Here is a 57,671-nt window from a genome sequence, read left to right as displayed (position 1 = left end):
CCCATTTTGATTTCAGCATCCTCGACCAGGTAGTAGAGAATGCAGTGAATATGGATATTCGCGATATCGCCACGCAAACCGATGAAGTAGTGGTTGAAGTCGAGACCGTAAATGGTTTCGGGCCAAACGATGTATTACTGGATATCCGTTCGGTTGATGAGCAGGAAGACAAACCTTTCGCGGTTGATGGGGTTGAGGTAGCGTCACTGCCATTTTACAAACTGAGCACCAAATTTGGTGACCTGGACCAGAGCAAAAACTATTTGTTGTGGTGCGAGCGCGGTGTAATGAGCCGTTTACAAGCCCTTTATCTGCGTGAGCAAGGGTTTGCGAACGTAAAAGTATACCGCCCGTAATCCCCTAATGTGTCCCCCTGAAGCTTGCTCCAGGGGGATTGTTTTACTTATAGTTTGGTACGTCATTCAGCAGCATGGCAATACGCTTGCCCCCTTCAGACTGTTCCAGCGCAATCTTCACCACAATAGTCAGAGGCACGGAGAGCAGCATCCCTACAGCTCCCAACAACCATCCCCAAAAGATCAATGACAGAAATACCACCAGAGTGGATAAACCTAACCCGCGTCCCATCATGCGCGGCTCAAGAATATTGCCAATAACCAGGTTAATCACCATATAGCCCGCCATTATTGTTAGCGCATCGTACACACCCCGGAAGACCAGCACCTGCAAAATCGGCGGAATGGCTGCCAGCACCGAGCCGATATTGGGAATGAAATTCAGTGCTACCGCCAGCAGGCCCCAAATAAAGGAGAACTGTACGCCAAGCACCAGTAGCATTATCCAGACGATTAATCCGGTCAGCAGGCTGATGGCAGTTTTCAACACCAGGTAACGGGACACACTGTCGATAGCCCGTTGCATAGCTGCCATACCGGCATTGGGACGCGACAAAGTGTATTGCAATTTTGTTGGTAACTGAGGTGCTTCAAGCAGCATAAACACCACGGTCAGTAGCAGTAGAAATATGCTGGTCATGGCACTGGATAACTTAGTCAGCAGCGTCGAGATCAAAGTCATAGCGGAATTGGGGTCAATATATTTGATCAATTCATCAACAGAGACTTTTATCCCGGCCCGCTGTAACCAGGGCTCAATAGTTTGTAGTGGGATAACTAATGAAGTGCGGTACTTAGGCAGGGTACTCGCTAAATCATTCAGTGTGGTGCCCAAATAAGCCAATAGCACGACAACCAAAAAAATGAGCAGTGAAATCAATGTTAAAATAGCCAGTGCACGAGGAACCCGCAAGCGCACCATATACTGGATAACGGGGTTAAGGATGACGGAGATAAATATTGCCAGAATGAAAGGGACTATTATTTCTGCTGCTATTCTCACTCCGGCGAGGATGATAACCATCATTCCCAGCATGATGACAATTTTTAGCCCGTTAAGTGTGATGATGGGTTTACTCATGGTTTTTCCTGACTGATTGAATCCTTTTTATTGATGATAATACGGATTATGCAGACTGGATGATATGGGATGAGTCCGGTGAGTATGATGGTTATACAAGCTGATAGGGCAGGTTCTCATTCTGCACTTTTTGCGCATAGCAAAAAGGCGCCCTCAGGTCCCCTTTCTGCATTTCTGGTGGGTCGTGCAGGATAATTCGGCCGTTGGCCTCACCCTGCGGGCCGTTGCCGTTGGCAACGTTGTCTCGCTTCGCTCGGCTCGAACCTGCTGCAGGTTCTCATTCTGCACTTTTTGCACATAGCAAAAAGGCGCCTTTAGGGCGCCTTTCTACACTGGTGGGTCGTGCAGGATTCGAACCTGCGACCAATTGATTAAAAGTCAACTGCTCTACCAACTGAGCTAACGACCCGAAGTGGTGGGTGATGACGGGATCGAACCGCCGACCCCCTCCTTGTAAGGGAGGTGCTCTCCCAGCTGAGCTAATCACCCACTTCGGTACTGCATTTACTTCATTGCAAGAAATCCAGCTGGTGAGATTGGTGGGTGATGACGGGATCGAACCGCCGACCCCCTCCTTGTAAGGGAGGTGCTCTCCCAGCTGAGCTAATCACCCAATCTCAATTTCTTGCTTCACACTGCGGGAACCACATTAAAGTGGTGGGTGATGACGGGATCGAACCGCCGACCCCCTCCTTGTAAGGGAGGTGCTCTCCCAGCTGAGCTAATCACCCCCGCTGTGTGGAGTCGCATTATAGGGAGAGAACGAAATGAGTCAACGCCTTTTCTAAAGTTTTTATTTGTTCGTCGTAAATTTAGCCATCATGGTGACGAAATGCCCGTTTTTATTAGATTAACCAGCAAAAAAACACCTTTCTGTTCACACAGACAGACTCAAGATTGAGGAATCAGCATACAGTGGTAGAATATTGCCCACTTTGTTTTCCCGGCATTTGCCGTGTTCCGGCATATCTACGTATTAAGGCCACTTAATGAAAATCAAAACCCGCTTTGCGCCAAGCCCAACTGGTTACCTGCATGTTGGTGGTGCCCGTACTGCCTTATATTCCTGGCTCTATGCCCGTAATCTGGGGGGCGAGTTCGTCCTGCGCATTGAAGATACCGACCTTGAACGCTCCACTCAGCCTGCTATCGATGCCATTATGGATGCAATGAACTGGCTGAGCCTGGATTGGGATGAAGGCCCGTACTACCAGACCAAACGTTTTGACCGTTATAACAAGGTCATTGATGAAATGCTGGAAGAGGGGACGGCATATAAATGCTACTGCTCTAAAGAACGTCTGGAAAAACTGCGCGAAGATCAGATGGCAAATGGTGATAAACCGCGTTATGACGGGCGTTGCCGCCATGACCACAGCCACCATGACGAAAATGAACCTTATGTTGTGCGTTTTGCCAACCCGCAGGAAGGTTCCGTTATCTTTAATGATAAAATTCGTGGCCCTATCGAGTTCAGTAACCAGGAACTTGATGATCTGATTATCCGCCGTACCGATGGTTCACCGACCTATAACTTCTGTGTAGTGGTGGATGACTGGGATATGGGTATTACGCACGTTATTCGTGGTGAAGATCATATCAACAATACTCCACGTCAGATAAACATCCTGAAAGCGTTGAAAGCACCAGTACCCGAATATGCCCACGTTTCGATGATTCTGGGTGATGACGGCAAAAAATTATCTAAACGCCACGGTGCAGTAAGCGTTATGCAGTACCGCGATGAAGGCTATTTGCCAGAAGCGTTGCTGAATTACTTGGTTCGTCTGGGCTGGGCGCACGGTGATCAGGAAATTTTCACCATTGATGAAATGAAACAACTGTTTACGTTGGAAGCGGTGAGTAAATCCGCCAGTGCTTTCAACACCGACAAATTGTTGTGGCTGAACCACCACTATATTAATACGTTGCCAGCTGAATATGTTGCTACTCATTTGCAGTGGCATATCGAACAGCAAAATATTAATACTCAAACAGGCCCACAACTGGCTGACCTGGTGAAACTGCTGGGTGAGCGCTGCAAGACTCTGAAAGAAATTGCGGAAAGCTGCCGTTACTTCTATGAAGACTTCAGCGAATTTGATGCTGATGCTGCGAAGAAACATTTGCGCCCTGTTGCTCGCCAGCCGCTGGAAGTCGTCAGCGATAAGCTGTCCGCTATTACAGAGTGGACACCAGAAAACATTCACCATGCTATTCAGTCAACAGCAGATGAACTGGAAGTGGGTATGGGGAAAGTAGGGATGCCTTTGCGTGTGGCAGTCACTGGTGCAGGGCAATCCCCAGCGCTGGATGTTACTGTTCATGCTATTGGTAAAACCCGCAGTCTCGCACGTATTCAGCAGGCCCTGGGTTTTATTGCACAGCGTGAAGCACAGCAATAAGCGTTTTTATCCAGTACTAACTGAAAGCCAGCTCTATGAGCTGGCTTGAGTCTGATGGCAAACCTCATGTCCGCACAGAACGAGAGGATGTCACCCAATAAAAAAACCGGAAAATCAATTCATTGATTTTCGGCTACTAACTAAAAAGAAGGAAAAACCACGCTTTTTCCTTCTTTTTCATCAATCCGAAGCCAGCTCTATGAGCTGGCTTTTTCTTTATAACCTTCAATTCCTTGGTGGAATGGTAAATATCATAGCAAGAGTAGCGTCAACGAAAAGCAACCTCTCCATCGCTGCGGGAGCATCACTTACCTGCTATTGGTGATTAGCTGATTGCCAGGCGTGATAACAAGCCCGAAATCCCTTCACGTGCCAATAATGCCAACAGGCCCCGCCTCTCTTCTTCACGCATTTGAAACAAAACAGACATCAACTGTGAACTGAAAAAATCATCATCCATCAGTGGTGATTCAACGCTAACCAGCGATAAAGGAATTGCCTTTGAGGAATCCGCTGCCTGGCGCAAATTACGGGTACTCAGCATAAAGTGGCGTACATCCGGAGTCATATGAATTACATGGGCTTTCCCGCCTTTTACTCCTTTAACTTGTGATGTCTGCCAGCCATGTTTTTTAATCCATTTATTAATGGTCTGTGGTTGGTAACCTACTATTTGTGCTAACTCTGCTGGTGTCATTTTGCTTTTGAATATATTCATGATCATTTCACCTGCATACCAGTTTCTGAGGGAACACTGCGCAATAAAAGGGTTCCCGAAGCAGAAATGCGCAAAAAAGACCCACTGAATGTTGGTTCATGTGAGGTTGTAATTTGCGGACAGGAATTTCCCTGCGCGAAGTGGTCTGTCTGGTAGAGGAACTACTCGTTTTATTGTTTATTTCAGGGCCAGAACTGGTCACCACAGCCAGCCTTTTGTAAGCCATCTGTTCCTTGAGCATCTCAATGTCCTTGTTTTTTCTATTAACTCGGTGCTGTGTGGAGATTTTATAGCATCCTTTAACGTGTTTTTGTGACTGGAACGCCTGGAACTGGGGCTACATCGAAAAAAATGGCTGATTTGCTGGCTTTTTCAGCGTTTGATTCAGGATGCCCCTTTTCACCGTTGACACCAGGCAAGGGGTTGCATATCATGCCGCCCGTCAACACGGAAACGTGTTCAGGATTGGGGCTATAGCTCAGCTGGGAGAGCGCTTGCATGGCATGCAAGAGGTCAGCGGTTCGATCCCGCTTAGCTCCACCAACATATGTTGGTATTTTGCTTAATTTGGCATAAATAACACAATCGTTGTTTCCTGAAATCGTGGGGCTATAGCTCAGCTGGGAGAGCGCTTGCATGGCATGCAAGAGGTCAGCGGTTCGATCCCGCTTAGCTCCACCAAAATTTGTCGGCTTCGTATCACGAAGCAAAAAAAGCACCTGGTCTCATAGAGATACAGGTGTTTTTTTATCTGCTAAATCGGGGCAATGTATTGCTGCCTGTCAATTTTCCTCATCCGGTTAATACGTTGTACTTCGTACCAGAGTCTCCTTGAGACTACCTTGTGCTGACAGATGAACAGGTTCCCGCCTTGTAACCAGAATGGCCAGACAATGCGCCAGAGCTTCATTTTTTCTTTTCAGGTTTGAGTTGCCTGTTAACAGGCAGTAAGAGTACACCTGAAAAATTTCTCCTATAAGGCGTAAATATTAATCATTTTCATTGGCAATCTTTTTATTTGTATTTTTGTGTCTTCTTTTCTCTTTTTTTATATTTTATTTATTGGTATCAGGGTAATTATGTATTATCACGAATGATTTATTGATCAAAACTATAATTAAAAATAATATGTCACTGTCGTCAGCAGCTAAAGGAAGTGCTAACTCCAGTTTAAAGCAGGCAGGCGAATCACAAGGATTGTAATGAGATATCTATTTGGCGGTATGCCGGTATGGGTAACTATACGGTAAAGGGACTTGTTAATGAATATGGAAGATTTATTTAAGAAAATACGGTGGCAATTGTTTATTTTTATAATAAGCACTGCCCTTATTGCAGTATCCCGCCATTTATCTCCTTCAACCTGGATTGATGGTGAGCCTAACTACCTAAGTTGGTTGCCATTAAGTATTATTATCTCTGTTTTATTACTCTGTGGGCGTGTTGCCGTTATTCCTCTTGCTGTAGCTACAGTTACAGTCTATCTCTGGGTTTTTTCAGCAGAATCACCCTGGCTGGTTTTGTTGTTTATTGGCTGCATATTGATTCCTGTTATCGTTGTCTGTGGCGTGTTGAGAAAGGTGGTAGGGCGGCGCTGGCGGCATGATATTATGGGGCGTAATGGGGCTGTACTGATTTGTGCTTTGGGTTTTGCTACCCCATGTTTAATAAAAGCACTGATGTATTTTTTAGGCATGTTTGTGTCTTTTCCTGACAACCTTTCACCTTATTTTGGCATGACATCATACTTGTTTAATGTCATTGATGTACAAAGCCTTATTATCTCTGCATTAGTATTTTCACCTCTGGCTTATTACTCATTGAGAATACTGTTAAGCCCGTCTTTTCGCCGGGCTGTGTGGTTAGTGCAGATTAAACCTTATTTCTCGCCTGCAGGCAGGGCTAAAACAGTTAGCTGGTTTGTAGCCCTTTGCTTATTGATGTGGGTGTTTTGTTCCCCCATAACCAGCGAGTTGTTCTCGGCTTATATGCTGCCGTTGCTGTTTTTCATCTTTACTGTGGGGGTACGTAGCCCTGGCGCTAATCTTATTGCCATTCTCTGGGCGTTTTCGGCATTTATTCTGCTTCAGTGCAACCGTAACTTTGTTCACAGTATCAATTATGGGCCAGTTCTGGCATTTACATTGTCAATCTTTATCGCATTTACTGTCTGTTTGTACTACATAATTCGCTCCTATAACCGTGGAGCACGTTTACAACGAGTGTGGCAAAGCCACGCACTGACAGACCCTATGACCTGGTTGCCTAATTTGAGGGCTCTGGATGTCCACATGAAATCACACCCTGGTGGAATACTTTGCTGTATACGGCTTAATAATCTGGAATTTCTGGGCCGCCATTATGGTTTTTTAATGCGGGCACACTGTAAGTCTCTATTAGGCCAAACACTATCCGTTCACCTGCGCCCAGATGAGCGAGTATTCCAGTTTATTGGCTGTGAAGTGCTGCTGTATTTACGGGAGGGAAACCATGAGAAACGCTTACATCAGATGGTAAGCAGCCTGAATGACCGGCGTGTTCCCTGGAAGGAACAGCAACTCACTATTGAGTATATGGCCTCCTGGGGCAAGATAATGCCAGTAGCTGGTGAGTTGAATCGGCTATTGGGGCAACTCAGTTATCTGGCAGAGCAGGCTAACGCACTGGAACCTGTTATTGGGCTGGATACGCAACCTGAAAGCGTGATGTCTGTGACGTCCGGGCAGGTTGAGTTATTTCAGAAAATAAAGCAGGCACTGGATAGCGGGCAACTTCTGCTAGTGGCGCAGCCTATTGTAGGGCGTTCCGGTGAACGGTATGACGAAATTCTCAGCCGTTTGATGGTGGATGGGCAAATTATGATGCCAGATACCTTTTTGCCCATTATTACTCAATGCGATTTAAGTGTGTATTTTGATATGCAGGTCATGGTGAAGTTACTGAACTACCTGTCTTCACCGGCGGCTGGTGGGGATAAACGTCGTTTCTCTGTCAACCTGATGCCGGTTACCTTGATGCAAAATGGTGTAGCCCAGCGCATTATTCGCCTGTTTGCCGACAGCCAGGTTGATGCCTGCCGTATTGTGATTGAGGTAACCGAAGAGCAGGCTTTTTCTACTGCAGAACATACAGCACGTAATATTCAGTTATTACGTCAGGCCGGTTTTATGATTGCGATTGATGACTTTGGTACCGGTTATTCCAATTATGAACGCCTTAAGCGTCTGGATGCGGATATCATTAAGATTGATGGCTGTTTTATCCGCAACATCACCAACAGTACTGAAGATGTGATAATTGTTCAGTCTATCTGCGCACTGGCAAAGTATCGCGGGCTGGATGTTGTGGCCGAATTTGTTGAAACAGCGGAACAACGTGAATTGCTGTTTAACCTGGGGGTTGATTACCTGCAGGGGTTCCTGGTGGGTAAGCCAGAGCTTTTGGCATGATGGGTTACATGTCGCGACGGGCGTCTAATTGTTGCAATAAAAAAAGGAAAAGCAGTGCTTTTCCTTTTTAGCCAGTTGGGATGGTAGTTCGTTTGCTACACCCAGGTTAATTTACAATACCAGCGCGGCGATAGAAGCAGATAAAACACTTACCAGCGTTGAGCCGTACACCAGCTTTAACCCAAAGCGTGAAACAACGTTTCCTTGCTCTTCATTCAGGCCTTTAATCGCCCCTGCAATAATCCCAATGGAGGAGAAGTTAGCAAAAGACACCAAAAATACAGACAGAATGCCTTCTGCGCGTGGTGTCAGCGAACCCGCCAGTTTTTGTAGATCCATCATGGCAACAAATTCGTTTGATACTAGTTTGGTCGCCATAATACTGCCTACCTGGAGAGCTTCGTTAGCCGGTACACCCATTACCCATGCGACAGGGTAGAAAATATAACCTAAAATCCCCTGGAACGAGATACCCAGAACCGTCGCAAATAATGCATTCAGTGCGGAAATCAGTGCAATAAAGCCAATCAGCATCGCCGCAACAATAATGGCCACTTTAAAACCCGCCAAAATGTATTCACCTAACATCTCGAAGAAACTTTGCCCTTCGTGCAAATTAGACATTTGCAGGTTTTCATCGTTTTTATCAACGCGATAAGGGTTTATCAGCGAAAGCACGATAAAGGTGCTGAACATGTTGAGCACCAGTGCGGCAACAACATATTTGGGCTGGAGCATCGTCATATAGGCGCCAACAATCGACATTGACACGGTGGACATCGCAGTTGCGGCCATGGTGTACATGCGATTACGTGACATTTTGCCGAGGATATCCTTATAAGCGATAAAGTTTTCTGATTGTCCCAGTATCAGTGAGCTTACAGCGTTAAAAGATTCCAGTTTCCCCATACCGTTAACTTTGGACAACAAAGTCCCCACCAGGCGAATAACAATAGGCAGTAAACGGATATGCTGCAAAATCCCGATCAGTGCAGAGATGAAGACGATTGGGCACAGAACTTTCAGGAAGAAGAAGGCCAGTCCCTGATCATTCATCTTCCCGAAGACAAAATCAGTACCCTGGTTGGCAAAACTGAGCAACTTTTCGAACAGTTCAGAAAAGCCTTTAACAAAACCCAGGCCTGCTTCTGAATGCAGGAAAAACCAGGCCAGTAAAACTTCGATAACCAGTAACTGAATAATGTACCGAAGCCGAATACTTTTACGGTCATGACTGACTAACAAAGCCAGTAGCGCGACAATCGCAAGCGCTAAAATAAAGTGCAGAACACGGGACATGGTTGCTCCAAATTTGAGGCAGGTTAAATTTCCGTGCACATTCTATGCAACGCAAAAGAATAAAACGAGACATAGAGCACATTATTAGGCGCTTGTTTGGTGGTAAGGCGAAATCGTGAGCTGTGATACCGAAATGTTATGTTAGGTAAAGAAGGTAAAAGTTGCGTATAGCAAGCAAAAAATTTACATTGTGTTAACCTGCTCTCACAGTGCTATTGGGTAATAGTGCTCGTGTTATCTTCTTTTTTCTATTGTTCCTGACTATCACAACAATCGCGATTATCTCTCTAAATGAACTTGATAATCATTATCGTTTTGCTAGCATGAAACATAGCAAAGGCTATATTTAGAGGCGTGATATGACCAACAGCAGTGTGCAAACAAAAGGACGGAGTGTGAGAAAGCTCAAGCTCGCCTTGCTGGGGCCTGCCTTCATAGCCGCGATTGGCTATATCGACCCGGGTAACTTTGCCACCAATATTCAGGCTGGAGCCAGTTTTGGTTACCAGTTACTGTGGGTTGTAGTCTGGGCCAACCTGATGGCGATGCTGATTCAGATTCTTTCTGCCAAATTGGGCATCGCAACCGGTAAAAACCTGGCGGAGCATATTCGAGACCACTACCCACGCCCGTTAGTTTGGTTTTGGTGGGTGCAGGCGGAAATCATCGCCATGGCAACGGACCTTGCGGAATTCATTGGTGCGGCAATCGGCTTTAAATTGATCTTTGGCGTGTCATTACTGCAAGGGGCCGTGCTGACAGGGATTGCAACCTGGCTTATTTTGATGTTGCAGCGGCGTGGGCAAAAGCCGCTTGAACGTGTTATTGGCGGGTTACTGTTATTCGTTGCTGCTGCGTATATTGTGGAACTTATCTTTTCCCAGCCAAAGGTAGCAGACCTGGCAAAAGGCATGATTATTCCTGCCCTGCCAACAGGGGAAGCTGTATTCCTTGCTGCCGGGGTGTTAGGTGCGACAATTATGCCCCATGTTATCTACCTGCATTCTTCACTGACCCAGTATCTGCATGATGGCAGCAAGCAAGAGCGCTACCGGGCTACCAAGTGGGATGTTGGTATCGCTATGGCGATAGCAGGGTTTGTTAACCTGGCTATGATGGCAACGGCGGCAGCGGCTTTCCATTTCAATGGGCATGCAGGGGTAGCAGACCTGGAACAGGCATACCTGACACTGCAACCGTTACTCAGCCATGGTGCTGCGACGGTCTTTGGATTGAGCCTGATTGCTGCCGGGTTATCTTCTACTGTGGTGGGTACCCTGGCCGGTCAGGTGGTTATGCAGGGTTTTATCCGATTCAGTATTCCATTGTGGGTCCGGCGTGCAGTTACCATGATCCCATCATTTGTTGTCATCTTGCTGGGTCTGGAACCCACCCGAATTTTGGTGATGAGCCAGGTACTTCTCAGTTTTGGTATCGCACTGGCCCTGATTCCGTTATTGGTGTTCACCAGCGACTCACGGTTAATGGGCGAACTGGTGAATAGCCGTAATACCAAACTATTGGGCTGGGGGATTGTGCTGGTGGTGGTGACATTAAATATCTGGTTGCTGCTGGGTGCTTTCCCTGGGATGTAAATCGATTAAATAAAAAAGCACCCGCCAAGGTTTTGCCGGGTGCTTTTCATATTGGTTGAGCGAAGATTAGTGGTGATGGCGTGGCGGTCCGCGCCGGTCATCGCCGTCATGCCAGCCATCCCGGTAGCCTTCTTTATAAGCCCTGCCTTTATCCCAACCACGATGGCGCCCATTGTCATGGTGACGCCAGCGGCCATCATGCCATTCATAATGACGGCGCCAGTAATCGCGGTCTCGCCAGTGGCCGCCATCCCAATAGTTGCCATAGTTATCGCGGTCGCCAATTTGCAATTTAATCGCTGGCAGAAGCGTAATCTCGGCGGCGCTTGCTGCCAGTGGCACTGCTGTCATAATTGCGGCAGCCAATATCAGTGACCTTAACATGGTTTACTCCTTCACTATCGTGACCTTCCGGTCTGATGGCTGCATCATGACTGAGATTTCATCACGAAGGGATCAGAGAAAACCTAATTTTTTGGTTGTTTCAGACCATTTCCACCAAGAATCGTCTCAATTTCAGTCTTTTCCTCCACAGAAAAAGTCAGGTTATTGACGATACCCGCCGCATCATCAAGCTGACTGGTCTTACTGGCACCAATCAGCACTGAGGTGACATTTTCATTTCTGAGCACCCATGCCAGTGCCATCTGCGCCAGTTTTTGTCCCCGACGTAGGGCTAAATCATTTAATTGACCAATAATGGCGAGTTTTTCAGGGGTAAGGTTGTCCTGAGTCAGGAAACGACTGGTACTGGCAACGCGTGAATCTGCAGGAATGCCATTCAAATAGCGGTCTGTCAGCAACCCTCCAGCCAAAGGCGAAAACGCAATACACCCGATCCCTTCTTCCCCCAGAACATCCAATAGCCCTTGTTCTGGTGAACGCTCAAACATGGAATAACGCGGTTGATGGATAAGGCAGGGTGTTCCCATTTCCCGCAACAGTTGGCTGGCTTTACGTGCCAATTCTGCCGGGTAATTGGAAATACCCACATACAGCGCTTTTCCCTGACGGACAATACTGTCCAGTGCGCCCATTGTTTCTTCCAGAGGAGTATTAGGGTCTGGGCGGTGGTGGTAAAAAATATCCACATAATCCAACCCCATGCGTTTCAGGCTCTGATTCAGGCTGGAGATAAGATACTTGCGTGAACCCCAGTCGCCATATGGGCCTGGCCACATGGTATAACCGGCTTTGGTCGAGATAACTAATTCGTCACGTAATGCCTTAAAATCACTGTGTAAAATGGTGCCAAATTGGGCTTCTGCTGAACCTGGAGGCGGGCCATAATTATTTGCCAAATCAAAGTGTGTAATACCCAGATTGAAGGCATGGCGCAGTAATCGGCGGCAATTTTCTGGCTGGCTGTTTTCACCAAAGTTGTGCCATAACCCCAGTGAAACCAGCGGTAATTGCAAACCACTTCGGCCACAGCGGCGCCAGAGCATCGCTTCGTAGCGGCCAGGATTCGGTTGGTAAACCATATTTTCCCATCCTTTGTGTATACGTTTACATTTGGTAACCAGCATAACTGAAGTCATTGTAAAGCGCGCGTTCCATGACTTTTTCCGGTTTTATCCTGGACATCGATCACACATCCACAATACTTACTAAAGGTAAATGTTATAAGGATCATTACTATGCAAGGCTCTTACACTGTGGCGGATTACCTTGTTGACAGGCTCAGCGAGTGTGGTATCGCCCATATTTTTGGGGTGCCGGGCGATTATAATTTGCAGTTACTTGACCATATTGTGGAGCACCCTCATTTAAGTTGGGTGGGGTGTGCAAATGAATTAAATGCGGCCTATGCCGCAGATGGTTATGCCCGTGCGCGTGGGGCTGCCGCACTGGTCACAACCTTTGGTGTTGGTGAATTAAGCGCGCTGAATGGTGTGGCCGGAAGCTGTGCTGAATACCTGCCAGTAATACATATTGTAGGGGCGCCTTGCCTGAAAACTCAACGAGCGGGTGATCTGGTACACCACACACTCGGAGACGGTGAATTTCAGCGCTTTCAACGTATGTCTGCGGAAATTACCTGTAGCCAGGCGTTGCTTACACCCGAAAATGCGTGCCGGGAAATTGACCGGGTATTGCATGATATGCTTGCGCAACGTAAACCTGGTTACCTGCAATTACCTGGCGATGTTGCAAAAATTTCTGTACAACCACCTGTAAACGTTATCACACCAACTCTCCCTCCTGTCCATCCTGACCAGCTTGATGCACTGCGTAATGCATTACGCGATAAAATCCGGGGCAGCCACAGGGTTGCGTTGCTGGCCGACTTTTTGGCCCAGCGCTTCGGCGCGCAACCTGTTTTGCAGGCCTGGATGGATGAAAACCCGCTTCCTCATGCCTGTCTGATGATGGGCAAAGGCCTGTTTGACGAAACCAACCCAGGCTTCGTTGGGCTGTATTGCGGTAAATCCAGTTCTTTACGTGTATTACACGGTATCGAAGAGGCCGACCTGGTGTTCTGTGTGGGGGTGAAGTTTATTGACACTATTACCTGTGGTTTCAGCCAGAATCTGTCGCAGGAACAGACCGTTGATATTCAACCCGATGCCGTACGTATTGACGACCAATGGTTCCACGGTATTCCCATGAGCACCACATTGACAATACTGCAACAACTTTGCCGAACTGACCTGCCAAGGCAACCTGTTATTCCCGCACCGGAACCACGAGTGCCACGGCAACTGGGGCTGCTTGACCAGGACGCATTATGGCGGGTGGTCCAGGATGCATTGAAACCCGGAGATATTATTGTCGCAGACCAGGGCACAGCCTCATTTGGGGCTGCTTCTTTAGTGCTGCCTCATGGCGCAAAAATGGTGGTGCAGCCATTATGGGGGTCCATTGGTTTTGCCTTGCCAGCGGCATATGGTGTACAGACAGCTTTGCCTGGACGCCGAGTAATAGTCATTATTGGCGATGGCGCTGCGCAACTTACGATTCAGGAATTAGGGTCTATGCTGCGCGATGGCCTGAAACCTATTATTTTATTGCTCAATAACCGTGGTTATACGGTTGAGCGAGCCATACACGGCGCTGAGCAGCCTTATAATGATATAGCTCAGTGGGACTGGACTCATCTGGCTCAGGCGATGAGTGAATCGTGCCAGGCGCAGAGTTGGCGAGTTAGCGAAGCCGTACAATTACAGAGCGTGCTGGAAACGGCATCTTGTGCGAGCCGGTTATCCTTTATTGAAGTGATGTTGCCGCAAAACGATATCCCCGCGCTGTTAAGCGCCGTCACCACTTCTCTTGAAGAACGCAATAACCAGCCTTAATCACTTATTCGCGTTTACGGCGGTCAGCCGTCATTAACGGCCTCCCGGCCAGCATCAGCCAGGCCGGGAGTGTTACTACACACAGAAGTGGTAACAAACGTAAATCAGGCACGACTGCGGCAGCAATAAATAAACTAAGCCAACCATCCCGGGTAACAACCAACATAATTCCCAGCACTGAGCAAGACAACGTCACTGCCAGGGGAACGGCGGCAACATGTTGGTGGAGCATTAACCCTAACGCAATACCAACAAAGATAGCCGGGAAAATGCGCCCGCCACGAAAGCCACAAGCGGCAGCAACAACCAGCGCCAGAAGCTTCACAATAACAAACAGCAAGTAGTCAGAAACAGTATAATGACCAGCAAAAAGGGTCGTAACCTCACGCAGCCCACTGAATAACGTAATGTCGCCACCAATCACACCTAACAAACCTAATACGAACCCTCCTGCTGTCAGCATTAAGATTGGGTTGTTTGCCTGGCGCATCAAATAGTGCAGTTTAGGAAACCCCCAAACGGCCATCATGCCTAAAGCAATCGCAATTATTGCCACCACACTGCCGCTTATCAGGTCGATAAAATGCAACCCAGGGTAAGGAGCCAGCGGAATGATAAACAGCGGGCCAGACATTAATTGTGTGCATACAGCCCCTGTAGCCGCGGCTAACAACGGGGCAAACAACCTGTCCCAAAGCGGTGCATCATTCCCGGCATTGAGTGTCTGGGCAAAAATCAGTGCTGCAGCAACAGGCGTACCAAACAGAGCGCCAACTGTGCCGGCTGCGGCCAGAATGGTCCAGTCGAAGGCACTGACTTTCGGCAACACGCGTGCGCCAAGTGCAACGGTAAGCGCAATATTGACAGACATAATAGGGTGTTCAGGCCCAAGGCTCACCCCACCGGCAAGCCCCAATAACATCGCCAGCAGTAACCCAGGCAAGGCTGCCAGAGTAATCGGAGGGCTTATTAAAGGCTCCAGCGCAGGGTCAGGACCACCTTCCCCAGGCATATAACGAATAATCAGGCCAACGGCAAAACCAGTAAGTGTCAAGATACTCAGCATCCAGAACGGTGCATCACCGGATGTACCAAAACTTTGCGGTAGCACAATCCACAGGAATTTTTCCAGCATCCAGGAGACATTCAAAACCAGATGCAGCACCAGACTGGTGGCAATACCAATCAGTATGGCGGGGCAGGAAAGAACCAGGAGCGTACGAGCACGCGGATGCAGCATAAGTAAAATCCTTACATGAAAAGTCTGGCAGACTGCCCCAGGCACACTGAGTCACTAAACTGGAACGGTAAACTGATTCTGAGACCCTGAAAAGGAAAATTCTTAAATTTTAATTAAATCAACCTGCTGAATGACGAAACCGGAGGTGGTGGATCACCGCTGGCTGGCAAAAACTATAAAGTAGTTAACTTTAGCATTAAGTGGGAATTCGCGGGGGCAGGGAGGTCAAAAAATACAATGCTTATCCTTACTTCCTGTTGGCACTCACCTGGACAAAAAATTCCCCCAAAAATCGGGGGATAAAATTACTCATTTCCAGGCAGTGAAAATCGTGGATTGACCATGTAAAAAAACAATAAAATTGTACTCATTTGCCTCGCTAAAAAGATACAAAAAAGAAAACCAATCCAGCAAGGGATGATTATTAATAACTGAATGTATTAAATGTAATTCAGCTATTCTTATTTGAATTTTAAGATTTTTATTTGTTCTTATTATTTGTGCTATTTGGCTGAATAAAATTTACCGGAAAAATTGTAGCCAACAGACTGATGCACTAATACAAAAGAGTGACCAGTAAATAAAGTAGGCTTTATCTTTTGGGGATAATTAATTTAGGCGGGCCCGTCAATGCCAGTATTGAAACAACACGCATTGATGCATTACTTGAAACAGAAGATAACCTGGTCAGGGTGTGCTTTGCGTTGGGGGAAGAAGTATGGCTTGCCGGTTTATTGTAGAAGCCCGAGAAAGCGGCGATGAGAACGGCGGTTGCCAGCAAAACATCAAACATGGCTGGCCTTGCTCTGGGTGTCTGCCAGGGCGGGCTGAAGAAGAATTCTCACGTTGCGAATCCAATGGGTGCGGCTGGTAAGTCGTGTAGCCGCGTGAATTGGAGCAGAGAGCAAATGAGATTATGTGATATGGCTCAATAATCGTGCCCTGGGTATGCTATGTTGTTTGTTGATATGACTTACTTGATTTTACTCTGTTATCAGGAAATTTTCTGACTTAAGTGGAGCGGACGGCAAATGACAAAATATGCTTTGGTGGGAGATGTTGGGGGCACCAATGCGCGGTTAGCCTTGTGTGATGTTGCTACAGGCGAGATCTCACAGGCGAAAACCTATTCGGGGCTGGATTACCCCGGTATTGAATCGGTCATTAAGGTGTACCTGAAAGAGCATAATGCCAGTGTCACGGATGGCTGTATCGCTATTGCCTGCCCGATTAATGGTGACTGGGTGGCAATGACCAACCATTCATGGGCCTTTTCTATTGAAGAAGTCAAAACCAATCTTGGTTTTGAACACCTTGAAATTATTAATGATTTCACCGCTGTTTCTATGGCTATTCCGGTGCTCAATCCTGAGCATCTGATCCAGTTTGGTGGTGACAGGCCAGTAGATAATAAACCCATTGCTGTTTACGGGGCGGGTACCGGTTTAGGGGTGGCGCACCTGGTTCATGTGGATAAGCGCTGGGTGAGTTTGCCTGGCGAAGGTGGGCATGTCGATTTTGCCCCCAACAGTGAAGAAGAAGGCATTATTCTTGAACACCTGCGTGAAGAGTTAGGCCATGTTTCTGCCGAACGTGTTTTGTCCGGCCCCGGTTTAGTTAACCTTTATCGGGCAATTGTGAAAGCGGATGGCCGCCTGCCGGAAAACCTGCAACCCAAAGATGTGACCGAAAAAGCTCTGGATGACAGTTGCACAGACTGCCGCCGCGCATTGTCGTTGTTTTGTGTAATTATGGGGCGTTTTGGTGGCAACCTGGCGCTCAATTTGGGCACTTTCGGTGGGGTGTACATTGCTGGTGGCATTGTGCCGCGTTTTCTGGATTTCTTTAAAGCGTCGGGGTTCCGCGGTGGTTTTGAAGACAAAGGGCGTTTTAAATCTTACGTTGAAGATATTCCCGTCTATTTGATTGTTCATGACCAACCCGGCTTGCTCGGTGCAGGCGCTTATCTGCGCCAGACTCTGGGGCAAATCATCTAATCTTCTTGCAGGCCAGCAAATGTAGTTTCAGCATTTGCTGGCCTGTGTCTGTATGTAAAGATCCAGTGCCTCACAGGCGCATTAACTGGCGAAACTCTTTCACTTTGCTGCGGCTGACAGGAACTTCGAAATCGAGATCTCGCAGGCGCAAAATATAGGTATTGTTAAACCAGGGTTCTATTTCGCGAATCTTATTCAGGTTGACACAATAGGAGCGGTGGCAGCGGAAAAAGTGGCTCTCTGGCAGGCGGCTGCAGAATTCCGTAATGTTCATGGGCATAACGTAGGATTCACGCCGGGTATAGACAAATGTCATTTTTTCATGGGCTTCAGCATAATAAATATCGTTGATATCAGTAACGATAATACGCTCATCTTTAATCAAATTAATGGTGATATTGCTACGAGCGGTTGCGCTGGCTGGGGCTGTCGTGTTGCGTTGCTGCCCGGCTGCTTCCAGTTTTTGCAGCATGCCAATGATGCGTGATTCCTGGTAAGGCTTAAGAATATAGTCGAAAGCCTCCAGCTCAAAGGCTTCTACTGCATGCTCTTTCCAGGCCGTAATGAAAATAATAAAAGGTTTATTGGCAAATTTACTGATATTTTGCGCCAATAACACGCCGTCCAGAGATGGAATGTTAATATCAAGAAAAATGGCATCAACATCATGGTGTTGCAGGTACTTCAATACATCCAGGCCATCTTCAAACGTGGCAACAATTTCAACTTTACTGTGTTCTTTTATTAGCCAGCTCAACTCCTGCTGTGCCAGCACTTCATCTTCCACAATAATAGCTTTCATTACGTCCTCTCAATCTGTCCAATGCCCACGGATGCAGGCAACGACGTTATGCCGCTATTCACATAAAAAGCAATTTCGGTGCCGGGCTCCAGGCGACGAATCTGCAACCCTTCGCCATACAATAATTTCACCCGATGGTGTACATTCAGTAAACCAATTTTATTCCCCGGCATTTCATTCGCTTCTACCCGGTCGATTACCGCCTGGTCTATCCCATTACCGGTATCGCGCACAGCAATACGCACACGGTTACCTTGCTCTGTGATACTAATTGTGACTACGCCTTTTCCCCTGCAGGGTTGAATACCATGCACAATGGCATTCTCAACCAACGGTTGAATTAACAGACTGGGGATGCGGCATTCGACTTCTTCGTCAATATCATAGATGACAGTGAGTTTGTCGCCGAAACGAGCCTGTTCAATGGCGATATAATCCTTAATTTGGTACAACTCTTTTTTAATATCAATCAGTTCGTCGTCCGTCAATTCCAGGTTATAACGCAGATAACGGGATAAATTAATAATTAACTGGCGTGCGGTATCAGGATTTAATCGAATTGATGATGAAATGGCATTCAGCGCATTAAATAAGAAATGTGGGTTAATTTTACTTTGCAGTGCTCGCAATTCTGCCTTATTTGCCATTTCTCGTAATTGTTCAGCACGAGATACTTCCAGTTGTGTCGAGATGATTTGCGACAGACCTATCGCCATTTCCTGTAATGAAGAGGTGATTTGGTGAGCATGGCAGTAATAAATTTTCAGCGTGCCGGTAACAACTCCTTTTTCCCATAGCGGGATAACGAGCATCGAATGAATTTCTGGTGTGCGGTAAGCTTCATCATTGTTTTTTATTATAATTTTTCCATAACGCATGGCTTGCCTGGTGGTTGGGCTGATTTGGTCATCATGTTCATGATAATTATTTTCCCCCACGCCAACATAAGCCAGTACCTGTTCTTTATTGGTGATGGCAACGGCATCGGCATTAATATCATTACGAATAATTTCACACACTTTGCGCAATGAGGCTTCATTCACATGGCGGAACAAAGGTAGTGTCTTGTTAGCAATTTCCAAAGCCAGTTTTGCCTGGCGCGCAGCAATAGCCTCTTTTTCCCCTTCAACACTTTGCACCAGCAGTACAATAAAACCGATACAGACATTCCCCAAAATCATTGGGATGCCTATTTTAGAAACAATATCCAGCCCCAGCGATACCGACGGGGCCCATAAGACCACCAGAATCATAGTGAGTGTTTCGCACAGCATTCCCCCCAGAATACCGATACGCCAGTGGCTTTTTTTGGGAAAACGAACATTGATCCAACTGGATATCAACCCGGCTAAAATACTGGTTATCAGGCAAGGAACAGAGGTAATTCCACCAATATCAATCAAGTAGCGGTGAACACCAGCAATAATACCGGTAATTATCCCCACCCAGGGGCCAAAGAGTAAGCCACTGGACATAACCGCAATAATACGCACATTCACCAGTGAACCTTCCACCGGCACACCTGACCAGGTGCTGAATAGTGCAAACATAGAAAAGAGCGCCGTCAGAGCCAGGCGTTCTTTTGGCGTGTGCGCTGTTTTATGTAATAACTCGCGGAACAATCGCAGGCGAATCAAGAAAAACAAGCAGATAAGCATCAGTGCTGCCCGGTCAAAAACCGCCAGCAACATAGTGAAAATTTCGTGCACGTAAAACTCGCGAATCCAGCAGGAGGAGCCTTCATGATAAAAAACCTGGCAGGGAATAACCAGTGCAGGTGCGCTGAGTGATATTTCGCCCGGATAAATTCAGGCTATTATGCTTGCGTATTAGTTTTATAATCTAATTTTTATGCAAAATCAGCGTTATATATAACGTAATGCCATGTGGTTACAGACAAACAGTGTTTTTTCCTGTGATGTATCGACAAGCCGGTAAGAGAAGCGCACTGTAAAAAGGCTGCATCAGCGGCAACGTCGCTCGGATGGTCCGGGCGCTTACGTCATCTCAGAGGTTACTATGGCTGATTTCAGTCCAAAACGGCGCTTTGCGCGCATCGACAGACTCCCCCCTTACGTTTTTAACATTACCGCTGAACTGAAGATGGCTGCGCGTCGGCGCGGCGAAGATATTATCGATTTCAGTATGGGTAACCCGGATGGTGCAACACCTGCGCATATCGTCGAAAAGTTATGTACTGTCGCCCAGCGCCCTGATACACACGGTTACTCTACCTCAAAAGGGATTCCACGTTTACGCCGTGCTATTTCTCGCTGGTACCAGGACAGATATCAGGTGGATATTGACCCGGAAACAGAAGCGATTGTCACTATTGGCTCAAAAGAAGGCCTGGCGCACTTAATGATGGCAACACTGGATCTTGGTGATACGGTGCTGGTGCCAAACCCGAGTTACCCCATTCATATCTATGGCGCGGTTATTGCCGGGGCGCAGGTGCGTTCAGTACCCCTGGTTGAAGGCGTTGATTTCTTTAATGAGCTGGAACGAGCCATTCGGGAAAGTTACCCTAAACCTAAGATGATTATTCTCGGTTTTCCCTCCAACCCAACAGCACAATGTGTTGAGCTGGATTTCTTCGAGAAAGTGGTGGCTCTGGCACGCCGTTACGATGTGCTGGTTGTGCATGATCTTGCCTATGCCGATATTGTTTATGATGGCTGGAAAGCGCCATCCATAATGCAGGTACCGGGTGCCCGGGAAGTGGCAGTAGAATTTTTCACACTGTCTAAAAGCTATAATATGGCTGGCTGGCGTATTGGTTTTATGGTCGGCAACCCAGAACTGGTACATGCCCTGGCTCGTATTAAAAGTTACCATGACTATGGTACTTTCACCCCTCTTCAGGTGGCCGCTATTGCTGCTCTGGAAGGGGATCAAACATGCGTACATGAGATTGCCGAAGAGTATAAACGCCGCCGTGATGTGCTGGTGAAAGGCCTGCATGAAGCAGGGTGGATGGTCGAGTGTCCGAAAGCATCCATGTATGTTTGGGCAAAAATTCCTGAACCCTATGCAGGAATGGGGTCGCTGGAGTTTGCTAAAAAATTACTGGCAGATGCCAAAGTGTGCGTATCACCTGGTATTGGCTTTGGGGACTATGGCGATACCCATGTGCGCTTCGCGTTGATTGAAAACAGTGACAGGATTCGCCAGGCTGTAAGAGGGATTAAAGCCATGTTTCGTGCAGATGGCTTGTTACCTTCCTCCCGGCATCCGGCAGCTGAAGGCGAAAAATAAGCGTTCATTCCCCCACATAAACAAAAAAGGCGCATTGCGCCTTTTTTGCTTCAAGTAACACAGTGAGAGTGTTATTCCACCATCAGTACAAATGTTCCTGCCCACACCAGGATAATGACTGAAATTCCCATAAAAAAGTATTTCACAGTAGACACTCCGCGTAGTTGTAACGCTAAACAACGTTGTTAAAACGTTCTGAGAAAAAGTATAAAAGACACCCAACGCCAGACTGAATATTGAGACTTTTCTTGTTGGTTCTGCTTACTGTCTTTGGCGAAAAAAGTTTCAGTGTGGCGTGCCATTTGCCCGTAATGTACTGCGTAAAATAGAGGGGGGCAAGGTGCTTTTGGTTGTTTTTTGTACACTTAAATTTGAACTGTAAAACTATATAAAAAACTATATTTATCAATATTTTAAATGTTACTTATTGGCGACACTTTTTAGTTCTGTCATGTAATTAATTGTTTTATTTTAGCGTTACCTATGGACAGCGGTGAATAATGACATCGGCTGGGCATTTGCACTGTGTGTTTCAGGCATTTGCCTGGTTGAAGTGGATTCAGCCCACAATCTATTAACCCTTTTTAAGTATCACTAAATAATCTGTTTGAGTGACCGATAACTGAGCTATTAGCGCAAAAAAAACACACAGGGGCGAGTATGAGCTTGGTCAGCGGATTAAAAAATATAAGAATTTCAAGGAAATTATATGCCGGGTTTGGCCTGGTACTATTGTTGGTAGCTATTGCTTCCGCCCTCAGCGTGATGCGTTTTCGGGATATCACGAATATCTACGATAAAACGAATCTTATCTACAACATCAATATTGAAGTATTCCAGGCAAAGATTAACCGCCTGAAGTATTTCTATTCTGGTGATGACAAAACCCGGGACATCATGGCGAAGTTTGTCAGCCATGCACAGGAATTGGTTCAGGAAGCCAAAGGCCGCCGTTGGTCAGCAAAAGAGGCGGCAATGGTTGATGACCTGGGCACGCAGTTGCAGGGCTTTCAGGATAATATTACTCAAATGGGGCAAGCCACCCAGGCGCTGCGCTCTGTAAAGCAAGCGTTAGAAGACCATAATGCACAAGATATGACTGGTCAGTTTGCCGAACTGATTCGTACACCTGTCAGTAATACTCAGGATGCTTACGCCATTTATGATTTTTTGTTACTGGTGGGGAGTGTAAATGATCAGGCGTTGTCTCTACGGCTGAGCGGCACTGAAAGCGCCCGTGCAAAATTAGAGCAAACCTGGAAGCGCGCGGGTGAGAAATATCAGCAATTATCAACAGTGCTGCCGCCAGAACAACTCGCTCCTTTCACCCGGCTATGGAAAAGCACGAGTGATTATAAGAGCGTAAACGACAACTATCTGGCGGCATTTAATGGCCTTAAGGCTGCTGAAGATAATGTCAAAACATCAGGTGATAAAAGTAGTGCCATCATCAAACAGTTAATTGCTACGGTAAAAATCCAGAACGATAAACTGGCATATGGTTCCGCCAGTATTACGGTGGTAATTGGCCTGGTCGCGATTTTGATTGGCATCTTTGTGACCTGGTATATCACGCGGCAGATAACACGCCCGGTTGTGCATAACCTGTCGCTGGCACAGCGTATTGCCAGCGGGGATCTCAGCGCAACCATTCAGTCCAGCAGCAACGACGAGCTGGGCAAATTAACCAGCGCAATGGGGCAAATGAATACCCGGCTGCGCACTATGATTAGTGAAGTGCGTAATAGTGTTCTGGCGGTAACTCGTTCGGCCAGTGCCATTGCTGAAGGCAATACTGACTTATCCGCCCGCACGGAACAACAGTCTGCTGCTGTAGTGGAAACTGCAGCGAGTATGGAGCAGTTAACTTCAACGGTGCGAAATAACGCAGACAATGCTCGCCATGCCAGCCAGATTGCGGCCGAAGCAACCAACAATGCGGTCCAGGGTGGGGAAGTTGTGCGTAACGTGGTCAGCACGATGGCAGATATCTCATCAAGCTCGAAGAAAATTTCTGATATCACCGCAGTCATTAACAGCATTGCTTTCCAGACCAACATCCTGGCGCTGAACGCTGCAGTGGAAGCGGCTCGTGCCGGTGAACAAGGGCGGGGGTTTGCAGTGGTGGCCAGCGAAGTACGTAGCTTGTCTCAGCGCAGTTCTCAGGCAGCGAAAGATATCGCCACACTGATTGATGAATCAGTAAGCCGGATTAATACCGGTAGTTCGTTAGTGGCACAAGCTGGGGAAAATATGGAGCAGATAGTGACATCAGTGCGCCGGGTTAATGACATCATGGGGGAAATCTCTTCTGCTTCGGAAGAGCAAAGCCGGGGCATAGCCCAAATTGCGCAGGCTATTTCAGAACTGGATACCACTACTCAACAAAATGCTTCTTTAGTAATGGAATCCTCCAGTGCTGCCAATGCGCTGGAAGAGCAAGCGACACTGCTTGAGCAGCTAGTGGCTAGTTTCCGCCTTGGTGACGCACCAGCCACCGTACCTTCACTGGCATTACCTGGCAAGGGAACAAAACATCTGCTCTCACCCGTAAAGCCCACGTCAACGCAAGATCAGGCCAATGATGAGGGCTGGACAACGTTCTGATAAGCATTAAACCTGATTAAGGCAGGGTAGTAAGGAACTTATTACTGCCCTGGCCGTTTATATTAAGGAAAATCTGTATCCTTCCTCACATCTCACCAGAGGTTAGCTTCTTGATGCCAGCATAATCTGCTATTGTCATCCCCTGCTATTTCTTTTTTTGCTTTTTACCTGGCTACCGGCTGCGTAGTAATTCTGTGAAAATTCCTATTAAACAGGTGGAAAGCCTGGTATTACCCAGAAGGCTTCAATGAAATTTACAACCTTGTCAGATGATGAAGTAGTGGCGGAGCTTTGCCGTCGCATCAAGGAAACTCGTATTGCCCAACGTTTGTCGCAAATTGAGCTTGCCAGCCGCGCACAAGTAGGGATTGCGACAATCAAACGTGTTGAACAGGGCGGAGCAGTCACCTTAACTACATTGATCGGCATTCTGCGGGCTCTGGACCGGCTTCACCAACTGGAATCAGTTCTGTTTGATTCAGAAGTTCGCGGGTTTAATGCAGATTTACATCCTTCACAGGCGCGCCCACCGCAGCGCATCCGGAAAAAAACGGTCTCCATTGCTGCGCCTGAAGTAAATGTGCCTGCCAGAGAAAAAGAAACCGGGAAAAAGATGAACGAATGGTATGCGACAGCGATGGAAAATAGTGTTGTCTGGCCGGTGCATTGGCCAGACGAAAAGAAATAGTTCTTGCGGTTATGCTTCGCAAAGTGCGACTTTTATTGCCAGCCCTCCCTGAGCTGTTTCCCGGTATTTTGCGTTCATATCTTTACCTGTTTCGTACATGGTTTCGATAACTTTATCCAACGATACCCGGGGAACACTGGTGCGCAGCATTGCCATACTGGCGGCGTTAATGGCTTTTACCGCAGCAATGGCGTTACGCTCAATACAGGGAACCTGCACCTGGCCCGCTACCGGGTCGCAGGTAAGCCCCAGGTTATGCTCCATGCCTATTTCCGCCGCATTACAAACTTTCTCCGGGCTGCCACCTAATAATTCCGCCAGCCCGGCAGAGGCCATAGAGCAGGCGACGCCAATCTCACCCTGGCAGCCAACTTCAGCACCGGAAATAGACGCATTCATTTTGTACAAAATCCCGACGGCTCCTGCTGCCAAAAAATAACGCAGCGTGAGTTCCGGCGTGAGTGGTTGAATAAAGTGGTCGTAGTACGCCAGCACGGCAGGGATAATGCCACATGCCCCATTGGTTGGAGCCGTAACAACGCGCCCGCCTGCAGCATTTTCCTCGCCCACCGCCATGGCAAACATATTCACCCAGTCCATTGCCCTTATGGCATCCGGGCGAATACTCTCACCCGGCGACAACACACGGTGTAAGGCCGAGGCTCGGCGAGGTACGCGCAAAGGCCCCGGTAAAACGCCTTCAGTGCGTATGCCTCGTTCTATCGCCTGGCGCATGGTGCCCCACAACTGTGTCACCCGTTCTTCCACGGCAGCACGCCCGTATAATGCGCTTTCGTTTTGCATCATAACGGCAGAAATGGACAGTCCATTAGCATGGCAGGTTTCCAGCAAATTATTTGCTGAGTAAAACGGAAATGGCACTATTACTTCATCCCGTTGTTGCTGGCCAAATTCCGCTTCACTGACCACGAACCCTCCGCCGACAGAGTACCAGGTTTTATGATACAACCGGTGCGGGCCGTCCCATGCCGTGAATGTCAGCCCATTTTCATGAAGCGGCAGGCGGCGGTCATGAAAATTGAGCACCAGTTCCGGGGTAAACTGCATACCTGTTTTGTCTGAAACGGGTAGTTTGCCCGTTTGATTAACCTCACGAATAAATAACGGGATGGCATCAATATCTACGGTTTCAGGTTTATTACCGGCAAGCCCCATAATGATGGCAATATCTGTATGGTGACCTTTCCCTGTCAGCGATAAAGACCCATAAATATCGACCTCTATTTTGCGAGTAAGCGGCATTAAGTCTTGTTCAATTATTTCACTAATAAACAAGTTGCCTGCCACCATTGGCCCGACAGTATGGGAGCTGGAAGGGCCAATACCCGGTTTGAATATACTGAAAATACTGATCATAAGGGGCCTCCAGCCAGTTATTTTACCAGGTCAAACAGAATGGCAGACATTGCAACCAACCCAACCAGGACAACAAAAATATTCGACAGCTTCCCGCTGTATTTACGCATTGCTGGCACTTTATGAATGGCATACATCGGCATCAGGAACAGCAGCATGGCAATAACTGGCCCGCCCAGTGTTTCTATCATGCCTAAAATACTGGGGTTCAGCGTAGCCACCGCCCAGGTACTCAGCAGCATAAACAGTGCCGTGAAACGAGAGAGCCGGGTTGGCTCAATAGTGCGGCCACGGCTGCGTAACTGTTTAATGACCAGGCCATTAAAACCTTCACTGGCACCAATATAATGACCTAAAAATGACTTGGTGATGGCAACGAATGCAATAACCGGTGCAGACCAGGCAATAACCGGATTATTAAAATGATTCGCCAGGTAGGAGAGAATGGATATATTTTGTGCTTTCGCCTGAGCCAGGTTTTCCGGGCTCAGGCTAAGTACACAACTGAACACAAAAAACATCACAGTAATAACCATCATAATATGTGCACAGCAAAGAATTTTGGCACATTTACTTTCAGCCTGGTCACCATATTCTTCACGCTTGGCAACGGCAAAAGCGGAAATAATCGGTGAATGGTTAAATGAGAACACCATAACCGGAATAGCCAGCCACATAGTCATCCATAAACCATGCCCGGATACACTGGATGTCATGCTATGGAAAATGGCTCCGTTCCAGCCTGGAACCAGGTAGAGGGCCAGTACCATCAAGGTTGCTACGAACGGGAATACCAGAATACTCATAGCACGAACAATAAACTTCTCCCCCAGGCGCACAATAGTCATTAACCCTATAATTAATATCAGGGCAAGCAGGGCACGCGGTGGCGAAGGTAAGTGAAGTTGGTGAACAATAAAGCTGTCTACCGTATTTGTAATCGCGACACTATAAACTAATAAAATAGGGTAAATCGCAAAAAAATAAAGCAGGGTGATGATTTTCCCAGCGCCAGTACCAAAATGCTCTTCAACCACTTCGGTAATATCTTCGCCAGGCTTTTTACCCGATAAAACGAAACGGCATAAACCACGGTGAGCAAAAAATGTCATCGGGAAAGCTAAAATTGCCATGAATATCAGCGGGAGAAGGCCACCAATCCCCGCATTAATTGGCAGAAACAGCACACCAGCACCAATTGCTGTGCCATATAATCCGAGCATCCAGATAGTGTCGGTTTTCCGCCATGTCCTGTTTTTATCTGTATGAATTGTCGCCGTTTGAATTGTGTCCATAATAATCCTCTGTGGATATTAATTATCCAATTTTTATAAGGTAAAGAAAAAAGATGTACTTCGTTTTTATGGCGGCAAATTTATAGTATTGCTACATCATGGTTAATGTGGGGGATCACATTATCCTGTATTGAAAAAAAATTTTAAAGGATGAAAAATGATGCGTTAGGGGAAGAGATATTTAAGGGATGAATCTTAATACTTAATATTGATGCGGTGAGGAAATTATTACTGGCTAAATAACGAATATCTTATAATAAAGCACAATGTATGCGCAGGATCAATATACCATTCCCGAGTAGTATGCCAGATGAATATTGCGGTTATGAAAAGTACAAAGGCCAACAGTGTGCATAGTGTTTATACACATACCCATATTGCTTATCAAATTCAGGCGGAGATGGAAGGGCAACGTCTGGCAGGAGTCGCATTTATCGGTTTTCTCCTTTGTTATGTGTGGATTTTTGCAGTGTTCGAAAAGTATGAGGCACTTCAATAGCGCCCCCATGTTGGTTTTCATGGAAGGAGGCGGTGAACAAACCTCTTTCAATGTACCTTGATTATCGCTTTGGCAACCAGGCTCAACATGCCTGACTGGTTCATCAGAAAACGCCATATGCTGTACACGAGATTACAAGTAGTGGCTGCCACCGCTGTTTCTGTTTTCTCGCTCAGCCTGCAACCATATGAAAGTTCCGTTTTATGGCCCAGTGCAGTGTGCCGTCACCATCCAAAGAGCACAACACCGGGTAGTAACTCACATGAAGCATCGGGGGGATGATGTCTCTTGAGTAACAACAAATCACTATCAACGCTTGCCAGCGACACTCTTTTGATAATCCGATTCTCCGATTCGCATCAGTTCCTGCTCCGGGTATAAGTGGGCGCTGTGCCTGAGCAGGTAACGAAATCGCGGCTGATCAAAACCACAAATTCTTGCACTACATGCATGGATGCCATGTTTTCACAAAGTGGATACCCGGAAGATTACTGTTAGCTCCGTCACTCTATTGATTGCGCTGATCCAGAAAGTAACATTTATTTTGAATAAAAAATGCATATTTATGCAGTTCTTGCCTTGGGAGGGCGTCAGCGTAGTGCCACGGTACTGATCATTATTTTATTGTTTCTCTATATATTTAATTGCATTTTTAATTACATCTAATGAATTATTTGTCATTTATTGTTGAGTTATTTATTGGATATTTTATTTTATTGAGTTCACAAATTATTTTTATTATATTGAGTTTTATTAACAATATTGAAACATAAAGCATAGAGATCTGTGATATGCATAAAAAGCGACTAATTATTTCTGGAATGATCTGTTTTTGTTGATGTGTATCACATAATGATGGTGTTTATTAGATAAAAATGTACACGCTTTCACTTTAAACAATGAAAGGTGTTTATTATGGAAAATAACAATAGATTCATGCCTCATATCAGGCGAATACTCCACATCATGATGTTTGCTAAACGCAATAGTTTTGACTTCCACTTCTTTAATTCAAAGTAAAATTCTCATCTTCATTAAAGCCAGGTACATACCTTTTTTAGCCTTGTTTAAATTCATGGTTGTATCTGTACGCTTGTCAAAAAATCTATAAATAATTATTTTTCCGGAGTTATTCTGGTAGGTTTGTCTACGCAAAAAACAAGCCTGAGCGTAACCTGGTTCAATGGTTTTTTATATATAAATTAATCTCTTCTTGTAGAGATTAATGGCATCCTTTTGCTTAAAATAAAGAGATTAAGATGAGAGAATTAAAAATTGCCGTAAGCCGTTCTTGCCCTGACTGCTTTTCTACACAACGTTCAATTGTAAATGTATTTGACGCAAATTTTGTCGATGTCGCTGCTGTAGTTTTGTCGATTAGTGATGTTGAAAATGGTGCTCTGGAAATTATCTCCTCTACCGGGTATGCAATTCCGGTATTTATTGCTATTCAGGATGGTGAAGTTGTGCCATCAGAATATCTCCCCCGCGTTCATGGTGTTTTTGAGCACGATGAGACCCGTAATGATTATTATGGGCGCCAGCTGGAAAATGCGGCTCAGAAATATGAAATGACTATACGTCCACCATTTTTCCGTGCTCTGGTTGACTACGTTAAGCAGGGGAATAGTGCCTTTGATTGCCCCGGGCATCAGGGGGGAGAGTTTTTCCGACGCCATCCCGCTGGTAACCAGTTTGTTGAGTTTTTTGGTGAAACGCTCTTCCGGGCTGATTTGTGCAATGCTGATGTGGCAATGGGCGATTTGTTAATCCATGAGGGGGCCCCCTGTCTTGCCCAACAACATGCCGCGAAGGTCTTTAATGCAGATAAAACCTATTTTGTACTAAATGGAACCTCAGCATCAAATAAAGTGGTGCTGAATGCCGTTCTGGCGCCAGGTGACCTGGTATTGTTTGACCGCAATAATCATAAATCAGTTCATCATGGTGCACTATTACAGGCAGGAGCTACTCCCATTTATTTGGAAACTGCACGTAACCCTTATGGTTTTATTGGCGGTATTGATGCGCACTGTTTTGATGAACGCTATTTACGTGAGCGTATTGAGGATGTTGCACCTAATAAAGCCAGAGATGCTCGGCCGTTCCGGCTGGCCGTTATTCAGTTAGGCACGTATGACGGAACAATTTATAATGCGCGGCAAGTGGTGGACAAAATAGGTCACTTGTGTGATTACATTTTGTTTGATTCCGCATGGGTGGGTTATGAGCAATTTATTCCTATGATGGCTGAGTGCTCTCCACTATTACTGACACTGAATGAAAATGATCCCGGGATTTTTGTCACTCAGTCTGTACATAAGCAGCAGGCCGGTTTTTCTCAGACATCACAAATCCATAAAAAAGACAGCCATATAAAAGGACAGGACCGTTATGTACCACATAAGCGATTGAATAATGCATATATGTTACATGCGTCTACTAGCCCATTTTACCCATTATTTGCTGCGCTGGATATTAATGCACAAATGCATGAAGGTGAGAGCGGGCGATATATGTGGCTGGATTGTGTCTTTAACGGAATAGAAGCCCGTAAGCTGATCCTGAGAAATTGCCATGCAATTCGACCATTTGTGCCTGAATCTGTTGATGGGAAATCCTGGGATATGTGGGATACACCAACAATTGCCAATGATCGGCGGTTCTTCCACTTTGTTCCTGGCGAGTCATGGCATGCATTTGGCGGTTATACTGCAGACCAGTATTTTGTCGACCCGTGCAAATTATTACTGACCACACCGGGTATCAACACGCGTAATGGCAGTTATGATGACTTCGGTGTGCCTGCTACAGTCCTGGCGCATTTCTTGCGTGAAAATGGTGTCGTTCCTGAAAAATGTGACCTTAATTCAATTCTGTTCTTGCTGACACCAGCCAGCGATATGGCGAAGTTACAGCAGTTGGTCGCGCTATTGGTTCGGTTTGAAGCACTTCTGGAAAGTGATGCACCTTTACAGGCGGTTCTGCCTTCTCTTTATCACCAGCATCAAACACGTTATGCCGGTTATACCCTGCGCCAACTCTGCCAGGAAATGCATGATTTTTATGCCAGCAATGATGTTAAACAACTGCAGAAAAATATGTTCCGTGAACAGTATTTCCCTCGCGTAGCAATGAATCCACAACAGGCAAATTATGCCAATGTCAGAGGCAATGTTGAGTTGGTCCGTTTGTCTGATGCTGAAGGGCGCATCGCCGCCGAAGGTGCACTTCCTTACCCGCCAGGAGTGATGTGTGTAGTGCCTGGTGAAGTATGGGGTGGGGCGGCCTTCCAGTATTTCACTGCACTGGAAGACGGTATCAACCAGTTGCCTGGGTTTGAGCCTGAGTTGCAAGGGGTTTATGTCAAGTCATGCGATAACCGCAAGCAGGTTTGGTGCTATGTCATCAAAAATTCTGACACTGAAAACCACCTGCTTAAAGGAGAAAAATTATGAAAAAGTCCAATAAGATGGGGGTGGTACAACTCACTATTCTGACAATGGTTAACATGATGGGGTCGGGGATTATTATGTTACCAACCAAGCTTGCGGAAGTGGGCACCATCTCTATTATTTCATGGTTAGTCACCGCGGTTGGGTCAACGGCACTGGCGTGGGCGTTTGCCAAATGTGGGATGTTTAGCCGGAAATCAGGCGGAATGGGCGGCTATGCCGAGTATGCCTTTGGTAAATCAGGCAACTTTATGGCGAACTACACCTACGGTGTGTCGTTATTGATTGCCAATGTCGCAATTGCCATTTCTGCCGTGGGGTATGGTACTGAATTACTCGGGGTTACACTCAGCCCGGTACAAATTGGCCTAGCGACCATTGCTGTATTGTGGATATGTACAGTAGCCAATTTTGGTGGTGCGCGTATCACCGGGAATATTAGCGGCATTACTGTATGGGGTGTCATTATTCCGGTTGTTGGTTTATGTGTTATTGGCTGGTTTTGGTTTGATCCGGCAATGTACATCTCTTCGTGGAACCCACATCATGTACCTTTTTTTACCGCTGTTGGTTCTTCAATTGCTATGACCTTATGGGCTTTCCTTGGTCTGGAATCTGCGTGCGCTAATACAGATGTTGTGGAGAATCCAGAACGCAATGTCCCCATCGCTGTATTGGGTGGGACGCTGGGGGCGGCGGTGATTTATATTGTCTCCACTAATGTCATCGCTGGTATTGTGCCAAATATGGATTTGGCTAATTCTACAGCACCCTTTGGGTTGGCCTTCGCGTCCATGTTTACACCTGCAATAGGGAAAGTGATCATGGGGCTGATGATTATGTCATGCTGTGGTTCATTACTGGGGTGGCAGTTCACCATTGCACAAGTATTTAAATCTTCTGCAGATGAGGGCTATTTCCCCAAAATATTCTCACAGATAACAGCATCGGAAACACCGGTCCGCGGTATGCTCGCCATTGTGATTTTCCAAAGTGGTTTGTCTTTAATGACTATCAGCCCATCGCTAAATAGCCAGTTTAACGTGCTGGTTAACCTTGCTGTCGTAACCAATATCATTCCTTATATTCTTTCTATGGCAGCACTGGTGATTATTCAGAAAGTCGCCAAAGTGGCTCCCAGGAAAGCAGCTATCGCCAACGGAGTTGCTTTTATTGGCGCGCTATACAGCTTTTATGCGCTTTATTCATCGGGCGAAGAAGCAATGCTATATGGTGCCATTGTGACTTTTATGGGGTGGACGCTGTACGGGATTGTGTCGCCACGTTTTGAATTACATAACAAACAGAGCTAATGACTTTATCTGGATAATGATACTGAACTGTATGAAGTGAAAGTATTATTAATGGTCATGGCGAGCTTTGCTGTGCAATACCCCGGAGATAAGTCTCCGGGGTATGCATGCGATTGACATCTCTTTTGCACAGGCTAAGAACACTTCCACCTTCGTCAATAAGCTTTATGCGCTTGCTCCAGGGGCCGGGGAAACAGTTATTTCGTTTCTGAAGTGAATTTCAGGAATGACAAAAGATGAAAAAATCTATGCCAGGGAAGCAACAGCAATTGTGCAGCCAAAAATTATCATATCCGTAGCGACCTAAAACCTCGTTTCAGGTCATTACGCCAGGCACTATTCTGTGTAAAATCAGAGCTAACCCAATTTCGTGGAGTGCTCTGCTATGGCTGGCGTGAACAAAACGCACCTGACTGAAACGGATATTATCAGCAAATTTATCCTTCCTGCGGTTAAGGCGGCAGGCTGGGATGATTTGGCGCAGATTCGCCAGGAAGTGAAACTGCGTGATGGCAAAATTGTCGTGCGTGGCAAATTGGCCTCACGTATCAAAGTTAAGTCTGCCGATATCGTGCTGTATCACAAACCTAACTTGCCATTGGCGGTTATCGAAGCCAAGGCTAACAAGCACGCCATCAGTAAAGGGATGCAGCAGGGGCTGGATTACGCCAGCCTGCTCGATGTTCCCTTTGTATTTGCCTCCAACGGTGATGGTTTTATCTTCCACGATAAAACCAACCCACAGCAGCTCGAATCCGAAATTGCTCTCAACGACTTCCCAACGCCTGAACAGCTCTGGCAAAAATATTGTGACTGGAAAGGGTTCACTCAGGAGCAGTTGCCGGTTATCAGCCAGGACTATTACGACGACGGCAGCGGTAAATCTCCCCGTTACTATCAGATGCAGGCGATCAACCGAACGGTAGATGCTGTATCGGCGGGCAAGAACCGTATTTTGCTGGTAATGGCCACGGGCACTGGCAAAACGTACACCGCATTCCAGATTATCTGGCGGTTGTGGAAAGCGAAAAACAAAAAGCGCGTTCTGTTCCTTGCTGATCGCAACATTCTGGTTGATCAAACTAAGCGTAACGACTTTCAGCCTTTCGGTAATGCGATGACTAAAGTCACCGGGCGCACTATCGACCCGGCTTATGAAGTGCATTTGGCGCTGTACCAGGCCATTACCGGCCCGGAAGAACATCAAAAAGCTTATAAGCAGGTGGCAGCGGATTTCTTTGACCTGATTGTAATCGACGAATGCCACCGTGGCAGTGCCTCTGAAGATTCTGCCTGGCGGGAAATTTTGGAGTATTTCGGCAGCGCCACCCAGATTGGCCTGACGGCAACGCCGAAAGAGACCGAAGAGGTGTCCAACATCGATTACTTCGGCGAGCCGGTTTACACCTACTCACTGAAAGAGGGCATTGAAGACGGTTTCCTCGCCCCTTACAAAGTGGTGCGCGTTGATATCGACGTTGATGTCCAGGGCTGGCGGCCCGTTAAAGGCCAACTGGATAAATACGGTGAAGAGATTGAAGACCGTATCTACAACCTGAAAGATTTTGACCGCACGCTGGTGATTGATGAGCGCACCATGCTGGTGGCGCAAACCATCACCGATTACCTGAAACGTACCAACCCGATGGATAAAACCATCGTCTTCTGCAACGACATCGATCACGCCGACCGTATGCGCCACGCGCTGGTGGTGCTCAACCCGGAAGAAGTGCTGAAAAACGAAAAGTACGTGATGAAAATCACCGGCGATGACGATTCCGGTAAGGCGCAACTGGATAACTTTATTAACCCCAAACGGTAAAACGTACAAAGTGACGACAAGAGCCAAAAAGGCAGGAACTTGGCAAACATCAACCCGCTACGGAATTGAAAGTGCTGTTGATAAAAATGGCAGTGAGTTTTGGGTGTTTATCGATCTGGGCCGGGAGCCTAATGCTTTCTATATCACGCCGCTCTCCTGGATCAGGAATGATATTCATCAGGCTCATCTGGAATATCTGGTTAAGCATGGTGGACACCGTGCTCAAAACGATGAGTCAACGCATCATGCCATTCCAGTAAAACGTATTGCTGGCTGGGAAGATAACTGGGAGCAGATGGGATTTTAGTAGCAAGAGTTGTTGTGAATGCATTTTATGCGAACAACTCAAAGCCCGCCTGTAATCCGCCCAACAAACCCAGTTCCGCCATCTGAGATCTTATAGCCGTCTCTGTGCGTTGCAGCCAGGAACTGACGCGTATTGAAGCACGTTGTACCGGATATAAACCGTTGGTGCCAGACGGGCAAATTTAAAGAATATCTACGTGTTTATAAAGGAATGATGATTTTGACAGGATTCAGAAGAGGCACATATGGCGTCCCCAGCAGGAATCGAACCTGCAACTAGCCCTTAGGAGGGGCTCGTTATATCCATTTAACTATGGGGACGGGCGGCAGTAGTATACCCGTTTTCGCCGCCACGTTAAGCGCTTAGCGGTTTGTTTGCTTAATAACTCGCCACTAAGCGGTTCAGCGCTGGGGTTTTTTAAACCGCCATGGCTCTTTCCCCCGTGGGTATTTGGCGGGTATTGCCGCACGGTCGTTGCGAATTTGTACATGGCTTAGCAAGGCAAAAATAAAGGTACCCCCCAGAATATTGCCAGCCAGCGTTGGCAGAGCAAACGGCCAGAAAAAGTCGTGCCAGGGAATCACATCGCGCATGGCAAGGTAGAGAATCTCTACCGAACCCACCACAATATGCGCGGTATGGCTTAAGGCCATCAGCCATGTCATCAAAATAATCACCACAATTTTGGCTGAGCCTGCGGCGGGTAACATCCAAACCATGGTGGCGATAATCCAGCCTGCCAGCATCGCGCTAACCAGCATTTCTCCTGGGGACTTATGCATAATCTCCAGGCCAGAAGTGAGAAACGCTTCTTGTGTTGGGGCATCGAAGCCGGGCATAACAGAAAACGTAAAGGCGACCACCACGGTACCAATTAAATTCCCGGCAAGGACAACACCCCACAGGCGTAGCAGCAGCAAAATATTACTGCGGGTGGGCAGTTGCATCACAGGTAAAACCGCTGTAACGGTATTTTCAGTAAATAATTGCTGGCGGGCTAAAATAACAATCATAAAGCCGAAGGAATAACCAAGATTTTCCAGTAAAAAATGCCCTGGAACACCTTCCAGATAGCGGGTGAATAACCCTCTGGCCAGAAAAGAAGCACCCATTGATAAGCCCGCAGCAACGCCAGACCAGAACAGAGCCAGCGGTTCCCGCTCCAGCTCTTTTTCCCCTTCCTGGCGAATACTCTCGTGGGTTGCCATGGCTCTGGAGGGCAGGTCTGCTTCATCCACTACAATATCTGAACCACGGGCCCGCTCTTTACTGTCTACTTGTAAACGGTCGTCTTCAGGTGGAGTAGATTTATCCTGCATCGGTTGGTACTCCCTTCAAAATGCTCAGAATATAAGCGTAGTGGCTCCGTTAAAATGGCGCAAAAATGCAGATTAATCGGACGGAACACAGCACCCGGTGCGTAGACTTAATAAGTAAGAATGTTACAATCGCAACATATTTTCATTCTGGTAACAGCAAAACGACATGCCCGGAGTGTGAATCACGGCTGTTATATCCGTATAAAATGAGTAATCAGTTTGGCTTTTTGCGGCTTTACTTTTCCGTAATCCCGGTATGATTTTTCTTATACGGCTACTATTAATGCAACAACCAGAATCCTTGGCTCAACACTGCCACCTTATAAGTGGTTGCGCTATTTAACAGGGAGACACCTATGAATTTTCGCCTGACCAGCCTGGCGATGGCGGTTACGATTCTGGCCGGGTGCGCCAGCCATCCTGATGAACAGGGGCGTTCAGACCCACTGGAAGGTTTCAACCGCACAATGTTTACCTTCAACTACGATGTGCTGGATCCTTACGTGGTTCGTCCTGTTGCTGTTGCCTGGCGTGATTATGTTCCTCAACCTGCCCGGAATGGGTTAAGCAACTTCACCAGTAACCTTGAAGAACCGGCAACCATGCTGAACTACTTCCTGCAAGGTGACCCATACAAAGGTTTCGTGCATTTTACGCGTTTCTTCCTGAATACCTTGTTGGGGATGGGCGGTTTCATGGATGTGGCCGGTATGGCTAACCCCAAACTCCAGCGTGAAGTGCCACACCGGTTCGGGAGCACTCTGGGGCATTACGGTGTGGGCTATGGGCCTTACGTAGAACTGCCTTTCTACGGGAGCTTTACATTGCGTGAAGATGGTGGGCAGTTTGTTGATGACCTCTACCCGGTACTTTCCTGGCTGACCTGGCCAATGTCCATTGGTAAGTGGACCATTGAGGGTATTGAAACCCGCGCGCAGTTACTGGATTCCGACGGCCTGTTGCGCCAGTCCAGCGACCCTTACGTGATGGTGCGTGAAGCCTACTTCCAGCGCTATGACTTTATTGCCCGTGGCGGCAAACTGAAGCCTGAAGTGAACCCGAATGCCGCAGCTATTCAGGATGACCTGAAGGATATCGATTCTCAGTAAGATCCTTGATGGCGGCAGAATTGCTATATAAAGCTATATAGAAATATATAAAGCTATATAATTGAAGAAAGGGTGAGCCAGTGCTCACCCTTTCTTGTTATATCAGGCTGGTAAATCAGAAACGGTAGTTGAAGTTAGCGCCATACAGCCAGGCCTTACCATCAGATTCAAACTTGTAAGGGCCTTCTTCAATTGTAACGTGCTGACCATGCATGTAAGACACGCCAACATCCACAGATGCATCCGGTGTGATGGCATAAGTTGCACCCGCGCTCAGCCACAAACGGTCCTGGTCAGGAATGGAGATGGAGCGGGTTGATGCGGGTACCGGGCTGTCATCAAAGGCAATACCGGTACGCAGCGTCCAGCTATCATCCAGGTAGTAGGTTGTGCCCAGAGCAATACGCCACGCATCTTTGAACTTCTCATCTTTCTGGAACAGAACATCGCCATTATTAGCCGTCGCTTTCAGCTCCTGGAACTGGCTCCAACTGGTATATGTCAGGCTGTAGTGAACCGCCCACTTCGGTGCGACACGGTTATAACCTGAAAGCTCCCACATTTCCGGCAGGTTCAGTGTTAAAGAACCATCGATAGTTTGCCCATTCGTTCCGGCGGGTAAGCCCATACCAGCGTAGATAGCCTGCAGGTTACTGGGCAGTGCGCTGGAAGGCGGCAGAGAACTCTTATAGTTACCATCGAAGTCGATTTTAACTTCAGAGCGGTATGTAAAACCGTAGCGGTTGTTTTTATCCAGCTCGTACAAAATACCGGCGTTCCAGCCAAATCCCCAGGCATCCCCTTTCAGGTGGGCAATCTGGGTATCTGCGGGAACATTTAAATATTGGGCGTAAGCCGGGTATTGTGCAGCAGCCATCAGGCCCGCATCCCCGGCATAACGTTCAATTTTTGCTTTGGCAAATACAGCATCAAACCCTAAACCGAAACTCCAGTGCTGGTTCAGGCGGTAGGCACCGCTCAAATTCAGGTTAAGCGTTTCCAGGTCTGTTTTCCCGCCCATGGTTCCGGCAGCGTAATCGTTACTGTATTCAGTCGCGAGACCATAATTAGAAGTAATTGATGCACCCCAGCCGAACTGGTCATTAATCGGTGCAACGAAATGGAAGTTGGGTACCCAGGCCGTTGGTGCAATGTTTTTAGCATTAAGGCTCTGGCCGCTGGGTGAAGTACCGGATATATCAACACCTGGGTCAACAAACACTGCACCCAAAGACATAGCCGGGCGATCAAACAGCATAATAGTTGCCGGGTTACGGCTGGCGGACCCTGCGTTGTCGCCAATAGCACCTTCACCGGAATAAGCCCGGCCAAGGCCAGAAGAAGAAAATTCATTTAACTGAAAGCCTGCAGACCAGGCCTGAGTTGATACGACAGCCACTGCAATTGCAAGAGCACATTTGGTAAAACGGGGTTTCTGACTCATACCCAAAACCTCATTCTCATCAATTATTGTTATTCAAACAATGTTACATATGGTAACAGGAGCGCGAAGTGTAGGGTCTGACGATGTACAGAGAAATCAGACCAGTGGCGAGAGTATAGGTCGGACCAGTAACTATGTTGCAAGTTTGTTTATAATATTTTTCAAATATGTTTAATGAAACGCGAACTCCATAGCAAAAAACAGGGCGTATTCCGTCAAGTGAATAACTCTGGTTTGTTTAGCATCAAAATGATGTGTGATTTTAATCACTATCAGTAACCAAAGCTTACAAGAACTGGAGGTGTTCTTGCTGGCTTCATAAACTATATACAGTGTTTCCCAGGCCAAAGAGAAAGGAGAGTGTAATGAGCCAGAATAAAGCGCAAGAAACGCCGGTATGTTGCTGTGTTGATGTAGGCACGATCATGGACAATACCGATTCTGTTGCCACGTGGAGCCGGGTTTTTGACTCCAAAGCAGAAGCTGAGCAGATGCGCGAAAGCCTGGAGGCCAAAGCGCGTGCAGTGGAATCGGAACCTTGCCAGATAACTTCATCCATGCAAGATGAAGCGGGCGGTGTGCGGCTGGATATGCAGTTTGTATTTAGCTGCCAGGCCGAATCACTCATATTCCAGCTGGGTTTACGTTGAACGGCCGCTTTTCAAAAACCGGGTATGCTGTTATTTCCAGTGATGAATACCGTAATCATGCCAGTTTGCACACTACTGCTGGGTAGTGTGCATATCCCTCGCGAGTTGCCCTCTGCGCAATTTCGTGTTTTGCCTCGCACTTTTCTCCCATTGCAGTTGGCGTAGTGTAAAATTTTGGTTAAAACTTTTATCAGGTCAGACCACTTTGCGCTAATTATTCTATTTGGGGAGCCTTATGAAACAGTCGCTGCCACTGGTTACACGCCAGGGGGATCGTGTTGCATTTATTGCCGGGTTAAGAACACCGTTCGCACGCCAGGCCACTGCATTTCATGGTATACCCGCTGTTGATCTGGGAAAAATGGCCGTGAGTGAACTGCTCACTCGCAATGAAATAGACCCGCAACTGGTTCAACAGTTGGTATTCGGCCAGGTTGTACAGATGCCGGAAGCACCCAATATCGCCCGGGAAATTGTACTGGGAACCGGGATGTCAGTTAATACGGATGCCTATAGCGTTAGCCGTGCCTGTGCAACCAGTTTCCAGGCCGTGGCTAATATTGCCGAAAGTATTATGGCTGGCACCATTCATACTGGTATTGCGGGCGGGGCGGATTCTTCTTCTGTTTTGCCGATTGGAGTAAGCCGCAAGCTGGCAAAAACCCTGGTTGATCTCACTAAAACACGTTCTGTTGCACAACGCCTGAAACTTTTCTCCCGCCTGCGCCTGCGCGACCTGATGCCTGTTCCCCCCGCTGTCGCGGAGTATTCCACTGGCTTACGTATGGGGGATACCGCGGAACAAATGGCTAAAACACACAGTATTTCACGTGAAGACCAGGATGCTCTGGCTTACCGTTCACACCAGCGTGCCGCACAAGCCTGGCAGGAAGGGAAGCTCAATGATGAGGTGATGACAGCCTACATTCCACCTTATAGAGCTGCTTTTCATCAGGATAATAATATTCGCCCGGAAACGTCACTGGCCGATTATGCCCGCCTGCGCCCGGCCTTTGATCGCAAGCATGGTAGTGTGACTGCGGCAAACAGCACGCCGCTGACTGACGGCGCATCGGCTGTCATTATGATGGCGGAATCACAAGCAAAATCTCTTGGTTTGCAGCCGTTGGGGTATTTGCGCAGCTATGCGTTTACCGCCATTGATGTTTGGCAGGACATGCTGCTGGGGCCGGCCTGGTCTACGCCGCTGGCATTATCCCGGGCAGGAATAACCCTTGCCGACCTGACGCTGTTTGATATGCACGAAGCCTTTGCAGCACAAACGTTGACGAATCTGAAATGCCTTGCCAGCGATAAATTTGGCCGGGAAGTGCTGGGGCAGAGTGGGGCAACCGGCGAAGTCGATATGGATAAATTTAATGTGCTGGGCGGTTCGCTGGCCTACGGGCACCCCTTTGCAGCCACAGGTACGCGAATGATTACGCAGACCCTCAATGAATTACGCCGCCGTGGTGGTGGGCTTGGGTTGGTCACCGCTTGTGCTGCGGGTGGGCTTGGTGCGGCAATGGTACTGGAGAGCGAATAATGGAACAGATTTCCGCATTTAACCTGGCGGTGGGCCCGGACAATATTGCCATTGTGACTATTGATGTCCCGGGCGAAAAAATGAATACCCTTCGGGCGGAGTTTGTTACTGAAGTAAAAAGCTTGCTGAGTGAACTGAATGCACTGAACGAACTGGAAGGTGTGGTGCTGGTTTCCGGGAAGCCGGATAACTTTGTTGCCGGGGCCGATATTCGCATGATTGAAGCCTGCCAGACTGCTGGTGAAGCCAGCCAGTTGGCCCGTTCCGGGCAGCAAGTTATGGCGGAATTAAGTAGCTTACGGGTTCCCGTGGTTGCGGCTATTCATGGCGCCTGCCTTGGTGGTGGGCTGGAACTGGCGCTGGCCTGCCACAGCCGGGTGTGTTCGGATTCCTCGCACACCCAGTTAGGCTTGCCTGAAGTGCAACTCGGTTTATTGCCGGGTTCAGGGGGGACACAACGCCTGCCGCGTTTGATAGGGTTGCCAGGTGCGCTGGACATGATCCTGACAGGAAAATCGTTGCGCCCACGGCAGGCCAAAAAATGTGGCCTGGTTGATGATGTCGTACCACAGAGTATTTTGTTGGCAACGGCAGTTTCTCTGGCAAAAAAAGGGCCGCAACCCGCTCAATCACTACCGTTGAAAACCCGTTTGTTAACGGGAAGATTGGCGCGAACACTTATCTTTAATACCGCCCGCAAAAAGACCCTGGCAAAGACTCAGGGCAACTACCCGGCGGCAGAGCGCATTCTTGATGTGATGGAAACCGGGTTATCTTCTGGTATGACGAACGGCCTGGCCGCGGAAGCGCAGGCATTTGGTGAACTCGCCATGACACCAGAATCAGCCGCGTTGCGCAGCCTGTTCTTTGCCAGCACAGACTTGAAAAAAGACCCCGGCAGCGATGAGAAACCTCTCACAGTTGAGAGAGTCGGTATTCTGGGAGGCGGGTTAATGGGGGGCGGTATTGCCAGTGTTACCGCGACCAAAGCCGGGCTTCCAGTACGTATAAAAGATATCAATGAAAAAGGTGTTAACCATGCGTTGCAATATGCCTGGTCAATGCTGGATAAAAAGGTCCGCCGTCGCCACCTGACGGCTTCTGAGCGGAACCTGCAAATGGCACGTATTTCCGGTGGTATTGATTACCGTGGGTTTGGTAAGTGCCAGCTGGTTATTGAGGCGGTATTTGAAGATTTGGCACTGAAGCAAAAAATGGTCAGTGAAATCGAAGAACACTGTGCACCAGGCACTATCTTTGCCTCAAATACATCGTCATTACCCATTGCAGAGATAGCCCGTGGAGCAGGTGCGCCAGGAAGAGTTATCGGGCTACACTACTTTAGCCCAGTAGATAAAATGCCACTGGTGGAAGTGATTCCCCACGATGGAACCGATGCGGAAGTGGTTTCCACTGTGGTAGCGCTGGCCAAAAAACAGGGAAAAACGCCGATTGTAGTAGGGGATTGTGCCGGTTTTTATGTGAACCGTATTCTCGCCCCTTATATTAACGAAGCGATACGTTGCCTGGCCGAAGGTGAACCCATCGAACATATTGATAATGCCCTGGTTAAAAAAGGGTTTCCGGTTGGGCCACTGCAGTTACTGGACGAAGTGGGCATTGATATTGGCACCAAAATAATGCCGGTTCTGGAAGCGGCTTACGGTGAACGTTTTGCGGCACCGCAGTCTGCAGTTAGCGCTATTTTAGGTGATGACCGTAAAGGGCGTAAAAATGGACGGGGTTTCTACCTGTATCAGGAAAAAACAAAAAATCCATTTAAAGCTAATAAAAAACAACCAGATACATCGATTTATTCTGTGTTGGGGGTCACACCCAGCGTGAATAAAACCGGCGAAGAAATTGCAGCGCGCTGTCTGTTTTTGATGCTGAATGAAGCCGCTCGTTGCCTGGATGAAAATGTGCTGCGTTCTGTGCGTGATGGCGATATTGGCGCAGTGTTTGGCATCGGCTTCCCGCCATTTTTGGGGGGGCCATTTCGCTACATGGATAGCCTGGGGGCAAGTGAAGTTGTTATCCGCCTGACTCAGCTTGCTGAACGTTATGGCGAAAGGTTTACTCCCTGTGGCCGGTTGCAACAAATGGCAAAAGACGGTGAGTTTTTTTGGCAGGAAAATGAACCTGTCCATTAACAGAGAACTCTAAGTTTTTGTAAAAGTGACTGCAAATAACGACAGTGTGGTTATTTTATAAACGGATATTGACTATCCTTACAGCAATGCGGTAAAACACACCGTTCAATTTGATGTATGGATAAGGCACAATGCCCGACCCCCTGTTAGCGCGTGCGAATTGCAGTTTGTTTCGTGCTGGGTGAGCAGGTGTTTCTGGTTAACAAAAGCGGTGCAATATGCAAGTTTTTATCATGCGTCATGGCGACGCGGCGCTCGATGCCGCCAGTGATGCGGTTCGTCCTCTCACTCAGGTGGGCATTGACGAAACGCAAATGATGGCGACCTGGTTAAAAGGTCAGCAGGTAGAAGTTGGACGTGTTCTGGTCAGTCCGTTTTTGCGTGCGGAGCAGACACTGGATGTTGTGAGTCAGCAACTTTCCCTGTCTGGCGAGAAAGAGACAATGCCTGAGTTAATGCCTTGCGGCGATGTAGGTCTGGTGGGTTGTTATCTCCAGGCGCTTGCTGAGCAAGGTGAAAAGTCTGTGCTGGTTATCTCTCACCTGCCATTGGTGGGTTACCTTGTGTCAGAACTTTGCCCGGAGGAAACGCCTCCGATGTTCTGCACTTCGGCGATTGCCTCAGTCACTATTGCGCCGGAATCGGGCAAAGGGACATTCGAGTGGCAAATCAGCCCGTGTAATTTGAAAGTCGCAAAAGCAATTTAATGACTGAACACTTAAGAGCCGCTTGCCGGCTCTACGTGTTTCTGGCCCTAGGGAATTTCTGGCGGCTGCCATTCATCCACTTCAATCAAAACCAGTAATGCTGCATCGCCACCCCACTCTTTAGGGGCCTGGTGGAAAGCCATTACGTGTGGGTGCTGCGCCAGCCATAACGGAGTTTGTTGTTTGAGAATATGTTTTCCGTGCCCGTGCATTACGCAGGCACAATACACATGTTCCCGGCGGCAGGCTGCGATTAGCGCACCCAGTTCTTGTTTGGCCTGCAGTTGTGTTAACCCATGTAAATCCAGCATCAGGTCTGGTGTGTAGTCACCGCGGCGTAGCTTCTTCAATTCAAAGTGGCTGACATCTTGACGTACATAACGCATTGGCCCTTCACTGGAAAGCAAAGGTTGAAATTCATCGGAAAAATAGTGGCTGGCGTCAACTTGTTCCTGGACCAGGCGTTTTACCGGCATTTCAGTGACTTTTTTGCGTACCGGGCGGTGAACAATCGTGTCCTGAGCCAGTTGCCGGGTGCCGCGCATTAACTCACGGAACAGAGCCTTATCTTCCGTACTCAGTTGCGCTTTTTTCTTCATATCATCCAATTCCTGTCATGCAATGCTCGCCAGTTTACCTGCTTTAGTGGTTGCAATTAAATAAAACCGCCAATTTCACCTCCGGGGCGCGCCCCGATGCTGATTTATCGCTGTGTTCGTGGCAAACTAGCGGCCGAAACAACAGCGCTAACGGCCTGCGGAGGGCATGTGGATAAAATTTTTGTCGAAGAGGCAGTCAGTGAACTGCACACTATTCAGGATATGCTGCGTTGGGCCGTCAGCCGTTTTAGCGCGGCAAATATTTGGTATGGGCACGGCACGGATAACCCGTGGGATGAAGCGGTACAACTGGTGCTCCCAACCCTCTATCTGCCACTGGATATCCCTGAAGATATGCGCCAGTGCCGCCTGACATCCAGCGAACGTCACCGCATTGTTGAGCGGGTGATTCGCCGGGTCAATGAACGTATTCCCGTTGCCTACCTCACCAACAAAGCCTGGTTTTGCGGCCACGAGTTTTATGTTGATGAACGGGTACTGGTGCCGCGCTCGCCAATTGGTGAACTGATTAATTCACATTTTGCCGGGCTGGCGGATGGTGAACCGGCACATATTCTGGATATGTGTACGGGGAGTGGGTGCATTGCCATTGCCTGCGCTTATGCATTCCCGGAAGCCGAAGTAGACGCTGTAGATATTTCACCTGATGCCCTTGCTGTGGCGGAAAGAAATATTGCAGAACATGGCCTGGAACATCAGGTAACCCCGATTCGTTCTGATCTTTTCCGTGATTTGCCCAAAGTGCAGTACGACATCATTGTGACTAACCCGCCGTATGTTGATGCGGAAGATATGTCGGATTTGCCGGGCGAATACCGCTTTGAACCTGAACTGGGGCTGGCTGCCGGCAGCGATGGCCTGAAACTGGCCCGCCGGATACTGGCCTGCTCCCCAGATTACCTGGCTGACGGCGGTATTCTGATTTGTGAAGTCGGTAACAGCATGGTACATCTGGCAGAACAATACCCGGATGTCCCTTTCACCTGGCTTGAATTTGATAACGGCGGTGATGGCGTCTTTATGCTGACTAAAACACAGCTTATTGCCGCTCGTGAGCATTTCAGTATTTATAAAGATTAATCTGCTGTGGGCCGTCTGGCCCACAATTGCCCCTTGAAACGATAACAACGGTAAGGAGCCGTGATGGCAGGGAACACTATTGGACAGATCTTCCGTGTAACCACTTTTGGTGAGTCACATGGGTTGGCGTTGGGCTGCATTGTTGATGGTGTCCCGCCGGGTATTTCGCTAACCGAAGCGGACTTACAACATGACCTGGACCGCCGCCGTCCAGGAACCTCGCGCTATACCACACAGCGCCGTGAACCAGACCAGGTGAAAATTTTATCTGGGGTATTTGAAGGTGTCACCACCGGAACCAGTATTGGGCTGCTTATTGAAAATACTGATCAGCGCTCTCAGGATTACAGCGCTATTAAAGATGTATTCCGCCCAGGCCATGCCGATTACACCTATGAGCAAAAATATGGCCTGCGTGATTACCGTGGTGGGGGCCGTTCATCGGCTCGTGAAACAGCAATGCGTGTTGCTGCTGGTGCGATTGCCAAAAAATATCTGGCTGAGAAATTCGGTATTGTAGTGCGTGCGTGCCTTTCTCAAATGGGGGATATCCCACTGGATATCGTTGACTGGGAGCAAGTTGAGCAAAATGCGTTCTTCTGCCCGGATCCCGAGAAAGTGACTGCGCTTGATGAACTGATGCGTGCGCTCAAGAAAGAGGGCGATTCAATCGGCGCGAAAGTGACAGTAGTTGCAGATAACGTCCCTCCTGGATTTGGAGAACCCGTTTTCGACCGCCTGGATGCGGATATTGCCCATGCATTGATGAGCATTAACGCAGTCAAAGGCGTTGAAATTGGTGATGGTTTTGGTGTTGTGGGGCTGCGCGGCAGCGAGAACCGCGATGAAATTACTCAATCCGGGTTTACCAGTAACCATGCCGGTGGTGTATTAGGCGGTATCAGTAGTGGTCAGCAAATTGTGGCGAATATTGCGCTGAAACCCACTTCCAGCATTATGGTGCCGGGGAAAACCATTAACCGCGCAGGCGAAGAAGTCGAAATGGTGACTCGTGGGCGGCACGACCCTTGCGTGGGTATTCGCGCCGTACCGATTGCCGAAGCGATGCTGGCTATTGTTCTGATGGACCACGCATTGCGCCAGCGTGCCCAGAATGGGGACGTAGCCTGCTCACTTCCGCGCTGGTAATGACATGACAATGAACAGAACTGTCTTAGCACTCTCTGGTTTGTTATTGTGCGGCCTTGCTCAGGCCGCCACACCCTGGCAGAAAATTACCCATCCCATCGCTGGCTCACCGCAATCAATTGGTGCTTATGCCAACGGTTGTATTATTGGTGCCGAGCCATTGCCGTTACAGTCGGATGATTACCAGGTGATGCGTACAGACCAGCGCCGTTACTTTGGTCACCCAGATTTGTTGGCTTTTATTGGCCGGTTGTCTGCCAGTGTGCACCAGCGTGGTATGGGAACACTGCTGATTGGTGATATGGGCATGGCGGCCGGTGGGCGCTTTAGTAGCGGCCATGCCAGCCATCAGAGTGGCCTTGATGTCGATATTTTCCTGCAACTACCCAAAACACGCTGGACCCGCGCACAATTGTTGAAACCTCAGGCACTGGACTTGGTCGCGCCGGGTGGAAAAAATGTAGTTGAATCGCTCTGGCAGCCGGAAATCGGGCAGTTGATAAAACTGGCGGCCGAAGACAGCGATGTCGCCCGGATTTTTGTAAACCCGGCAATCAAAGAAAAATTGTGTGAAACCGCTGGCACTGACCGCACCTGGTTGCGCAAAGTGCGCCCCTGGTTTGCTCACCGGGCACATATGCATGTACGCCTGAACTGCCCGGCAGGTAGCCTTGAGTGCATTGACCAGGCACCACCACCACCTGGTGATGGCTGTGGTGCGGAACTACAAAGTTGGTTTGAGCCGCCTAAACCAGGTGCTGTGAAACCCGGCAAAAAAACACCACCTCCAATACCTGCATCCTGCCAGGCATTGCTGGATAAAAAAATGCTATAAAGGACAAGTACATGGAGTGGTTCATGGTTTCACCACTGGTGCTGGTGGTGTTATTTTTTGTCGCAATGCTCGCTGGTTTTATTGATTCTTTGGCAGGTGGCGGCGGGTTGTTGACTGTTCCTGCGTTACTGGCCGCTGGCTTGCCACCGGCTCAGGCGCTGGCAACGAATAAGTTGCAGGCTTGTGGTGGCTCAGTTTCATCTTCACTCTATTTTATTCGCCGCAAAGTAGTGAGCCTCGCCGACCAAAAATTGAATGTGTTGATGACGTTCATTGGCGCCACATCTGGCGCATTACTGGTGCAGCATATGCATGCCGACATTCTGCGCCAGATCCTGCCCATACTGGTCATTGCCATTGGCTTATATTTTTTGTTAATGCCACGTCTTGGCGAAGCAGACAGGCAACGCCGTTTGTACGGGCTGCCTTTTGCCCTGGTCGCTGGTGGATGTGTGGGGTTTTATGATGGCTTTTTTGGCCCCGGAGCAGGCTCATTTTATGCGTTAGCGTTTGTTGCCCTGGCTGGTTTTAACCTTGCCAAAGCTACAGCTCATGCGAAATTGCTCAATGCCACTTCTAACCTTGGCGGGTTACTGTTGTTTATTATTGGCGGCAAAGTGGTATGGGGTACCGGGTTTGTCATGATGGCCGGGCAGTTTTGCGGTGCTCGTATGGGCTCACGCCTGGTGCTGAGTAAAGGCCACAAACTGATTCGCCCCATGATTGTGGTGGTGTCGGCGGTTATGAGCGCCAAATTACTGTTCGACAGCCACGGGCAAACAATTCTTCACTGGTTAGGTATGCAGTAATGGAAGTAATGGAAACACATCACTACGAACAACTGATTGAGATTTTTAATGGTTGTTTCGCCGAAGATTACAATACGCGCCTGGTTAAAGGCGATGACGAACCCATTTATTTGCCTGCAGACAGCGAAGCCCCTTACCATCGCGTTGTTTTTGCCCACGGTTACTATGCCAGTGCTCTGCACGAAATTGCCCACTGGTGTATTGCCGGTGACGAGCGGCGTAAACTGGTTGATTTTGGTTACTGGTATTGCCCGGATGGGCGCGATGAAGCAACACAGCACCAGTTCGAAGATGTGGAAGTGAAACCGCAGGCGCTGGAATGGATGTTCTGTGTTGCTGCCGGTTTTGCATTTAATGTCAGTTGCGACAACCTCAGTGGTGATTTTGAGCCTGACCGTATTGTGTTCCAGCGGCGGGTTCACCAGCAGGTGATGCACTGGTTATCTGCAGGTGTACCCTCACGCCCGGCGCGTTTTATTGCTGCCTTACAACAGTATTATCATTCTGCACCCTTTACGGCAGAATCTTTTCCATGGCCCGAAGATTTGTGCTGAGCGCCATACCAAGCAGGAGAGACATATGATTGAAGCGTTTGAAGCACGCATTCTGGGTTTAATTGATGGCATGGTCGAGCATGCCTCTGACGACGAATTGTTTGCCAGCGGCTATTTGCGTGGGCACCTGACCCTGGCGATTGCCGAAGTTGAGCAAGGTGATGACCACTCCTTTGAACGTGTGTATCAGCATGTTGGCCATAGCCTTGAAAAAGCCATCAGCGCTGGGGAACTGTCACCACCAGACCAGGTGCTGGTTCTGGAAATGTGGGACAAACTATGGAATCAGGCCATAGCATAATGCAGGCAGCCCGGCGGGTACGCCGGGCATAATTCTTCCGGTTATTTCTCTATTTTCCTGCCTTTTAGCCACTTACGCACCCATAACCTGGACGGTGTCATGGCTGCCAGTGTTTCCCTGTCCGATGGTAATGGCTCCGCACTCATTTGTGCTGCCAGTATCTCTGCTACCAGGGGAGCGCTACATAACCCACGTGAACCCAGAGCACCGAGCATAAACAAGTTTGGGTGAACCGGCAGCAAGCACTGTGCTGAGGCAATTTCTTCCGGTGACTGGTGGACATAATCATTCATAAATGCGCTGTAGTCCGGAACATTGCCAACCATCGGGATATGATCACGGGTAGCGCAGCGCACCCCACATCTTGCATCACCTGCGCTGGTATCGACTTCATGCGCCCATGCTGCTTGTGGCAGGCAATCAACCAGCCGTTGCCGGTTATGAACCTGGTCTTCTTCGCTGTAGGCTGTTTCTGTATGGCCCCGATGGTAACTGGCACCAATGCAGTGTTGCCCGCGAACAGGGTCAACGGGTGTCAGGTAACCGTCATAACACAGCACTTGTTTCAGTGCACCTAACCCTGGTGTGGTGGGAATATGGCTTACCTGGCCGGCAACCGGGTAGGCAGGGATATGAGCCGTTTGTTCAAACTGGGTGATATTGTGGCCATTTGCCAGTACCAGGCTGCAATGCTGCGCAGCCAGGCCACTGGCGAAGTGAATCTCCCAGCCTGTATCACTCTGGCTCAGGTTCATGGCCTGTTGGTTATAATGCACTTTCAGGCCTTGTTCACAGGCCAGTGTAATGACCAGGCTGGTGAGCGTTTCTGGGCAAAGCCAGCCACCTTGCGGAAAACAAATACCGGAAACGCCAGTTTCAACGCCACAGGTTGCCAGCATCGCTTCTTTGCTGACTGCATGAATCAGTGTTTCTGGTAGTGGCATATCCAGCATCTTTGCCAGTTTATCGGCACTTTTTTCGTTCCAGGCCAGCTGAGTAACACCACACCAGTCGTGGGCGAATGTGGCTGGCAGGCGGTCATACAACCGCCGAGCGAACCCAAAAGCGTGCGGAAAAAAAGCTGCCAGCGCCGGGTCATGCTGGTTAAGAAGGGGATACAGAGCACCCTGGCGGTTGCCTGATGCACCTTGTGCTGGCGCGCTATCGGCGCAGTACAGGGTCACATCCCAGCCACGTTGTAATAACGCAAGGCTTAATAATGCACTGGCGATACCACCACCTATGATGGCCGTTTCCCTGCCACTTGCTGCCTGGCGCGTATACCATGGCGCTGTGAGTGGCGTACTGGACGCTTCATTTCGCACCCCGGTTAGCATTTCCCGCTTGCGGCCAAAGCCCTTGCACTTTTCAACCTGAAAACCCGCCTGTTGTAACCCACGGCGAACAAAACCTGCAGAGGTGAATGTCGCCATGGTTCCACCGGGTTTTGCCAGGCGAGCCATTCCGTCAAACAATGCCTGATTCCACATATCAGGGTTACGTGAAGGGGCAAAGCCATCCAGAAACCAGGCATCAATTCGCTGATTCAGGGTGCAGTCAAGTTGGGTGAGGCTGGTATTAATATCGCCAAACCATAAATCTACTGTTACACGCCCATTATCCAGAACCAGGCGGTGGCAGCCAGCAACCGCATCAGGCCATTGCGCCTGCAATTGGGTGGCGAATGTAGCCAACTGTGGCCACTGTTGGTGAGCTTTGGTGAGGTCGTCCAGGCGTAACGGGAATTTTTCAAAACTAATAAAGTGCAGCCGCTGTAGCCCGGCCTGCGGGTTGCCGGCATGGAAGAGCGCGAATTGTTCCCACAGTGCCAGAAAATTCAACCCGGTCCCAAAACCGCTTTCAGCCACCACAAAAACAGGTTCCTGGTGGTTGAAAAACCGGTCTTTCAGCTTATTTCCATCGAGGAAAACGTAGCGAGTTTCTTCCAGCCCATTGTCATTTGAAAAGTAGACGTCATCAAATTGTCGGGAAACAGGTGTACCCTCAGCATTGAAGTCCAGTGTGGCAGTTTGTATACAGTTTTGTTTCACGTAAGTTGCTCGTATAACACGGTGTGCCACGATCTTAAGGGTTAGTCTGAGCTGGCGCAAATTATCTGCATAAAATGGCTGATCGGACTTGTTCGGCGTACAACTGTACGCTATTGTGCGACACGAAATCTAAAATATGCAGTGAAAGAGGTATTGAATGAAACGTGCAGTGATTACTGGCCTGGGTATCGTTTCCAGCATCGGTAATAACCAGCAGGAAGTCCTGGCATCTCTGCGTGAAGGGCGCTCAGGGATCACTTTCTCTCAAGAACTGAAAGATTCCGGTATGCGTAGCCACGTGTGGGGTAATGTCAAGCTGGATACCACAGGCTTAATCGATCGCAAGGTCGTTCGCTTTATGAGTGACGCCTCTATTTATGCTTACTTGTCCATGGATGAGGCAATTAAAGATGCCAAACTGGCTGACGAAGTTTACCAAAACAACCCACGCGTTGGGCTGATTGCTGGTTCTGGTGGCGGTTCGCCAAAATTCCAGGTCTTTGGTGCAGATGCCATGCGCAGCCCTCGTGGTCTGAAAGCTGTTGGCCCCTACGTTGTTACCAAAGCCATGGCCTCTGGTGTTTCTGCCTGCCTGGCTACGCCATTCAAAATTCATGGCGTGAACTACTCTATCAGCTCCGCCTGTGCAACATCAGCACACTGTATTGGTAATGCGGTTGAGCAAATTCAGCTCGGTAAGCAAGACATCGTGTTCGCTGGCGGCGGTGAAGAGCTGTGCTGGGAACTGGCTTGTGAGTTCGATGCCATGGGCGCGCTGTCTACCAAATACAATGAGACGCCGGAAAAAGCTTCCCGTACTTATGATACTCACCGTGATGGTTTTGTTATCGCGGGCGGTGGCGGTATGGTCGTGGTTGAAGAACTGGAGCATGCTCTGGCTCGTGGTGCTCATATCTATGCAGAAATCGTTGGTTACGGCGCAACGTCTGATGGTGCAGATATGGTTGCTCCGTCTGGCGAAGGTGCAGCACGTTGCATGAGAATGGCAATGGATGGTGTAGATACACCTATCGATTACCTGAATACTCATGGTACGTCTACTCCAGTTGGTGATGTAAAAGAACTGGGTGCGATTCGTGAAGTGTTTGGCGATAACACGCCTGCGCTGTCTGCTACTAAAGCCATGACCGGTCACTCACTGGGTGCGGCAGGGGTTCAGGAAGCAATTTACAGCCTGCTGATGCTGGAACACAGCTTTATCGCGCCAAGCATTAACATCGACGAACGTGATCCGCTGGCTGAAGGCATGAACATTGTCACTGAGCCTGTTGAGCGCGACCTGACGACTGTTATGTCTAACAGCTTCGGTTTTGGTGGCACCAACGCCACACTGGTAATGCGTAAATACAGCAAATGAAGACGTTTTAAGGTCTTTTGCATAAGGGGCGGGTGACTGCCCCTTTATTTTGTAGCCTTACTATTTTTACGATGCGTATCATTTTTTCTGCAATACTCTCTCGTAATTTCCTGCCTTTCTCTGAACAACCTGTTCCGCGCCAAAATGCTATTGCCCCGTTTATTCTGACTGTGATTAATCTCGCTTTTTTTCTCAGGGATGCTAAACACATGCAGGGTTACACTCTGTTAGATTGTATAAACGGTTAGCAGTGATACTGACACAATAAATTCAAGGCTATCTTGTTTTAAGAATAAAAAGGGTATCAGTTGGCTAATAATTAATTGGCTAACAATAAGAAAAAGTAATCTGATGTCTGCAAGATCGTCTTGCTGTCACGTTTTCTTTAATTATTACTAATAACCAGTTAAAGCAGCCATGAGCATTTCTCATTCATGCACATAAGTGATTATCGGCAGGCTTTCAAACTGAACAAACAGATGTTGCACTCTATTTTTGCGTCACCTATTCTGAGGACGAAGATATTACCAATAATTATTGGACACCATCCAGAATGGCGTCCAATTCAGACTGTGTTCCACGTTGAAGCGTCCGGGTAATAACCTGCTGCTTACAGACACAATCCAGCCAGTGGGGCCTTTATGACCGAGGAATATTTTGAGTAATAGCAACCCTGTTGATTCGCAACAATTGACGGTTCTTCAGGCCCTGGAGCTGGCGAATGCTCACTGGAATGCCGGGCAGGCCGCACAGGCAGAGCAGCTTTGCCTGCAGGTGCTGGAAGTCGCACCATTACAGCACGATGCCCTTAATCTCTTGGGCCTTATGATGCATGCCTACGGTATGCCGGACAAGGCTATCGACTATATACGTAAAGCCTGCCAGTCCCCTGGCGCTCCGGCAATAATCTATAGCAACCTGGCCGAGCTTTATCGCCAGAAAGGTTTGCTGATGGATGCCGAGCAAGCCGCACGGAGAGCAGTGGAACAAGAACCCGAACTTGTTGTGGCCTGGAGTAACCTTGGCATCATTCTGCAGGAGGCCGGAAAATTCACGGCCAGCCTGGAGTGCCTGGAATATGTTGTATCATTACAACCGGATAACGCTGAAGCGCATAACAACCTGGCCAATACTTATCAACGTCTTGGCGATTTGCCTCGTGCACAGGAATGCTACCAGCGAGCTTTGGTGTTGCGTCCCGAATATGCTGAGGTGTATAGCAACCTCACTTTGCTGTTAAGTGACCTCGGTTGTATTGATGATGCAGTGGCTTCTGCCCGCAAGGCGCTAGATATCAACCCGCAACTGGCGGATGCGTATTTAAACCTGGCGAATATCGAGTTGTCGCGTATGCGTTATGCTGATGCTCGCCATTGGGTCAATTCACTATTGGAATTTTCGCCACAACATGTGGGTGGGCTAACAGCACTCGCCCAAATTATGATTGCCGATGAACGTTATCAGGAAGCAGTTGCTGTTGCTCAAAAGTCACTGGCTATTGTACCGGGCAATGCGAATACGCATAAGGTTTTGGGTAAAGCGTTACAAGGGCTTGGGCAGTATGAAGAGGCGGAACAAGCCTATAACCATGCGGCGGAATTACCCGGTACGGTCGCCGAAGAAGCTCTTGTTGCACGAGCCGTTTTACTGATGGAAATAGGGAACAAAGAAGCAGCAGATACAGTGTTTGAACAGGCACTGAAACGTTTTCCTGATTCACATCGGGTGTTGGCTGCGCGATGTGATAATAAATTCTATCAGTCAGGCGATCCTGACATCGATGTTATGGAAAATGCGTTGGCGCGTGAGCCAGCGCTTCCGCTGAATGAACAAATGCTACTGCATTTCTCGCTGGGTAAAGCGTACCTGGATTGCCGAAATTCGGAGCGTGCATTTTCCCATCTTGACCGGGGTAATGCTTTTAAACGGGCTACTTTTAGTTATGATGCCGAACAGATTAGCACCTGGATGAAAAGTGTTGCTGACGTTTTCACTCCGGCATTAATGGAACGATTCAAAGGAGCTGGAGTGGCTTCTGACCGCCCTGTTTTTATCATCGGGATGCCACGCTCCGGTACCACTCTGGTTGAACAGATTCTCTCATCACATCCTGATGTCTACGGTGCTGGCGAATTAGGCGCGCTAGGTAGGGCAGTAGAGCGTGTGGGGCGCTTCCCGGATGCAGTAACGAATTGGAGCAATACCCAATTTATTAATATTGCGGCAGACTATCTTGAGCAGATAGATAACCTTGCACCAGATGCACCGAGAGTGATAGACAAACTGCCAGGAAACTTCCTCTATGCAGGGTTGATTCCACTGCTGCTGCCAGGTGCACGTATCATCCACTGCCGCCGTGATCCTGTCGATACGTGCCTTTCCTGTTACAGCAAACTTTTTTCCGGTGAACAGTTATTTGCTTACCAACTGGATGAGCTTGGGCAGTTTTATCTCGACTACCAGACTCTGATGGCTCATTTTCGCCAGATATTGCCACAGGAATGTTTTATTGAAGTTGATTATGAAGCGGTAGTTGACGATCTGGAAAGCCAGGCGCGGCGCCTGATTGACTTCATTAATCTTCCCTGGGATGGCGCCTGTCTGGCATTCTACGAAACGCGGCGTATTGTGCGCACGGCAAGCGTGGCCCAGGTGCGCCAACCCATCTATACATCTTCCCGGGGGCGCTGGCACAGGCACGCCGAACACCTCGGCCCACTCCTGGACGTGCTCGGTGTTAAACAAAAATGAACCCGGAACAGAGAGATCTTAACGCAGTCTGGCAGCAGGTTGATGCACTCCTGAAGGCTGAGTGCTGGGCCGAAGCAGAGGTGATGTTGTGTCAGACGCTGGCCTCCGGTACTGGGCCTGTCCCCTTGTGGCGTCAGTTGTATACGGCATTTCGCCAGCAAGGAAAATTCGCCGCTGCAACTCAGGTTATGGACATGATTGTGCAAACAGTGCCTGGCGATATGAGTGCGCGCTTCGACTTGTCCGAGATGCTGCTGCTACAAGGCGAGTTTACACGCGGCTGGCGTGAGTACCGTTTTCGCTACAAGCTTGACCATACCCGCATGTTTGAGCGGCATATGCAAAAACCGCGCTGGGAAGGGCAGTCTGTAAAAGGGAAGACATTGTTGATCCACGATGAACAAGGTTATGGCGATACTTTCCAGTTTTTGCGGCTGGTAGAGCAGGCTCAGGAACGCAGTGGGGCTCATATCGTGCTGGAGGTAAACCAGGAAGCCAGTAGCCTGGCACGAAGAGTAAGAGGGTATAACCAATTGATAGCACGGGGAACACTTCCTCCCCCTTTCGATTTTCACTGCGAACTGATGAGTCTGCCTGCGGCACTCGGTCTGCAACTGTCGCAACTACCGGGAAGAATGCCTTATTTGTTCGCCAATCCTGAGCGCGTGGAAAAATGGCGGGCACGGCTTGCTGGCCTGCCACGTCCGTTAGTGGGGTTGGTGTGGGCAGGGAGCCCCACTCATGCCAATGATAAGCGTCGTTCACTTATATTGGCTGACCTGGCACCGTTGGCTCTGGAGGGTATTACTTTTCTGGCGCTGCAGAAAGGGCCCGCGGCAGAGCAGGCTGTGACACCGCCACCGGGTATGTCGTTGTTGTCGTTGAGTGATGAAATCCATGATTTCGATGATACGGCCGCTATCCTTAGTATGGTAGATACCCTGGTTTCTGTAGACTCTTCGCCGGTTCACCTGGCTGGTGCGCTTGGCTGCCCAGCCTGGGTACTGTTGCCTTTTCTGAATGACTGGCGCTGGTTAATGCAACGTGAGGATTCTCCCTGGTATCCTGCTATGCGTTTGTTCCGCCAACCTGCCCCAGGGCAATGGGAAATCGTTCTGCGAAATGTTGCTGTGGCTTTAAGAGAGTTAAAGAGTGCAGTTAATGACGCGGGGGCTTCCATTACGCACGAAAAACACTAGAGACCCGAGCGCGTAATTCTTGCCACTTTTACCTGATTTATCTTCCTGGTAGGGGAAGTCATGTTTAGCAGCTATGGCAGAAATCTCTTAATATAATTCTATATGGTCTTTTTTTTCAGCGAATTGTAATTATTGGCCAGGCTCGGTTTGTCATTAATTTGTGTTAAGGATGGAGATAAGAAAAAAAATTAATACCGGTGCTTAAGCTATTTGTATCGCTATGAACATAAACTATGATGATTTATGTAGTGGTTGTTTATTGCAATTTGCATTAAATGCAATGCGCTTAATCTGAAAAAATATAATAAATAATAAGGTATGGAATGAGTAAATACAGAAAAAGTCCTGCCGATACAACACAACTCGACAGACGTAAGGTTCTTGGCTTGTCTCTGGGGTCTGCTATCGCATTGATGTCAACTACAGAAGCCTATGCATCTTGTATAAATGTGGGTGGCACGGTCACTGTGGTAGGGTCCACCGGATGCGTTAACTGGTCTGGTGGGAATATGACACTGACTAGCAATGGCACACTTAGTTCATCGAGTGCCGCAGCATTAACTGCATCTGCGTTAGCAGGAACATTAACTAATAGTGGGCTGCTTAGTGGTACATCATTTGCGGCCCTGGAAAACACCAGTAATAGCCTTGTCGCTATTAATAATACCGCAATGCTTAGTGATACTGTTGGCCTCCTCAACAACGGTACTATTTTATCGCTAACCAATAATACCGGAGCCACAATATCCGGTAATACCGCAGGTATTCAGAACAACACTGACATTATGTCGCTCATTAATAGCGGCATTATTACCGGTGGTGTTGGCATCAGCAGCGCGGGCAATATTGGTACGTTGTCGAATACGGGCAGCATAACCGGCACCACAGTCGGCCTGCAAAACAGCGGCACTATCACATCACTTAGTAACAGTACCGGAACGATTTCCGGTACAACAACAGGTATTCAGAACGATGGCGCGATTACATCGTTGATTAATAGCAGCATAATTACTGGTGGTGTTGGCATCAGCAGTGCGGGCAATATTGGTACGTTGTCGAATACGGGCAGCATAACCGGCACCACAGTCGGCCTGCAAAACAGCGGCACTATCACATCACTTAGTAACAGTACCGGAACGATTTCCGGTACAACA

General features: G+C 48.2%; 44 protein-coding genes, 7 tRNA genes, 1 other RNA gene and 2 pseudogenes (1 of these 54 running past the window's edge). 33 read left to right on the top strand and 21 right to left on the bottom strand.

The genetic code is table 11. The features are described 5' to 3' along the window. Positions 1 to 356, top strand: partial view of a tRNA uracil 4-sulfurtransferase ThiI gene (thiI, locus tag LC084_RS16290; RefSeq protein WP_226572230.1) — the 3' end only. 1,093 nt of this gene lie to the left of the window's left edge; 356 of the gene's 1,449 nt are visible here — the last part of the coding sequence; the start codon falls outside the window, past its left edge; its stop codon occupies positions 354 to 356. Between the two features lie 43 nt (positions 357 to 399). On the opposite strand, the gene LC084_RS16285 is transcribed toward thiI, so the two are convergent. From LC084_RS16285 to LC084_RS16260, 6 genes are all read right to left on the bottom strand, one after another. Continuing rightward, the gene (locus LC084_RS16285) at positions 400 to 1,437 is read right to left on the bottom strand and encodes an AI-2E family transporter (RefSeq protein ID WP_226572229.1); all 1,038 of its coding nucleotides are present in this window, start codon (positions 1,435 to 1,437) and stop codon (positions 400 to 402) included. Between the two features lie 175 nt (positions 1,438 to 1,612). After that, a non-coding RNA gene (locus LC084_RS16280) (RtT sRNA) lies at positions 1,613 to 1,739 on the bottom strand. A 31-nt stretch (positions 1,740 to 1,770) separates the two neighbouring features. Then, positions 1,771 to 1,846: transfer RNA gene (locus tag LC084_RS16275), tRNA-Lys, on the bottom strand. A 4-nt stretch (positions 1,847 to 1,850) separates the two neighbouring features. Further along, positions 1,851 to 1,926 (bottom strand) — tRNA-Val (locus LC084_RS16270). Between the two features lie 48 nt (positions 1,927 to 1,974). After that, positions 1,975 to 2,050, bottom strand: a tRNA-Val gene (locus tag LC084_RS16265). 42 nt (positions 2,051 to 2,092) lie between these two features. Then, positions 2,093 to 2,168, bottom strand: a tRNA-Val gene (locus LC084_RS16260). Positions 2,169 to 2,426: 258 nt separating this feature from the next. On the opposite strand from LC084_RS16260, the gene gltX reads away from it, so the two are divergent. Further along, positions 2,427 to 3,842, top strand: a complete 1,416-nt coding sequence (gene gltX / locus LC084_RS16255; RefSeq protein WP_226572228.1) for a glutamate--tRNA ligase — start codon at positions 2,427 to 2,429, stop codon at positions 3,840 to 3,842. 325 nt (positions 3,843 to 4,167) lie between these two features. Here the strand turns inward: gltX and LC084_RS16250 are convergent, their stop codons facing one another. Further along, positions 4,168 to 4,560 carry a YfeC-like transcriptional regulator gene (locus tag LC084_RS16250; protein WP_226572227.1) on the bottom strand — a complete coding sequence of 131 codons (393 nt, stop codon included), beginning with the start codon at positions 4,558 to 4,560 and terminating at the stop codon, positions 4,168 to 4,170. A 467-nt stretch (positions 4,561 to 5,027) separates the two neighbouring features. Between LC084_RS16250 and LC084_RS16245 the strand changes: the two genes are divergently transcribed. From LC084_RS16245 to LC084_RS16235, 3 genes are all read left to right on the top strand, one after another. After that, positions 5,028 to 5,103, top strand: a tRNA-Ala gene (locus LC084_RS16245). Positions 5,104 to 5,165: 62 nt separating this feature from the next. Beyond that, positions 5,166 to 5,241: transfer RNA gene (locus LC084_RS16240), tRNA-Ala, on the top strand. Between the two features lie 581 nt (positions 5,242 to 5,822). Beyond that, the gene (locus LC084_RS16235) at positions 5,823 to 8,009 is read left to right on the top strand and encodes a sensor domain-containing phosphodiesterase (RefSeq protein ID WP_226572226.1); all 2,187 of its coding nucleotides are present in this window, start codon (positions 5,823 to 5,825) and stop codon (positions 8,007 to 8,009) included. Between the two features lie 111 nt (positions 8,010 to 8,120). Here LC084_RS16235 and LC084_RS16230 read toward each other — a convergent pair whose 3' ends face one another. Further along, positions 8,121 to 9,308 carry a NupC/NupG family nucleoside CNT transporter gene (locus tag LC084_RS16230; protein WP_226572225.1) on the bottom strand — a complete coding sequence of 396 codons (1,188 nt, stop codon included), beginning with the start codon at positions 9,306 to 9,308 and terminating at the stop codon, positions 8,121 to 8,123. 359 nt (positions 9,309 to 9,667) lie between these two features. On the opposite strand from LC084_RS16230, the gene LC084_RS16225 reads away from it, so the two are divergent. After that, positions 9,668 to 10,903, top strand: a complete 1,236-nt coding sequence (locus LC084_RS16225; RefSeq protein WP_226572224.1) for an Nramp family divalent metal transporter — start codon at positions 9,668 to 9,670, stop codon at positions 10,901 to 10,903. A 66-nt stretch (positions 10,904 to 10,969) separates the two neighbouring features. On the opposite strand, the gene LC084_RS16220 is transcribed toward LC084_RS16225, so the two are convergent. Both LC084_RS16220 and mgrA read right to left on the bottom strand, forming a co-directional pair. Next, positions 10,970 to 11,287, bottom strand: a complete 318-nt coding sequence (locus tag LC084_RS16220) for a DUF2502 domain-containing protein (protein ID WP_226572223.1) — start codon at positions 11,285 to 11,287, stop codon at positions 10,970 to 10,972. Between the two features lie 83 nt (positions 11,288 to 11,370). Beyond that, positions 11,371 to 12,387: an L-glyceraldehyde 3-phosphate reductase gene (gene mgrA, locus LC084_RS16215; RefSeq protein WP_226572222.1), complete on the bottom strand. Its 1,017-nt coding sequence runs from the start codon at positions 12,385 to 12,387 to the stop codon at positions 11,371 to 11,373. Positions 12,388 to 12,543: 156 nt separating this feature from the next. Between mgrA and LC084_RS16210 the strand changes: the two genes are divergently transcribed. Then, a complete protein-coding gene (locus LC084_RS16210; protein WP_226572221.1) occupies positions 12,544 to 14,202 on the top strand; it encodes an alpha-keto acid decarboxylase family protein in 1,659 nt (552 codons plus the stop codon). 4 nt (positions 14,203 to 14,206) lie between these two features. Here the strand turns inward: LC084_RS16210 and LC084_RS16205 are convergent, their stop codons facing one another. After that, positions 14,207 to 15,442 (bottom strand): ion channel protein, encoded by a 1,236-nt coding sequence (locus tag LC084_RS16205; RefSeq protein WP_226572220.1) that lies wholly within the window; start codon positions 15,440 to 15,442, stop codon positions 14,207 to 14,209. Positions 15,443 to 16,041: 599 nt separating this feature from the next. Between LC084_RS16205 and LC084_RS16200 the strand changes: the two genes are divergently transcribed. The 3 genes from LC084_RS16200 (at position 16,042) to glk (ending at position 17,439) form a co-directional block, all read left to right on the top strand. After that, on the top strand, positions 16,042 to 16,182 hold the full coding sequence (locus LC084_RS16200; protein WP_226572219.1) for a hypothetical protein: 141 nt from the start codon (positions 16,042 to 16,044) through the stop codon (positions 16,180 to 16,182). After that, positions 16,161 to 16,316: a hypothetical protein gene (locus tag LC084_RS16195; protein ID WP_226572218.1), complete on the top strand. Its 156-nt coding sequence runs from the start codon at positions 16,161 to 16,163 to the stop codon at positions 16,314 to 16,316. Before LC084_RS16200 ends, LC084_RS16195 begins: the two co-directional genes overlap by 22 nt. A 157-nt stretch (positions 16,317 to 16,473) precedes the next feature. Then, positions 16,474 to 17,439 (top strand): glucokinase, encoded by a 966-nt coding sequence (gene glk, locus LC084_RS16190; protein ID WP_226572217.1) that lies wholly within the window; start codon positions 16,474 to 16,476, stop codon positions 17,437 to 17,439. Positions 17,440 to 17,509: 70 nt separating this feature from the next. Here glk and LC084_RS16185 read toward each other — a convergent pair whose 3' ends face one another. Both LC084_RS16185 and LC084_RS16180 read right to left on the bottom strand, forming a co-directional pair. After that, complete coding sequence (locus LC084_RS16185) at positions 17,510 to 18,241, bottom strand: LytR/AlgR family response regulator transcription factor (RefSeq protein ID WP_226572216.1); 732 nt, start codon at positions 18,239 to 18,241, stop codon at positions 17,510 to 17,512. After that, positions 18,241 to 19,950 carry a LytS/YhcK type 5TM receptor domain-containing protein gene (locus LC084_RS16180; RefSeq protein WP_226572215.1) on the bottom strand — a complete coding sequence of 570 codons (1,710 nt, stop codon included), beginning with the start codon at positions 19,948 to 19,950 and terminating at the stop codon, positions 18,241 to 18,243. The genes LC084_RS16185 and LC084_RS16180 overlap by 1 nt, the downstream gene beginning before the upstream one ends. A gap of 310 nt (positions 19,951 to 20,260) precedes the next feature. On the opposite strand from LC084_RS16180, the gene alaC reads away from it, so the two are divergent. After that, entirely contained in the window at positions 20,261 to 21,499 is a 1,239-nt protein-coding gene (alaC, locus tag LC084_RS16175; RefSeq protein ID WP_036116118.1) for an alanine transaminase, read from the top strand. A gap of 71 nt (positions 21,500 to 21,570) precedes the next feature. On the opposite strand, the gene ypdK is transcribed toward alaC, so the two are convergent. Further along, positions 21,571 to 21,645, bottom strand: a complete 75-nt coding sequence (gene ypdK / locus LC084_RS23380) for a membrane protein YpdK (protein ID WP_110025758.1) — start codon at positions 21,643 to 21,645, stop codon at positions 21,571 to 21,573. A gap of 514 nt (positions 21,646 to 22,159) precedes the next feature. On the opposite strand from ypdK, the gene LC084_RS16165 reads away from it, so the two are divergent. Then, on the top strand, positions 22,160 to 24,106 hold the full coding sequence (locus LC084_RS16165) for a methyl-accepting chemotaxis protein (RefSeq protein WP_226572214.1): 1,947 nt from the start codon (positions 22,160 to 22,162) through the stop codon (positions 24,104 to 24,106). Between the two features lie 247 nt (positions 24,107 to 24,353). After that, positions 24,354 to 24,794 carry a helix-turn-helix domain-containing protein gene (locus LC084_RS16160; protein ID WP_226572213.1) on the top strand — a complete coding sequence of 147 codons (441 nt, stop codon included), beginning with the start codon at positions 24,354 to 24,356 and terminating at the stop codon, positions 24,792 to 24,794. A 9-nt stretch (positions 24,795 to 24,803) separates the two neighbouring features. Here LC084_RS16160 and LC084_RS16155 read toward each other — a convergent pair whose 3' ends face one another. Continuing rightward, positions 24,804 to 26,171, bottom strand: a complete 1,368-nt coding sequence (locus LC084_RS16155; protein ID WP_226572212.1) for an L-serine ammonia-lyase — start codon at positions 26,169 to 26,171, stop codon at positions 24,804 to 24,806. A gap of 17 nt (positions 26,172 to 26,188) precedes the next feature. Further along, entirely contained in the window at positions 26,189 to 27,466 is a 1,278-nt protein-coding gene (locus tag LC084_RS16150) for an HAAAP family serine/threonine permease (RefSeq protein WP_226572211.1), read from the bottom strand. Positions 27,467 to 28,880: 1,414 nt separating this feature from the next. Between LC084_RS16150 and speFL the strand changes: the two genes are divergently transcribed. The 5 genes and pseudogenes from speFL (at position 28,881) to LC084_RS16120 (ending at position 34,862) form a co-directional block, all read left to right on the top strand. Next, positions 28,881 to 28,985, top strand: coding sequence for a leader peptide SpeFL (speFL, locus tag LC084_RS16140; RefSeq protein ID WP_226572210.1), 105 nt, complete (start codon positions 28,881 to 28,883; stop codon positions 28,983 to 28,985). A gap of 239 nt (positions 28,986 to 29,224) precedes the next feature. Further along, a complete protein-coding gene (gene speF / locus LC084_RS16135; protein WP_226572209.1) occupies positions 29,225 to 31,423 on the top strand; it encodes an ornithine decarboxylase SpeF in 2,199 nt (732 codons plus the stop codon). Then, the gene (gene potE, locus LC084_RS16130; protein WP_226572208.1) at positions 31,420 to 32,733 is read left to right on the top strand and encodes a putrescine-ornithine antiporter; all 1,314 of its coding nucleotides are present in this window, start codon (positions 31,420 to 31,422) and stop codon (positions 32,731 to 32,733) included. The genes speF and potE overlap by 4 nt, the downstream gene beginning before the upstream one ends. A 385-nt stretch (positions 32,734 to 33,118) precedes the next feature. Continuing rightward, a pseudogene (hsdR, locus tag LC084_RS16125) lies at positions 33,119 to 34,552 on the top strand (EcoAI/FtnUII family type I restriction enzme subunit R); the annotation flags it as partial. After that, positions 34,503 to 34,862 carry a hypothetical protein gene (locus tag LC084_RS16120; RefSeq protein WP_226572207.1) on the top strand — a complete coding sequence of 120 codons (360 nt, stop codon included), beginning with the start codon at positions 34,503 to 34,505 and terminating at the stop codon, positions 34,860 to 34,862. The pseudogene hsdR and the gene LC084_RS16120, both read left to right, overlap by 50 nt. Before the next feature lie 245 nt (positions 34,863 to 35,107). Here LC084_RS16120 and LC084_RS16115 read toward each other — a convergent pair. Next, positions 35,108 to 35,182, bottom strand: a tRNA-Arg gene (locus LC084_RS16115). Positions 35,183 to 35,263: 81 nt separating this feature from the next. Beyond that, on the bottom strand, positions 35,264 to 36,181 hold the full coding sequence (locus LC084_RS16110) for a formate/nitrite transporter family protein (RefSeq protein ID WP_226572206.1): 918 nt from the start codon (positions 36,179 to 36,181) through the stop codon (positions 35,264 to 35,266). Between the two features lie 356 nt (positions 36,182 to 36,537). Between LC084_RS16110 and mlaA the strand changes: the two genes are divergently transcribed. After that, positions 36,538 to 37,290, top strand: a complete 753-nt coding sequence (gene mlaA, locus LC084_RS16105; protein ID WP_226572205.1) for a phospholipid-binding lipoprotein MlaA — start codon at positions 36,538 to 36,540, stop codon at positions 37,288 to 37,290. A 115-nt stretch (positions 37,291 to 37,405) separates the two neighbouring features. Here mlaA and fadL read toward each other — a convergent pair whose 3' ends face one another. Continuing rightward, positions 37,406 to 38,734, bottom strand: coding sequence for a long-chain fatty acid transporter FadL (gene fadL / locus LC084_RS16100; protein ID WP_226572204.1), 1,329 nt, complete (start codon positions 38,732 to 38,734; stop codon positions 37,406 to 37,408). Between the two features lie 365 nt (positions 38,735 to 39,099). Here fadL and LC084_RS16095 point away from each other — a divergent pair, with 365 nt between their 5' ends. From LC084_RS16095 to sixA, 4 genes are all read left to right on the top strand, one after another. Further along, a complete protein-coding gene (locus LC084_RS16095) occupies positions 39,100 to 39,384 on the top strand; it encodes a YfcZ/YiiS family protein (RefSeq protein ID WP_036116098.1) in 285 nt (94 codons plus the stop codon). A gap of 235 nt (positions 39,385 to 39,619) precedes the next feature. After that, positions 39,620 to 40,930: an acetyl-CoA C-acyltransferase FadI gene (gene fadI, locus LC084_RS16090; protein ID WP_226572203.1), complete on the top strand. Its 1,311-nt coding sequence runs from the start codon at positions 39,620 to 39,622 to the stop codon at positions 40,928 to 40,930. Further along, on the top strand, positions 40,930 to 43,083 hold the full coding sequence (fadJ, locus tag LC084_RS16085) for a fatty acid oxidation complex subunit alpha FadJ (RefSeq protein ID WP_226572202.1): 2,154 nt from the start codon (positions 40,930 to 40,932) through the stop codon (positions 43,081 to 43,083). Before fadI ends, fadJ begins: the two co-directional genes overlap by 1 nt. Positions 43,084 to 43,301: 218 nt before the next feature. Further along, positions 43,302 to 43,790, top strand: a complete 489-nt coding sequence (gene sixA, locus LC084_RS16080) for a phosphohistidine phosphatase SixA (protein WP_226572201.1) — start codon at positions 43,302 to 43,304, stop codon at positions 43,788 to 43,790. A gap of 47 nt (positions 43,791 to 43,837) precedes the next feature. Here the strand turns inward: sixA and smrB are convergent, their stop codons facing one another. After that, positions 43,838 to 44,389, bottom strand: coding sequence for an endonuclease SmrB (gene smrB / locus LC084_RS16075; RefSeq protein ID WP_226572200.1), 552 nt, complete (start codon positions 44,387 to 44,389; stop codon positions 43,838 to 43,840). Between the two features lie 168 nt (positions 44,390 to 44,557). Here smrB and prmB point away from each other — a divergent pair, with 168 nt between their 5' ends. From prmB to LC084_RS16045, 6 genes are all read left to right on the top strand, one after another. Next, positions 44,558 to 45,490 carry a 50S ribosomal protein L3 N(5)-glutamine methyltransferase gene (gene prmB / locus LC084_RS16070; RefSeq protein WP_226572370.1) on the top strand — a complete coding sequence of 311 codons (933 nt, stop codon included), beginning with the start codon at positions 44,558 to 44,560 and terminating at the stop codon, positions 45,488 to 45,490. A 63-nt stretch (positions 45,491 to 45,553) separates the two neighbouring features. Then, the gene (aroC, locus tag LC084_RS16065; protein ID WP_226572199.1) at positions 45,554 to 46,639 is read left to right on the top strand and encodes a chorismate synthase; all 1,086 of its coding nucleotides are present in this window, start codon (positions 45,554 to 45,556) and stop codon (positions 46,637 to 46,639) included. A 10-nt stretch (positions 46,640 to 46,649) separates the two neighbouring features. After that, positions 46,650 to 47,474, top strand: a complete 825-nt coding sequence (mepA, locus tag LC084_RS16060; RefSeq protein ID WP_226572198.1) for a penicillin-insensitive murein endopeptidase — start codon at positions 46,650 to 46,652, stop codon at positions 47,472 to 47,474. Between the two features lie 11 nt (positions 47,475 to 47,485). Next, positions 47,486 to 48,283, top strand: a complete 798-nt coding sequence (locus tag LC084_RS16055; protein WP_226572197.1) for a sulfite exporter TauE/SafE family protein — start codon at positions 47,486 to 47,488, stop codon at positions 48,281 to 48,283. Between the two features lie 8 nt (positions 48,284 to 48,291). Continuing rightward, positions 48,292 to 48,837: an elongation factor P hydroxylase gene (locus tag LC084_RS16050; RefSeq protein ID WP_404808686.1), complete on the top strand. Its 546-nt coding sequence runs from the start codon at positions 48,292 to 48,294 to the stop codon at positions 48,835 to 48,837. Between the two features lie 25 nt (positions 48,838 to 48,862). Continuing rightward, on the top strand, positions 48,863 to 49,138 hold the full coding sequence (locus LC084_RS16045; protein WP_226572195.1) for a YfcL family protein: 276 nt from the start codon (positions 48,863 to 48,865) through the stop codon (positions 49,136 to 49,138). Between the two features lie 41 nt (positions 49,139 to 49,179). On the opposite strand, the gene mnmC is transcribed toward LC084_RS16045, so the two are convergent. Then, positions 49,180 to 51,189: a bifunctional tRNA (5-methylaminomethyl-2-thiouridine)(34)-methyltransferase MnmD/FAD-dependent 5-carboxymethylaminomethyl-2-thiouridine(34) oxidoreductase MnmC gene (gene mnmC / locus LC084_RS16040; protein WP_226572194.1), complete on the bottom strand. Its 2,010-nt coding sequence runs from the start codon at positions 51,187 to 51,189 to the stop codon at positions 49,180 to 49,182. Between the two features lie 157 nt (positions 51,190 to 51,346). On the opposite strand from mnmC, the gene fabB reads away from it, so the two are divergent. From fabB to LC084_RS16020, 4 genes and pseudogenes are all read left to right on the top strand, one after another. After that, entirely contained in the window at positions 51,347 to 52,567 is a 1,221-nt protein-coding gene (gene fabB / locus LC084_RS16035; protein ID WP_226572193.1) for a beta-ketoacyl-ACP synthase I, read from the top strand. A 657-nt stretch (positions 52,568 to 53,224) separates the two neighbouring features. Then, positions 53,225 to 55,318, top strand: coding sequence for a tetratricopeptide repeat-containing sulfotransferase family protein (locus LC084_RS16030; protein ID WP_226572192.1), 2,094 nt, complete (start codon positions 53,225 to 53,227; stop codon positions 55,316 to 55,318). Then, positions 55,315 to 56,517, top strand: coding sequence for a glycosyltransferase family 9 protein (locus LC084_RS16025; protein ID WP_226572191.1), 1,203 nt, complete (start codon positions 55,315 to 55,317; stop codon positions 56,515 to 56,517). The genes LC084_RS16030 and LC084_RS16025 overlap by 4 nt, the downstream gene beginning before the upstream one ends. A 323-nt stretch (positions 56,518 to 56,840) precedes the next feature. Beyond that, positions 56,841 to 57,671 (top strand): annotated as a pseudogene (locus LC084_RS16020) (autotransporter outer membrane beta-barrel domain-containing protein); the annotation flags it as partial.

The sequence above is a fragment of the Mangrovibacter yixingensis genome (assembly GCF_020523985.1).
In the GTDB taxonomy this organism is placed as follows: domain Bacteria; phylum Pseudomonadota; class Gammaproteobacteria; order Enterobacterales; family Enterobacteriaceae; genus Mangrovibacter; species Mangrovibacter yixingensis.
This window is presented reverse-complemented; position numbering and strand designations above follow the sequence as displayed.

Coding starts and splice junctions, on each gene's coding strand:
- LC084_RS16285 (WP_226572229.1), bottom strand. CDS start 1,437: ATGAGTAAACCCATCATCACACTTAACGGGCTAAAAATTGTCATCATG.
- LC084_RS16050 (WP_404808686.1), top strand. CDS start 48,292: ATGGAAACACATCACTACGAACAACTGATTGAGATTTTTAATGGTTGT.
- LC084_RS16250 (WP_226572227.1), bottom strand. CDS start 4,560: ATGAATATATTCAAAAGCAAAATGACACCAGCAGAGTTAGCACAAATA.
- LC084_RS16120 (WP_226572207.1), top strand. CDS start 34,503: ATGACGATTCCGGTAAGGCGCAACTGGATAACTTTATTAACCCCAAAC.
- gltX (WP_226572228.1), top strand. CDS start 2,427: ATGAAAATCAAAACCCGCTTTGCGCCAAGCCCAACTGGTTACCTGCAT.
- mepA (WP_226572198.1), top strand. CDS start 46,650: ATGAACAGAACTGTCTTAGCACTCTCTGGTTTGTTATTGTGCGGCCTT.
- LC084_RS16230 (WP_226572225.1), bottom strand. CDS start 9,308: ATGTCCCGTGTTCTGCACTTTATTTTAGCGCTTGCGATTGTCGCGCTA.
- LC084_RS16110 (WP_226572206.1), bottom strand. CDS start 36,181: ATGCAGGATAAATCTACTCCACCTGAAGACGACCGTTTACAAGTAGAC.
- potE (WP_226572208.1), top strand. CDS start 31,420: ATGAAAAAGTCCAATAAGATGGGGGTGGTACAACTCACTATTCTGACA.
- fabB (WP_226572193.1), top strand. CDS start 51,347: ATGAAACGTGCAGTGATTACTGGCCTGGGTATCGTTTCCAGCATCGGT.
- alaC (WP_036116118.1), top strand. CDS start 20,261: ATGGCTGATTTCAGTCCAAAACGGCGCTTTGCGCGCATCGACAGACTC.
- speF (WP_226572209.1), top strand. CDS start 29,225: ATGAGAGAATTAAAAATTGCCGTAAGCCGTTCTTGCCCTGACTGCTTT.
- LC084_RS16045 (WP_226572195.1), top strand. CDS start 48,863: ATGATTGAAGCGTTTGAAGCACGCATTCTGGGTTTAATTGATGGCATG.
- LC084_RS16235 (WP_226572226.1), top strand. CDS start 5,823: ATGAATATGGAAGATTTATTTAAGAAAATACGGTGGCAATTGTTTATT.
- LC084_RS16165 (WP_226572214.1), top strand. CDS start 22,160: ATGAGCTTGGTCAGCGGATTAAAAAATATAAGAATTTCAAGGAAATTA.
- sixA (WP_226572201.1), top strand. CDS start 43,302: ATGCAAGTTTTTATCATGCGTCATGGCGACGCGGCGCTCGATGCCGCC.
- speFL (WP_226572210.1), top strand. CDS start 28,881: ATGGAAAATAACAATAGATTCATGCCTCATATCAGGCGAATACTCCAC.
- LC084_RS16225 (WP_226572224.1), top strand. CDS start 9,668: ATGACCAACAGCAGTGTGCAAACAAAAGGACGGAGTGTGAGAAAGCTC.
- fadJ (WP_226572202.1), top strand. CDS start 40,930: ATGGAACAGATTTCCGCATTTAACCTGGCGGTGGGCCCGGACAATATT.
- glk (WP_226572217.1), top strand. CDS start 16,474: ATGACAAAATATGCTTTGGTGGGAGATGTTGGGGGCACCAATGCGCGG.
- LC084_RS16195 (WP_226572218.1), top strand. CDS start 16,161: ATGGCTTGCCGGTTTATTGTAGAAGCCCGAGAAAGCGGCGATGAGAAC.
- LC084_RS16160 (WP_226572213.1), top strand. CDS start 24,354: ATGAAATTTACAACCTTGTCAGATGATGAAGTAGTGGCGGAGCTTTGC.
- smrB (WP_226572200.1), bottom strand. CDS start 44,389: ATGAAGAAAAAAGCGCAACTGAGTACGGAAGATAAGGCTCTGTTCCGT.
- LC084_RS16095 (WP_036116098.1), top strand. CDS start 39,100: ATGAGCCAGAATAAAGCGCAAGAAACGCCGGTATGTTGCTGTGTTGAT.
- mgrA (WP_226572222.1), bottom strand. CDS start 12,387: ATGGTTTACCAACCGAATCCTGGCCGCTACGAAGCGATGCTCTGGCGC.
- LC084_RS16210 (WP_226572221.1), top strand. CDS start 12,544: ATGCAAGGCTCTTACACTGTGGCGGATTACCTTGTTGACAGGCTCAGC.
- LC084_RS16150 (WP_226572211.1), bottom strand. CDS start 27,466: ATGGACACAATTCAAACGGCGACAATTCATACAGATAAAAACAGGACA.
- LC084_RS16185 (WP_226572216.1), bottom strand. CDS start 18,241: ATGAAAGCTATTATTGTGGAAGATGAAGTGCTGGCACAGCAGGAGTTG.
- LC084_RS16155 (WP_226572212.1), bottom strand. CDS start 26,171: ATGATCAGTATTTTCAGTATATTCAAACCGGGTATTGGCCCTTCCAGC.
- LC084_RS16220 (WP_226572223.1), bottom strand. CDS start 11,287: ATGTTAAGGTCACTGATATTGGCTGCCGCAATTATGACAGCAGTGCCA.
- fadI (WP_226572203.1), top strand. CDS start 39,620: ATGAAACAGTCGCTGCCACTGGTTACACGCCAGGGGGATCGTGTTGCA.
- fadL (WP_226572204.1), bottom strand. CDS start 38,734: ATGAGTCAGAAACCCCGTTTTACCAAATGTGCTCTTGCAATTGCAGTG.
- LC084_RS16055 (WP_226572197.1), top strand. CDS start 47,486: ATGGAGTGGTTCATGGTTTCACCACTGGTGCTGGTGGTGTTATTTTTT.
- mlaA (WP_226572205.1), top strand. CDS start 36,538: ATGAATTTTCGCCTGACCAGCCTGGCGATGGCGGTTACGATTCTGGCC.
- LC084_RS16025 (WP_226572191.1), top strand. CDS start 55,315: ATGAACCCGGAACAGAGAGATCTTAACGCAGTCTGGCAGCAGGTTGAT.
- aroC (WP_226572199.1), top strand. CDS start 45,554: ATGGCAGGGAACACTATTGGACAGATCTTCCGTGTAACCACTTTTGGT.
- LC084_RS16205 (WP_226572220.1), bottom strand. CDS start 15,442: ATGCTGCATCCGCGTGCTCGTACGCTCCTGGTTCTTTCCTGCCCCGCC.